This window comes from Streptomyces sp. NPDC031121 (genome assembly GCF_055570615.1).
On the sequence record NZ_JBVIGV010000001.1, the window covers coordinates 129,456 to 182,554 of the forward strand.

General features: G+C 73.2%; 54 protein-coding genes and 2 pseudogenes (1 of these 56 only partly in view). 34 read left to right on the forward strand and 22 right to left on the reverse strand.

Annotated features, from left to right (window positions below):
- The 3 genes from ACZ462_RS00580 to ACZ462_RS00590 all read left to right on the forward strand — a co-directional run.
- Nucleotides 1–536 carry the 3' portion of an adenosine deaminase gene (locus ACZ462_RS00580; RefSeq protein ID WP_467808011.1) on the forward strand. It extends 625 nt beyond the left edge of the window, so 536 of the gene's 1,161 nt are visible here — the last part of the coding sequence; the start codon falls outside the window, past its left edge; its stop codon occupies nt 534–536.
- A 126-nt stretch (nt 537–662) separates the two neighbouring features.
- Nucleotides 663–935, forward strand: a complete 273-nt coding sequence (locus ACZ462_RS00585) for a hypothetical protein (protein WP_467808010.1) — start codon at nt 663–665, stop codon at nt 933–935.
- Nucleotides 936–1,106: 171 nt separating this feature from the next.
- The gene (locus ACZ462_RS00590; RefSeq protein ID WP_467808009.1) at nt 1,107–1,871 is read left to right on the forward strand and encodes a hypothetical protein; all 765 of its coding nucleotides are present in this window, start codon (nt 1,107–1,109) and stop codon (nt 1,869–1,871) included.
- Between the two features lie 64 nt (nt 1,872–1,935).
- Here the strand turns inward: ACZ462_RS00590 and ACZ462_RS00595 are convergent, their stop codons facing one another.
- Together ACZ462_RS00595 and ACZ462_RS00600 are read right to left on the reverse strand one after the other, a co-directional pair.
- Nucleotides 1,936–2,136 (reverse strand): PspC domain-containing protein, encoded by a 201-nt coding sequence (locus ACZ462_RS00595; RefSeq protein ID WP_467808007.1) that lies wholly within the window; start codon nt 2,134–2,136, stop codon nt 1,936–1,938.
- A 42-nt stretch (nt 2,137–2,178) separates the two neighbouring features.
- Nucleotides 2,179–2,763, reverse strand: coding sequence for a VanZ family protein (locus ACZ462_RS00600; RefSeq protein ID WP_467808005.1), 585 nt, complete (start codon nt 2,761–2,763; stop codon nt 2,179–2,181).
- Between the two features lie 180 nt (nt 2,764–2,943).
- Between ACZ462_RS00600 and ACZ462_RS00605 the strand changes: the two genes are divergently transcribed.
- Nucleotides 2,944–4,116, forward strand: a complete 1,173-nt coding sequence (locus ACZ462_RS00605; protein ID WP_467808004.1) for a calcium-binding protein — start codon at nt 2,944–2,946, stop codon at nt 4,114–4,116.
- 137 nt (nt 4,117–4,253) lie between these two features.
- On the forward strand, nt 4,254–4,691 hold the full coding sequence (locus tag ACZ462_RS00610) for a DUF7144 family membrane protein (protein WP_467808003.1): 438 nt from the start codon (nt 4,254–4,256) through the stop codon (nt 4,689–4,691).
- A gap of 6 nt (nt 4,692–4,697) precedes the next feature.
- On the opposite strand, the gene ACZ462_RS00615 is transcribed toward ACZ462_RS00610, so the two are convergent.
- Nucleotides 4,698–5,360, reverse strand: coding sequence for a PH domain-containing protein (locus ACZ462_RS00615; RefSeq protein ID WP_467808002.1), 663 nt, complete (start codon nt 5,358–5,360; stop codon nt 4,698–4,700).
- Between the two features lie 75 nt (nt 5,361–5,435).
- Entirely contained in the window at nt 5,436–6,131 is a 696-nt protein-coding gene (locus ACZ462_RS00620) for a hypothetical protein (protein WP_467808000.1), read from the reverse strand.
- Nucleotides 6,132–6,443: 312 nt separating this feature from the next.
- Here ACZ462_RS00620 and deoC point away from each other — a divergent pair, with 312 nt between their 5' ends.
- From deoC to ACZ462_RS00635, 3 genes are read left to right on the forward strand one after another with little or no spacing between them, the layout of a single operon-like run.
- Nucleotides 6,444–7,406, forward strand: coding sequence for a deoxyribose-phosphate aldolase (gene deoC / locus ACZ462_RS00625; RefSeq protein WP_467808069.1), 963 nt, complete (start codon nt 6,444–6,446; stop codon nt 7,404–7,406).
- A gap of 5 nt (nt 7,407–7,411) precedes the next feature.
- A complete protein-coding gene (locus ACZ462_RS00630; RefSeq protein WP_467807999.1) occupies nt 7,412–8,848 on the forward strand; it encodes an aldehyde dehydrogenase family protein in 1,437 nt (478 codons plus the stop codon).
- Nucleotides 8,841–9,737, forward strand: coding sequence for an aldehyde dehydrogenase family protein (locus tag ACZ462_RS00635; RefSeq protein WP_467807998.1), 897 nt, complete (start codon nt 8,841–8,843; stop codon nt 9,735–9,737). Before ACZ462_RS00630 ends, ACZ462_RS00635 begins: the two co-directional genes overlap by 8 nt.
- An 85-nt stretch (nt 9,738–9,822) precedes the next feature.
- Here the strand turns inward: ACZ462_RS00635 and ACZ462_RS00640 are convergent, their stop codons facing one another.
- The gene (locus ACZ462_RS00640) at nt 9,823–10,179 is read right to left on the reverse strand and encodes a hypothetical protein (protein ID WP_467809623.1); all 357 of its coding nucleotides are present in this window, start codon (nt 10,177–10,179) and stop codon (nt 9,823–9,825) included.
- Between the two features lie 78 nt (nt 10,180–10,257).
- Here ACZ462_RS00640 and ACZ462_RS00645 point away from each other — a divergent pair, with 78 nt between their 5' ends.
- Complete coding sequence (locus ACZ462_RS00645) at nt 10,258–10,935, forward strand: uridine kinase family protein (protein WP_467809622.1); 678 nt, start codon at nt 10,258–10,260, stop codon at nt 10,933–10,935.
- 189 nt (nt 10,936–11,124) lie between these two features.
- Here ACZ462_RS00645 and ACZ462_RS00650 read toward each other — a convergent pair whose 3' ends face one another.
- Nucleotides 11,125–11,838, reverse strand: a complete 714-nt coding sequence (locus tag ACZ462_RS00650) for a SigE family RNA polymerase sigma factor (protein ID WP_467809621.1) — start codon at nt 11,836–11,838, stop codon at nt 11,125–11,127.
- Nucleotides 11,839–12,033: 195 nt separating this feature from the next.
- On the opposite strand from ACZ462_RS00650, the gene afsQ1 reads away from it, so the two are divergent.
- The 6 genes from afsQ1 (at nt 12,034) to ACZ462_RS00680 (ending at nt 17,877) form a co-directional block, all read left to right on the forward strand.
- Nucleotides 12,034–12,711 (forward strand): two-component system response regulator AfsQ1, encoded by a 678-nt coding sequence (gene afsQ1 / locus ACZ462_RS00655; protein ID WP_185117195.1) that lies wholly within the window; start codon nt 12,034–12,036, stop codon nt 12,709–12,711.
- Entirely contained in the window at nt 12,708–14,198 is a 1,491-nt protein-coding gene (locus tag ACZ462_RS00660; RefSeq protein ID WP_467809619.1) for an ATP-binding protein, read from the forward strand. The genes afsQ1 and ACZ462_RS00660 overlap by 4 nt, the downstream gene beginning before the upstream one ends.
- Nucleotides 14,179–14,829: a hypothetical protein gene (locus ACZ462_RS00665; protein ID WP_467809618.1), complete on the forward strand. Its 651-nt coding sequence runs from the start codon at nt 14,179–14,181 to the stop codon at nt 14,827–14,829. Before ACZ462_RS00660 ends, ACZ462_RS00665 begins: the two co-directional genes overlap by 20 nt.
- 125 nt (nt 14,830–14,954) lie before the next feature.
- Nucleotides 14,955–15,782, forward strand: a complete 828-nt coding sequence (locus ACZ462_RS00670; RefSeq protein WP_468250902.1) for a helix-turn-helix domain-containing protein — start codon at nt 14,955–14,957, stop codon at nt 15,780–15,782.
- Complete coding sequence (locus ACZ462_RS00675; RefSeq protein WP_467809616.1) at nt 15,779–16,078, forward strand: DUF397 domain-containing protein; 300 nt, start codon at nt 15,779–15,781, stop codon at nt 16,076–16,078. The genes ACZ462_RS00670 and ACZ462_RS00675 overlap by 4 nt, the downstream gene beginning before the upstream one ends.
- Before the next feature lie 131 nt (nt 16,079–16,209).
- Nucleotides 16,210–17,877 (forward strand): IS1182 family transposase, encoded by a 1,668-nt coding sequence (locus tag ACZ462_RS00680; protein ID WP_467809615.1) that lies wholly within the window; start codon nt 16,210–16,212, stop codon nt 17,875–17,877.
- A 68-nt stretch (nt 17,878–17,945) separates the two neighbouring features.
- On the opposite strand, the gene ACZ462_RS00685 is transcribed toward ACZ462_RS00680, so the two are convergent.
- The 3 genes from ACZ462_RS00685 to ACZ462_RS00695 form a co-directional block, all read right to left on the reverse strand.
- Nucleotides 17,946–19,601, reverse strand: a complete 1,656-nt coding sequence (locus ACZ462_RS00685; protein WP_467809614.1) for a phospho-sugar mutase — start codon at nt 19,599–19,601, stop codon at nt 17,946–17,948.
- A gap of 35 nt (nt 19,602–19,636) precedes the next feature.
- The gene (locus tag ACZ462_RS00690) at nt 19,637–20,443 is read right to left on the reverse strand and encodes a purine-nucleoside phosphorylase (RefSeq protein ID WP_114053873.1); all 807 of its coding nucleotides are present in this window, start codon (nt 20,441–20,443) and stop codon (nt 19,637–19,639) included.
- A 183-nt stretch (nt 20,444–20,626) separates the two neighbouring features.
- Complete coding sequence (locus ACZ462_RS00695) at nt 20,627–21,064, reverse strand: gamma-glutamylcyclotransferase family protein (protein WP_007266087.1); 438 nt, start codon at nt 21,062–21,064, stop codon at nt 20,627–20,629.
- Between the two features lie 209 nt (nt 21,065–21,273).
- Here ACZ462_RS00695 and ACZ462_RS00700 point away from each other — a divergent pair, with 209 nt between their 5' ends.
- Complete coding sequence (locus ACZ462_RS00700) at nt 21,274–22,713, forward strand: NAD(P)H-quinone dehydrogenase (RefSeq protein WP_467809613.1); 1,440 nt, start codon at nt 21,274–21,276, stop codon at nt 22,711–22,713.
- A 185-nt stretch (nt 22,714–22,898) separates the two neighbouring features.
- Nucleotides 22,899–23,843, forward strand: a complete 945-nt coding sequence (locus tag ACZ462_RS00705; protein ID WP_467809612.1) for a DeoR/GlpR family DNA-binding transcription regulator — start codon at nt 22,899–22,901, stop codon at nt 23,841–23,843.
- Between the two features lie 651 nt (nt 23,844–24,494).
- On the opposite strand, the gene ACZ462_RS00710 is transcribed toward ACZ462_RS00705, so the two are convergent.
- Both ACZ462_RS00710 and ACZ462_RS00715 read right to left on the reverse strand, forming a co-directional pair.
- A complete protein-coding gene (locus tag ACZ462_RS00710) occupies nt 24,495–25,220 on the reverse strand; it encodes a dienelactone hydrolase family protein (protein ID WP_467809611.1) in 726 nt (241 codons plus the stop codon).
- 17 nt (nt 25,221–25,237) lie between these two features.
- Nucleotides 25,238–25,420, reverse strand: a pseudogene (locus ACZ462_RS00715) (hypothetical protein); the annotation flags it as partial.
- Between the two features lie 109 nt (nt 25,421–25,529).
- On the opposite strand from ACZ462_RS00715, the gene ACZ462_RS00720 reads away from it, so the two are divergent.
- Both ACZ462_RS00720 and ACZ462_RS00725 read left to right on the forward strand, forming a co-directional pair.
- A complete protein-coding gene (locus ACZ462_RS00720; RefSeq protein ID WP_467809610.1) occupies nt 25,530–25,937 on the forward strand; it encodes a hypothetical protein in 408 nt (135 codons plus the stop codon).
- Nucleotides 25,938–25,992: 55 nt separating this feature from the next.
- Nucleotides 25,993–26,886 (forward strand): IS982 family transposase, encoded by an 894-nt coding sequence (locus tag ACZ462_RS00725; RefSeq protein WP_467809609.1) that lies wholly within the window; start codon nt 25,993–25,995, stop codon nt 26,884–26,886.
- 118 nt (nt 26,887–27,004) lie between these two features.
- Here ACZ462_RS00725 and ACZ462_RS00730 read toward each other — a convergent pair whose 3' ends face one another.
- Entirely contained in the window at nt 27,005–28,768 is a 1,764-nt protein-coding gene (locus ACZ462_RS00730) for an acetyl/propionyl/methylcrotonyl-CoA carboxylase subunit alpha (protein WP_467809608.1), read from the reverse strand.
- Between the two features lie 375 nt (nt 28,769–29,143).
- On the opposite strand from ACZ462_RS00730, the gene ACZ462_RS00735 reads away from it, so the two are divergent.
- Nucleotides 29,144–29,608, forward strand: a complete 465-nt coding sequence (locus ACZ462_RS00735) for a hypothetical protein (protein WP_467809607.1) — start codon at nt 29,144–29,146, stop codon at nt 29,606–29,608.
- On the opposite strand, the gene ACZ462_RS00740 is transcribed toward ACZ462_RS00735, so the two are convergent.
- Complete coding sequence (locus ACZ462_RS00740) at nt 29,589–30,200, reverse strand: Maf family protein (RefSeq protein ID WP_467809606.1); 612 nt, start codon at nt 30,198–30,200, stop codon at nt 29,589–29,591. The two genes, ACZ462_RS00735 and ACZ462_RS00740, sit on opposite strands and share 20 nt — an antisense overlap.
- A 106-nt stretch (nt 30,201–30,306) precedes the next feature.
- On the opposite strand from ACZ462_RS00740, the gene ACZ462_RS00745 reads away from it, so the two are divergent.
- The 3 genes from ACZ462_RS00745 to ACZ462_RS00755 all read left to right on the forward strand — a co-directional run bounded on the left by ACZ462_RS00745 (nt 30,307) and on the right by ACZ462_RS00755 (nt 32,884).
- The gene (locus tag ACZ462_RS00745) at nt 30,307–31,035 is read left to right on the forward strand and encodes an ABC transporter ATP-binding protein (protein WP_467809605.1); all 729 of its coding nucleotides are present in this window, start codon (nt 30,307–30,309) and stop codon (nt 31,033–31,035) included.
- Nucleotides 31,032–31,985 carry a hypothetical protein gene (locus tag ACZ462_RS00750; RefSeq protein WP_467809604.1) on the forward strand — a complete coding sequence of 318 codons (954 nt, stop codon included), beginning with the start codon at nt 31,032–31,034 and terminating at the stop codon, nt 31,983–31,985. Before ACZ462_RS00745 ends, ACZ462_RS00750 begins: the two co-directional genes overlap by 4 nt.
- An 80-nt stretch (nt 31,986–32,065) precedes the next feature.
- A complete protein-coding gene (locus ACZ462_RS00755; RefSeq protein ID WP_467809603.1) occupies nt 32,066–32,884 on the forward strand; it encodes a hypothetical protein in 819 nt (272 codons plus the stop codon).
- 44 nt (nt 32,885–32,928) lie between these two features.
- Here ACZ462_RS00755 and mmpB read toward each other — a convergent pair whose 3' ends face one another.
- From mmpB to ACZ462_RS00770, 3 genes are all read right to left on the reverse strand, one after another.
- On the reverse strand, nt 32,929–33,060 hold the full coding sequence (gene mmpB, locus ACZ462_RS00760; protein WP_260615810.1) for a morphogenic membrane protein MmpB: 132 nt from the start codon (nt 33,058–33,060) through the stop codon (nt 32,929–32,931).
- A gap of 78 nt (nt 33,061–33,138) precedes the next feature.
- Nucleotides 33,139–33,354 (reverse strand): acyl-CoA carboxylase epsilon subunit, encoded by a 216-nt coding sequence (locus ACZ462_RS00765; protein WP_467809911.1) that lies wholly within the window; start codon nt 33,352–33,354, stop codon nt 33,139–33,141.
- 28 nt (nt 33,355–33,382) lie between these two features.
- Nucleotides 33,383–34,981 (reverse strand): acyl-CoA carboxylase subunit beta, encoded by a 1,599-nt coding sequence (locus ACZ462_RS00770; protein WP_467809910.1) that lies wholly within the window; start codon nt 34,979–34,981, stop codon nt 33,383–33,385.
- 131 nt (nt 34,982–35,112) lie between these two features.
- On the opposite strand from ACZ462_RS00770, the gene ACZ462_RS00775 reads away from it, so the two are divergent.
- The 5 genes from ACZ462_RS00775 to hutH all read left to right on the forward strand — a co-directional run bounded on the left by ACZ462_RS00775 (nt 35,113) and on the right by hutH (nt 40,969).
- Nucleotides 35,113–35,991 (forward strand): biotin--[acetyl-CoA-carboxylase] ligase, encoded by an 879-nt coding sequence (locus tag ACZ462_RS00775; protein ID WP_467809908.1) that lies wholly within the window; start codon nt 35,113–35,115, stop codon nt 35,989–35,991.
- Nucleotides 35,992–36,136: 145 nt separating this feature from the next.
- Nucleotides 36,137–37,297: an adenylate/guanylate cyclase domain-containing protein gene (locus ACZ462_RS00780; RefSeq protein ID WP_467809907.1), complete on the forward strand. Its 1,161-nt coding sequence runs from the start codon at nt 36,137–36,139 to the stop codon at nt 37,295–37,297.
- A gap of 24 nt (nt 37,298–37,321) precedes the next feature.
- Nucleotides 37,322–38,116, forward strand: a complete 795-nt coding sequence (locus ACZ462_RS00785; protein ID WP_114053885.1) for an enoyl-CoA hydratase/isomerase family protein — start codon at nt 37,322–37,324, stop codon at nt 38,114–38,116.
- 92 nt (nt 38,117–38,208) lie between these two features.
- The gene (locus ACZ462_RS00790; RefSeq protein ID WP_467809906.1) at nt 38,209–39,324 is read left to right on the forward strand and encodes a GGDEF domain-containing protein; all 1,116 of its coding nucleotides are present in this window, start codon (nt 38,209–38,211) and stop codon (nt 39,322–39,324) included.
- Nucleotides 39,325–39,427: 103 nt separating this feature from the next.
- Nucleotides 39,428–40,969 (forward strand): histidine ammonia-lyase, encoded by a 1,542-nt coding sequence (gene hutH / locus ACZ462_RS00795; RefSeq protein ID WP_467809913.1) that lies wholly within the window; start codon nt 39,428–39,430, stop codon nt 40,967–40,969.
- Between the two features lie 80 nt (nt 40,970–41,049).
- Here hutH and ACZ462_RS00800 read toward each other — a convergent pair whose 3' ends face one another.
- A complete protein-coding gene (locus ACZ462_RS00800; protein WP_467809904.1) occupies nt 41,050–41,391 on the reverse strand; it encodes a hypothetical protein in 342 nt (113 codons plus the stop codon).
- 107 nt (nt 41,392–41,498) lie between these two features.
- On the opposite strand from ACZ462_RS00800, the gene ACZ462_RS00805 reads away from it, so the two are divergent.
- The 3 genes from ACZ462_RS00805 (at nt 41,499) to ACZ462_RS00815 (ending at nt 44,343) form a co-directional block, all read left to right on the forward strand.
- Nucleotides 41,499–41,840: a hypothetical protein gene (locus tag ACZ462_RS00805; protein ID WP_467809902.1), complete on the forward strand. Its 342-nt coding sequence runs from the start codon at nt 41,499–41,501 to the stop codon at nt 41,838–41,840.
- 122 nt (nt 41,841–41,962) lie between these two features.
- Nucleotides 41,963–43,225 (forward strand): L,D-transpeptidase, encoded by a 1,263-nt coding sequence (locus ACZ462_RS00810; RefSeq protein WP_467809901.1) that lies wholly within the window; start codon nt 41,963–41,965, stop codon nt 43,223–43,225.
- A 152-nt stretch (nt 43,226–43,377) separates the two neighbouring features.
- Nucleotides 43,378–44,343: a GNAT family N-acetyltransferase gene (locus tag ACZ462_RS00815; protein ID WP_467809934.1), complete on the forward strand. Its 966-nt coding sequence runs from the start codon at nt 43,378–43,380 to the stop codon at nt 44,341–44,343.
- Here ACZ462_RS00815 and ACZ462_RS00820 read toward each other — a convergent pair.
- Entirely contained in the window at nt 44,333–45,253 is a 921-nt protein-coding gene (locus tag ACZ462_RS00820; protein WP_467809932.1) for a helix-turn-helix domain-containing protein, read from the reverse strand. The genes ACZ462_RS00815 and ACZ462_RS00820 overlap by 11 nt on opposite strands.
- Before the next feature lie 160 nt (nt 45,254–45,413).
- On the opposite strand from ACZ462_RS00820, the gene ACZ462_RS00825 reads away from it, so the two are divergent.
- Nucleotides 45,414–46,460 (forward strand): NAD(P)-dependent alcohol dehydrogenase, encoded by a 1,047-nt coding sequence (locus tag ACZ462_RS00825; RefSeq protein WP_467809931.1) that lies wholly within the window; start codon nt 45,414–45,416, stop codon nt 46,458–46,460.
- A 52-nt stretch (nt 46,461–46,512) separates the two neighbouring features.
- Here ACZ462_RS00825 and ACZ462_RS00830 read toward each other — a convergent pair.
- Nucleotides 46,513–46,611 (reverse strand): annotated as a pseudogene (locus ACZ462_RS00830) (peptide-methionine (S)-S-oxide reductase MsrA); the annotation flags it as partial.
- A gap of 41 nt (nt 46,612–46,652) precedes the next feature.
- Between ACZ462_RS00830 and ACZ462_RS00835 the strand changes: the two are divergent.
- Nucleotides 46,653–48,137, forward strand: coding sequence for a recombinase family protein (locus ACZ462_RS00835; protein ID WP_467809930.1), 1,485 nt, complete (start codon nt 46,653–46,655; stop codon nt 48,135–48,137).
- A 141-nt stretch (nt 48,138–48,278) separates the two neighbouring features.
- On the opposite strand, the gene msrA is transcribed toward ACZ462_RS00835, so the two are convergent.
- From msrA to ACZ462_RS00850, 3 genes are all read right to left on the reverse strand, one after another.
- Nucleotides 48,279–48,950 (reverse strand): peptide-methionine (S)-S-oxide reductase MsrA, encoded by a 672-nt coding sequence (gene msrA, locus ACZ462_RS00840; protein ID WP_467809929.1) that lies wholly within the window; start codon nt 48,948–48,950, stop codon nt 48,279–48,281.
- A gap of 57 nt (nt 48,951–49,007) precedes the next feature.
- The gene (locus ACZ462_RS00845) at nt 49,008–50,123 is read right to left on the reverse strand and encodes a hypothetical protein (RefSeq protein WP_467809928.1); all 1,116 of its coding nucleotides are present in this window, start codon (nt 50,121–50,123) and stop codon (nt 49,008–49,010) included.
- Nucleotides 50,124–50,557: 434 nt separating this feature from the next.
- A complete protein-coding gene (locus ACZ462_RS00850) occupies nt 50,558–51,661 on the reverse strand; it encodes a hypothetical protein (RefSeq protein WP_467809926.1) in 1,104 nt (367 codons plus the stop codon).
- A gap of 143 nt (nt 51,662–51,804) precedes the next feature.
- Here ACZ462_RS00850 and ACZ462_RS00855 point away from each other — a divergent pair, with 143 nt between their 5' ends.
- Entirely contained in the window at nt 51,805–52,962 is a 1,158-nt protein-coding gene (locus ACZ462_RS00855) for a cystathionine gamma-synthase (RefSeq protein WP_467809925.1), read from the forward strand.
- Nucleotides 52,963–53,099: the final 137 nt, after the last annotated feature.

Here is a 53,099-nt window from a genome sequence, read left to right on the forward strand (position 1 = left end):
TCACGATCCACGCGGGCGAGGCCTTCGGCCTGCCGTCGATCTGGCAGGCCCTCCAGTGGTGCGGCGCCGACCGCCTGGGCCACGGCGTCAAGATCATCGACGACATCGAGGTCGCCGAGGACGGCTCCGTCACCCTGGGCCGCCTCGCCTCGTACGTCCGCGACAAGCGCATCCCCCTGGAGATGTGCCCGACGTCGAACCTCCAGACCGGCGCGGCGACCTCGTACGCCGAACACCCGATCGGACTGCTGCGCAGGCTGCACTTCCGCCTGACGGTCAACACCGACAACCGGCTGATGAGCGGCACCAGCATGAGCCGCGAGTTCGAGCACCTGATCGGCGCCTTCGGCTACACCCTCGACGACATGCAGTGGTTCACCGTCAATGCGATGAAGTCCGCTTTCATTCCTTTCGATGAACGACTGGCAATGATCAACGATGTCATCAAGCCGGGTTACGCCGGGCTGAAGTCGGAATGGCTGTTCCGGCAGACCGCCTCCACCAGCGGTTCCGTGGGGATCCGGTCCGCGGACTGACCAAAGGGGAGCGCCCGGGAAGAGCAATTCCCGGGCGCTTCTTCATATTTACCGATGTTTGCGGGCGCCGGTTTGCAGTGGCTAGGTTGCGGAGCCGCCCAGTTCCCCGTCGCAAGGACATCCTTCATGAAGAAGTCAGCTGCCAAGATGCTCGGTGCCGCCGCCATGGGTGCCGCCTTCGCCGCCGCCGCTGCCGGAACCGCCTCGGCGACCCCCGCCGTCGGCCTCACCGACGCCCTCGGCACCGCCACCGGCGCCCTCCAGGGAGTCACCAGCCAGCAGCAGGTCAACGCCGACGGCCGGCAGTCCAGCGACCCGGCGGCCCCGGTCGGCGAGCTGACCAACGCGCTCGGCCCCACCCTCGGCGGCCTCCCGCTGAACGGCGCCCTCGGCGGCTGATCCACGCCGGATCCGTCCCCGGATCCCCTCGATTCGCAAGCGTGTCCGCGCGGCGCACGCCGGTTCGGTCGGGTGTGCGCCGCGCGGTGCCGTGTGCCAGGATCCCCGCCAACCGCCCGCCGAGGCCCGGCAGGGACGCGCCCGGCGCCGCCGGGGGAGAGGTCACCGGTCATGCGTACGAAGCCACGAACCACCACCGGAGCGGTCGCCGCCGCCCTGCTGCCCGCCCTCGTCCTGGGGTCCACCGCGTGCAGCAGCGGCCCCGGCGGCGGGAAGGCGCCGGACCAGAAGGGCTCCGCCCCGGTCACCGCCCCCGCCGGCACCCCTGCCGCGGGCACCCCCTCCGCACCGCCGTCCCCGTCGGGCGGCAGCAGGCTGGAGCGCTCCGCCCTGGCCCCGGGCGACCTGCCCGGCTACCAGGTGTCCGCCCAGGGCAAGAACCCGGGCGCGCCCGACGGACAGCCCCAGGCCGACCGCAGGACCTGCCAGCCCCTCGCCGACATCATGGGCGACAAGCCCGACCCGGCCGCCCGGGAGACCGTCAACCGCGGCGTCGGCTCGCAGAAGGAGGTCGGCCTCGCGGTCTCCGCCTCCGTCAGCTCGTACGCGGAGCGGGACGCCAAGGCGCTCGTCTCCCGGCTGAAGGACGCCGTCGCCGCCTGCGGCACCGGCTTCACCGCCACCGTCCAGAACCAGAGCGGCAGTTACCGCGACGTCCGCGCCGCCGGATACCGCACGGCCGGCGACGACACCGTCAGCTGGACCACCACCGCGGCCGCCCAGGGCGTCTCCGCCCACGTCCACGTGGTCGTCGTCCGCCAGGGCGACACGATCGTGCGGCTGATGGCCCTCAACGTGGCGGCCGCCGGGCAGAAGGCGCAGGTGCCGCAGGAGGTCGCCGACAAGCAGCTGGACAAGGTCCGCCGCGCGTCCTGACCCGCAGGGCCGCCCCCACGCCGGTGCGACCGGGCCGCCCCACCGGCGGCCGGCGGCCCGCCCGTCACCAGGCGGCGGAGGACGGCTTCTCGTTGGGCAGGAGCAGCCACAGCGCCAGGTAGATCAGGAACTGCGGCCCGGGCAGCAGGCACGAGACGGCGAATATCAGCCGCATGGTGTTCGCGGACATTCCGAACCGGCGCGCCAGTCCGGCGCAGACGCCGCCGATCCAGCGGCCGTCACGGGGGCGAACAAGGGCGCTCATGGGATCTCCTCCGTCAGTCTTCACGGGGTTTTCCGTGATGCCTCAATACTCCCGCGGCACCGCTGACAGAACGTCGGTCCAGGGGCCGAGCCCGACCCTGGCAATTCTCGGGGTGGGCCCCTGAGAGGTCTTGGCCCGTGCCGCCCGCGTACGCCGCATCCGCGCCCGCGCCGCCGGGACCACCGCGACGTGGGCCAGCACCACGCCCGCCGTGTTCAGCAGCACCGAGTCGACGTCCACGACCCGCCCCGGGACCGAGCTCTGCAGCATCTCGATGCCGATCGAGACGAGCACCCCCGCGGCCGCGGTCCGCACCAGTGACGACCAGGCCGCCAGCGGCGTCGGCGCCAGGCTCCCGCCGGCCAGCGGCAGCAGCACCCCGAGCGGGGCCAGCAGCGCCAGGGCCCCGCCGATCCGGCGGGCCGCCGCCACGGGGCCGTTCTCCAGGTCGGCGCGGATGCCCTGGAACGGCGTCAGGTTCGCGGCCGCCGCCCACGGCACGTCCAGCGGGCGCAGAGTGAGCCAGCCGACGACGAGCAGGTGGGCGACGAGCAGGGCCCCGCCGAGGAGCCGGAGCCGCAGGTGTAGGGCGGTGGCGGCGCAGTGGCCGGCCTCATGACGCTGCACACCTGCGTGGACGCGCTCCGCGGCGGCTTCGGTTCCGTATGCCCCGGACAGGGGAGTCGTACGAGAAGCCGATCGGATGAAAATACGGCGGCAGCGGACGCGCCCTCCCCGGCCACCGGCACGCCTCACGCACAGTGAGCGCCACGCGACGCATACCGGATGCCGCGGAAGGAGACCGCCATGCCCGGACCCCGAAGAGACCTCCGCGGCCCCGCCCGGGCCGCCCGGCCCGCCCGGCCCGCCCGCAGGATCGCCGCCCTCGTCGGGGCGCAGGTCCTGGCTGCCGCCCTCGCCGGGCTCGGCACGCTCCCGGCCCGAGCCGCCGACACGGCGGGCGCGGCCGCGACCTGCTTCGGCGCCGCCGCCACCGGCACGCGCGGCACACCCGGGGACGACGTCCTCATCGGCACGGCCGGGCGCGACATCCTCGACGGCGGCGGCGGCAACGACCTCATCTGCGGCCTCGGCGGCGACGACGTCCTGCTCGGCGGCCCGGGCGAGGACAGGATCGCGGGCGGGGCGGGCGACGACCAGCTCGACGGCGGCCCCGGCGCCGACCTCCTCGTCGGCGACGACGCCGCCTGGAGCGGCGGAGCCTCCGGGCCGACGGGCCGGGACCACCTCGTCGGCGGCGGCGAGGCCGACACCCTGGTCGGCGACCACTTCGCCGTGCAGGGCACGGCCGACGGAGGCTCCGCCGACCTGCTGTTCGGCGGCGACGGCGAGGACTCCCTGATCGGCGACAGCGCGGGCGACCGCGCGTCCGGCGGGGCGGACGACCGCCTCGACGGCGGCCGGGACAGCGACAGTCTGACCGGCGACTCCAGCGGCTTCCGCGGCGCGACCGGGGCCGGCGACGACGTCCTGCTGGAGGGCGAGGGCGAGATCGGCCAGGCGGTCGGCGACAGCGCTTCCGTCCTCGGCGACACCGCAGGCAGCGGCGGCGACGACCTCATCGACCTGGGCGCGGACGGCGGGTACGGCGCCTGGGGCGACCACCGGTCCTACTCCGGCAAGGCCGTCGGCTCCGGGAACGACCGCATCCTCGGCGGCAGCGCGGACGAGACCGTCCTCGCCGGCGACAGCGGCCTCGGCGACCCCGCCGGCGCGACCGCGGGCAACGACGTCATCGACGGCCGCGGCGGCAACGACCTCCTCATCGGCGACAACACCGACTCCCGGACCGCCCGGGACTCCGTCGGCACCGCGGGCGGCATCGACTTCCTCACCGGCGGATCCGGCGACGACCTGCTGCGCGGCGGCCCGGCCAACGACACCCTGAACGGCCTCGCGGGCACGGACGACTGCGACGGGGAGACCGGCACGAACGTCCGCATCGACTGCGAACTCTGACCGCTCCGGACGGCCGGGCGGCCGGGCGGGGGACGGGGCGCCCGTCACCCGTTCGGCCCAGGGCCGCTCGCCCCGGCGGCCGAACCCCCGCACGCTCGAATGGCCCCACCCGTACGAGCGAGAGGCCAGGTGGCGCGATGGCGACCACACCCACTCAGACACCCGCCGGCCGGCCCGGCGACACCGGCGACTGGGCGACCGGCGGCACCGTCTTCGCCGGTGTCCTGCTCGCCGTCATCGGCGTGCTCGCGATCATCGAGGGCATCGCCGCGATCGCCGAGGACGAGGTCTACCAGCGCATCGGCGACTACGTCTTCAAGCTTGACCTGACCGGCTGGGGCTGGATCCACCTGATCCTCGGCATCCTGGCCCTGGTGACCGGTCTGGCCCTGCTCAAAAACGACGCCCTGTGGGCGCGCGTCACCGGCATCGTGCTGGCCTGCCTGTCGCTGATCGCGCACTTCCTGTGGCTGCCGTACCAGCCCTGGTGGTCGGTGATCGCCATCGCCATCGCGATCTTCGTCATCTGGGCCCTGTGCCACGACCCGCACGACTCGCGGGCCGCGCGCGTCTGAGACCCCTCAGCGGAGCGCGAACAGCACCACGAGAGAGACGGCGCCCAGGGCGGCCGGTGCGATGACCTCGTAGGACCAGCGCACCCGTACGCCGCCCTGGGCGCCGGCGCGCGTGGCCCCGCGCTCGGCGAGCTCCCGCAGCTCGTCCACGACCCGGTCCGCGTACGCCCGCTGCGGCTCGGCGGCGGCCCCGTCCGCGGCCCCGCCCCCGGCCTCCGGGCCGGACGGCTTCGCGGCCAGGCCGCGGCCGGTCAGGCCGCCGCGGCGGCTGAGCCGCCCGCGCTGCGCCCTCTTCCGCTCGCGCAGCGAGACGGGGACGGACCACAGCTGGTAGGTGGACCCCTCGGCGAGCACCTCGGCGGAGTACCCGGCGCGGACCGCGTCCACGGCCGCCCAGGGCAGCTCGATCACGCGGAACGGGTTGCGGACCCGCAGCCGGTCCTCGTTGGCGAAGACGGCGGGGCGCATCGTGAACGCTACGGTCAGCGGCACCGCGAAGAGCGCGGCGGCGGCCCCGAACCAGCGGGCCGAGCCCTCCCCGCGGACGATCGCGTCGCCGCAGAGCCATCCGATCAGCGCCAGCAGCAGGACCCCGGTCACGACGGCCATGGGGGAGCGGTAGACCCGGTCGTCGTAGACCGGTTCATCAGGGGGCTGCTGGCTGCTCATGCGCCCGATTCTGCCTCACCCGCCTTCGGAGGACGACCCCCCTGCGGGCTCCCGCCCGGCCGCCGAAGTGGCCGGTCAGGCGCCGCCGCCGCGGCGGGCGCGGAGCAGCCGGGCCGCGGCCGTCGCGCCGGCGATCGCGACCAGCCCGCCGCCCGCCGCGACCGTGACGGTGGCGTCGCCGTCCTCCGCCGCGGGCCCGTACGCCGCCGCGGGCGCGGCGCCGGCCGCCGTCGTGACGAGCGCCGCGGGCGCGGCCGCCGCCCCCGCCCGCACCGCCGGGGTCGCGGCCTCCTCCGCGGGCGCCTCCGCGGGCCGGACGGCGGCGGGCTCCACGGCCGCCCCCTTCGCCGGCAGCGGGTAGGACTCCGTTGCCCCGTCCTGGGTGACGACGAGCACCGGCGCGTCGGTGTCCGCCTTGGCCAGGCGGAGCCTGAGCCCGTTCACGGTGTCCCCGGGGTGGCTGCGGTCCAGCAGCGCGAGCACCCGCACCATGTAGGTGTCGCCCGGCTTCCACTGCGTGCCGACGGCGCGGATCCACGCCTCGGGGCCCTCCGGCCCGTTCCGCAGCACCGCGACGAGCCCCTCGCCGATGTACACCGGCTCGCCCGCGTACCGGTCGGCGCCGTCCGGGGTCGCGCCGCCGCCGGACAGCGCGGACGCGGCCGGCGGGGCCTGCGCGGCGACGGCCGTGTACACCCCGCTCGCGGCGGGCCAGAGCAGCGCGCCCGCGAGGGCGGCGGTGACGAGCGAGGTGCGGAAGGCGGTACGCATCACGACTCCTGGAGCTGTGTCGAGGATAGGCGGGAGAGTCGCATGCCGCGTGTTCTCGGGCGGGCGGGCGGGCGGTCGGTCGGGCCGTGGTCCGTGTTCCGTGGTCCGTGTTCCGGGAGGTCTGGCGGGCTGCTGGGAAAAATCTATGCGCCGGTTTCGGCCGGACCGTCGGATTCCCGTCATGGCCGTGTAACGGCCATGACCAGCGCCTTTGCCGGGGCCCCGCAGCACGGATGCGGCCGGCCCCGCACAGATGTGCACCCATGGGGGGTGACAGGCCGCTACGCGCGTAGATATGCTCGTGTGGTGACCATGCCCACCACCCTCACCGCATTCGCCGACGTGACGACGTCCGACAGTGCGCTGCGCCGCTTCCTGCACGGGCTGCCCGGCGTGGACGCCGTCGGCCTGGAGGCCCGCGCGGCCGCGCTCGGGACCCGTTCGATCAAGACGACGGCCAAGGCGTACGCCATCGACCTCGCCATCTCGATGATCGACCTGACCACGCTTGAGGGTGCCGACACCCCGGGCAAGGTCCGTGCGCTCGCCGCGAAGGCCGTCCACCCCGACCCGACCGACCGTACGACGCCGATGACCGCAGCGGTCTGCGTCTACCCGGACATGGTGGCCACCGCGAAGGCCGCCCTGAACGGCGCCGACGTCAAGGTGGCGTCCGTCGCGACCGCCTTCCCGGCCGGCCGCGCCGCGCTGCCCGTCAAGCTCGCCGACACCCGTGACGCCGTCGCCGCCGGCGCCGACGAGATCGACATGGTCATCGACCGTGGCGCCTTCCTCGCCGGCCGCTACCTGGAGACGTACGAGCTGATCAGGGCCGTGAAGGAGGCGTGCGTCCGGGAGGACGGCACCGCCGCCCGCCTGAAGGTCATCTTCGAGACCGGCGAGCTGTCGACGTACGACAACATCCGCCGCGCCTCCTGGATCGGCATGCTGGCCGGCGCCGACTTCATCAAGACCTCGACCGGCAAGGTGGGCGTGAACGCCACCCCGGCCAACACCCTCCTGATGCTGGAGGCCGTCCGCGACTTCAAGGCGCAGACCGGCATCCAGATCGGCGTGAAGCCGGCCGGCGGCATCCGCACGACCAAGGACGCGATCAAGTTCCTGGTCCTGGTCAACGAGACCGCCGGCGAGGACTGGCTGACCAGCGAGTGGTTCCGCTTCGGCGCGTCCAGCCTGCTCAACGACCTGCTGATGCAGCGCCAGAAGCTGAACACCGGCCGTTACTCCGGTCCCGACTACGTGACGGTGGACTGATCACCATGGCATCTGCATTCGAGTACGCACCGGCTCCCGAGTCCCGCTCGGTCGTCGACATCGCCCCCTCCTACGGCCTCTTCATCGACGGCGAGTTCACCGACGCGGCCGACGGCAAGGTCTTCAAGACCGTCTCGCCGTCCACCGAGGAAGTCCTCTCCGAGGTCGCCCAGGCGGGCGCCGCGGATGTCGACCGCGCCGTGAAGGCCGCCCGCAAGGCCTTCGAGAAGTGGTCCGCGCTGCCCGGCGCCGAGCGCGCCAAGTACCTCTTCCGCATCGCCCGGATCATCCAGGAGCGCAGCCGCGAGCTGGCCGTCCTGGAGACCCTCGACAACGGCAAGCCGATCAAGGAGACCCGCGACGCGGACCTCCCGCTGGTCGCCGCGCACTTCTTCTACTACGCGGGCTGGGCCGACAAGCTCGGCCACGCCGGCTACGGCGCGGACCCGCGCCCGCTCGGCGTCGCCGGCCAGGTCATCCCGTGGAACTTCCCGCTGCTGATGCTGGCGTGGAAGATCGCCCCGGCGCTCGCCGCGGGCAACACCGTGGTCCTCAAGCCCGCCGAGACGACCCCGCTGTCGGCCCTGTTCTTCGCGGACATCTGCCGCCAGGCCGGGCTGCCCAAGGGCGTCGTCAACATCATCCCGGGCTACGGGGACGCGGGCGCCGAGCTCGTCGCGCACCCGGACGTCAACAAGGTGGCCTTCACCGGCTCCACCGCGGTCGGCAAGGCCATCGCCCGCCAGGTCGCCGGCACCGGCAAGAAGGTCACCCTGGAGCTGGGCGGCAAGGGCGCCAACATCGTCTTCGACGACGCGCCGATCGACCAGGCCGTCGAGGGCATCGTCGGCGGCATCTTCTTCAACCAGGGCCAGGTCTGCTGCGCCGGGTCCCGCCTGCTGGTCCAGGAGTCGATCCACGACGAGCTGCTGGACTCCCTCAAGCGCCGCCTGTCCACCCTGCGCCTCGGCGACCCGCTGGACAAGAACACCGACATCGGCGCGATCAACTCCGCGGAGCAGCTCGCCCGGATCACCGCGCTCGCCGAGACCGGCGAGGCGGAGGGCGCCGAGCGCTGGTCCCCGGCGTGCGAACTGCCGTCCGCCGGCTACTGGTTCGCCCCGACGCTGTTCACGAACGTCACCCAGGCGCACACCATCGCCCGTGACGAGATCTTCGGCCCGGTGCTGTCGGTGCTGACCTTCCGCACGCCCGACGAGGCCGTGGCGAAGGCCAACAACAGCCAGTACGGCCTGTCCGCGGGCATCTGGACGGAGAAGGGCTCGCGCATCCTGGCCGTCGCGAACAAGCTCCGCGCGGGCGTCGTCTGGGCCAACACGTTCAACAAGTTCGACCCGACCTCGCCCTTCGGCGGCTACAAGGAGTCGGGCTTCGGCCGCGAGGGCGGTCGCCACGGTCTGGAGGCCTACCTCGATGTCTGAGTCGACCACGCGACTGAACGTCTTCAAGACCTACAAGCTGTACGTCGGCGGGAAGTTCCCGCGTTCCGAGAGCGGCCGGGTGTACGAGGTGACGGACTCGAAGGGCAAGTGGCTGGCCAACGCCCCCCTCTCCTCCCGCAAGGACGCCCGCGACGCGGTCGTCGCCGCCCGCAAGGCGTTCGGCGGCTGGTCGGGCGCGACCGCGTACAACCGCGGCCAGGTCCTCTACCGCATCGCCGAGATGCTGGAGGGCCGCCGCGAGCAGTTCGTCCGCGAGGTCGGTGACGCCGAGGGGCTGTCGAAGTCGAAGGCGGCCGCCGTCGTGGACGCCGCGATCGACCGCTGGGTCTGGTACGCGGGCTGGACCGACAAGATCGGCCAGGTCGTCGGCGGGGCCAACCCGGTCGCCGGCCCGTACTTCAACCTGTCGACCCCCGAGCCGACCGGCGTCGTCGCGGTCGTCGCCCCGCAGGAATCGTCCTTCCTCGGCCTGGTCTCCGTGATCGCACCGGTGATCGCGACGGGCAACACCGCCGTCGTCATCGCCTCCGAGAAGGCCCCGCTGCCGGCGCTGTCCCTCGGCGAGGTGCTCGCGACCTCCGACCTGCCCGGCGGCGTCGTGAACATCCTGTCGGGCAAGGCCTCCGAGATGGGCCCGCACCTGGCGGCCCACCAGGACGTCAACGCGATCGACCTGGCGGGCGCAGGCGAGGCGCTGGCCAAGGAGCTGGAGATCGCCGCGGCCGACAACCTCAAGCGCGTCCTGCGTCCACAGCCTGTGGACGACTGGAGCGCCGACCCCGGCACGTCGCGCATGACGGCGTTCCTGGAGACCAAGACGGTCTGGCACCCCACCGGCTCCCTCGGCGCCTCCGGCTCCAGCTACTAGCCGGACCGCACCCCGCGCGGAACGCGGAAAGGGCCGTCGGCGGCACACCTGTGCCGCCGACGGCCCTTCTGCTGCCCGGGGCCGCCTACTTCGGGAGGACGGGCCCGAGAAGCGACGACACGGCCGCCGTCGGCAGCTCCTTGACCGACGGGCCCTGGGTGAGCGCGCCGGTGACCATGCCGGTGCCGACCGCCGGGAAGTCCGCGACCTTCGTGGCGATGCCGTTGTCCAGCGGGTCGACCCCGGTCCTGGCGAGCGGGTTCACCTTCAGGTTCGCGAGCGGGTCGACGACGCCGGACACGGCCGCCGGGACCGACAGTTCGCCCGCCTCGGCGCCGCCCGCCGCCATCGCGAGGGCCGCGCCGGCCATGGAGAGCGTGAGGCCCGCCGAGCGCGCGGAGCGCAGGGCGCTGGACGTGCCGGGGGCTGCGTGACGTGCCATGGGGTTCCCGCCTGTGGTCGTGTTCGCGTGCGCACGCAGCGTAGTGGAGGTGTGATCCTGGATACCAACCGCCCGCAGATGGCATCCCCTGCGCGGGGGAATGCGTCACACTGGTGTCCCGTGAGCTCCTCCTCTCCTTCGCCTGCGCGTGTCGTCCTGTTGACCGGGCCCTCGGGTTCCGGAAAGTCCTCGCTGGCCGCCCGGTCCGGGCTTCCCGTGCTCCGCCTGGACGACTTCTACAAGGAGGCCGGCGACCCGTCCCTCCCCCTGGTCGAGGGAAGCTCCGACATCGACTGGGACTCACCGCTCTCCTGGGACGCCGACACCGCCGTCGCCGCGGTCGCGGAACTGTGCCGCACCGGCCGCACCGAGGTGCCCGTCTACGACATCTCGACGTCCTCCCGCACCGGCACGGAGACCCTCGACATAGCGCGCACGCCGCTGTTCATCGCGGAGGGCATCTTCGCCGCCGACATCGCGGCCCGCTGCCAGGAGCTGGGGCTCCTCGCCGACGCCATCTGCCTGCGCGGCCGGCCCTCCACCACCTTCCGCCGCCGCCTGGTCCGCGACCTGCGCGAGGGCCGCAAGTCCGTGCTGTTCCTGCTGCGGCGCGGCCTGCGCCTGATGCGGGCCGAGCGGGGCATCGTCGCCCGCCACACCGCCCTCGGCGCGCACCCCTGCGGCCGCGACGAGGCCCTGGGCCGCCTGGCGGCCGCCGCGGCCGGCCGCCACCGCGCCCCCGCCGCCGCGGCCTGACCCGGCCTCACCCCCCCCGGACGCGAACGCGGCCGGCGTCCCAGGCGCGCAATGCGCCACGGGCCGCCGGCCGCGGACGTGCGAAGGCGGGACCCTGCGGACCCCCGACCGCATGATCCCGCCTCCATCCCCCCCAATGGCCCCCGTCCCACCCCCGTAGGACGGGCCCCCCGGCCAGTGGTCTTCCGGCTACGCGACGAGCTCCTCGAAGGACTCGGACTCATCGCGGCCGAAGCTCAGGACCTCGTCGTCGCGCAGGCGGCGCAGGGAGCGCCAGATGCTCGACTTCACCGTGCCGACGCTGATGCCCAGGATCTCCGCGATCTCCGGGTCGGTGCGGCCCTCGTAGTAGCGCAGCACCAGCATCGTGCGCTGCGGCTCCGGGATGCGGGCCAGCGCCTGCCACAGCACGGCGCGCAGCTCCGTCCCGCGCATCGCGTCGGCGTCCGCGGCGGCCTCCGGCAGCTCCTCCGTCGGGTACTCGTTCAGCTTCCGCCGGCGCCAGGCGCTGATGTGCAGGTTCGTCATGGTGCGGCGCAGGTAGCCCCCGACGGCCGCCTTGTCGCTGATCCGGTCCCAGGCCCGGTACGTCGAGAACAGCGCGCTCTGGAGCAGGTCCTCCGCCTCGTGCCGGTCGCCCGTCAGGTGGAAGGCCGTCGCGTACAGCGCGGCCCGCCGCTCCCGGACGTACGCGGTGAACTCCGCCTCCGAGTCGGAGGACAGGCGCGGGGCCTGCTCGGCCGGGGCGGCGGGAGCCGCGGCCCGGTAGGTGTTCGCGTCGATGGCCACCGTGTGCGCCTGCCGGGGACGGGCGACCGCCACCGACCGGGCACCCGCCCGGCGGTTCACATCGTGCAGCCGCGTGACAACCGCGCTGGTGGTGGTGCTGTGCAGCGTGTTCATCTCGCGCCCCCCGTCGTAGGTCTGCTTCGGTTACCGGGCTCCTGCTCGGTGCGTTGGTAGAAGCCTGCCCCCCGGACATAACCGGGCTGTCCGCCGACTGTCACAGGCGTGTCACAGCGCCGCGCGGCACCGCCCGCGGCGCCGCTCCGCGCACGACGGTCGAACTCCCGACTGCCCATGGGACAGAATGTGGCCGTGCCTTTCCTGTTGCTGATCGAGGACGACGACGCCATCCGCACGGCCCTCGAACTCTCCCTGACCCGCCAGGGCCACCGCGTGGCCACCGCGGCGACGGGCGAGGACGGTCTGAAGCTGCTGCGCGAGCAGCGCCCGGACCTGATCGTGCTGGACGTCATGCTGCCCGGGATCGACGGCTTCGAGGTGTGCCGGCGGATCCGCCGCACCGACCAGCTGCCGATCATCCTGCTGACCGCGCGCAGCGACGACATCGACGTGGTCGTCGGCCTGGAGTCAGGCGCCGACGACTACGTCGTCAAGCCCGTCCAGGGCCGGGTGCTCGACGCCCGGATCCGGGCGGTCCTGCGCCGCGGCGAGCGGGAGGCCAGCGACTCGGCCGTCTTCGGGTCCCTGGTCATCGACCGGGCCGCGATGACGGTCACGAAGAACGGCGAGGACCTCCAGCTGACCCCGACCGAGCTGCGGCTGCTGCTGGAGCTCAGCCGCCGGCCCGGCCAGGCCCTCTCCCGCCAGCAGCTGCTGCGGCTGGTGTGGGAGCACGACTACCTGGGCGACTCCCGCCTCGTGGACGCCTGCGTCCAGCGGCTGCGCGCCAAGGTCGAGGAAGTGCCGTCGTCCCCGACCCTCATCCGGACCGTCCGCGGGGTCGGCTACCGCCTGGACTCGCCGCAGTGATCCACGCTCTGTTCGCGGGCCTTCGCTGGACCAGCCTGCGGCTGCGGCTCCTCCTGGTCTTCTCCCTCGTCGCGCTGGTCGCCGCCGTGTCCGCCTCGGGCATCGCGTACTGGCTCAACCGCGAGGCCGTCCTCACCCGCACCCAGGAGGCCGCCCTCGGCGACTTCCGGCAGGAGATGCAGGACCGGGCCGCGGCCCTGCCCGCCGACCCCACCCCGGAGGAACTCCAGCGCACCGCCGACCTGATGGCCGGCAGCGCCCCCGGGTACAGCGTGCTGCTGGTCGACGAGCGGCCCGACGGGCGCACCGCGTTCGGCGCGGCCGGCCCGGACGCCTTCCGGCTGGAGGACGTCCCCGAGTCCCTGCGGCGGGCCGTGAACGACCGCCAGAAGGCCACCGCCGCGCACGACGCCGAGTACCACATGTACTGGCAGCGCACGAAGCCGCACGGCAACCCGTACCTCGTCGGCGGCACCCGCATCGTCGGCGGCGGCCCGACCGGCTACATGTACAAGTCGCTCGCGCAGGAGCGCGACGACCTGAACACCCTCGGCTGGTCCCTCGCCATCGCCACCGTGCTGGCGCTGCTCGGCTCGGCCCTGCTGGCGCAGGTGGCCGCCCGCACCGTCCTCAAGCCCGTCCAGCGGCTCGGCGACGCCGCCCGCCGCCTCGGCGAGGGCGAGCTCGACCACCGCCTCGACGTCTCCGGCAACGACGAACTCGCCGACCTGTCGCACACCTTCAACAAGACGGCGGAGGCGCTGGAGAAGAAGGTCGCCGACATGAGCGCCCGCGAGGAGGCCAGCCGGCGCTTCGTCGCCGACATGTCGCACGAGCTGCGCACCCCCCTCACCGCGCTGACGGCCGTCGCCGAGGTGCTGGAGGAGGAGGTCGACGACCTCGACCCGATGATCGCGCCCGCGGTCGGGCTGGTCGTCAGCGAGACCCGCCGGCTGTACGACCTCGTCGAGAACCTGATGGAGGTCACCCGCTTCGACGCCGGGACGGCCCGCCTCGTCATCGACGACGTCGACGTCGCCGACCAGGTCACCGCCTGCATCGACGCCCGCGCCTGGCTCGACGCCGTCGAACTCGACGCCGAGCGCGGCATCGTCGCCCGCCTCGACCCGCGCCGCCTCGACGTCATCCTCGCCAACCTCATCGGCAACGCCCTCAAGCACGGCGGCTCGCCGGTGCGGGTCTCCGTACGCGTCGAGGGGGAGTGGCTGGTGATCGCGGTCCGCGACAACGGCCCCGGCATCCCCGAAGAGGTGCTGCCGCACGTCTTCGACCGCTTCTACAAGGCCAGCGCGTCCCGCCCGAAGTCCGACGGCAGCGGCCTGGGCCTGTCCATCGCCGTGGAGAACGCGCACATCCACGGCGGCGAGATCACCGCGGCCAACGCGGAGGGAGGCGGCGCGCTGTTCACGCTGCGCCTGCCGGTGGACGTGGGGAAGGTGATCGCCGGTGGCGACGCGCAGGAGTAGGGCGGCCGCGGCCGCCGCGGTCGCGGGGGTGCTGGCGTCCCTGTCGGCCGGGTGCGGGATCCGGGCGACGACCGTCCCCGTCGACGTCGGCCCGGCCCCCTCCCGGGTGTCCTGCGACATCCCGGCCCCGCCGGGCGGGGCGCAGGGCTTCCGGGCGACCGTGGAGCTCGTGTGCGGCTCGCAGCTGGTCGGTGTCGAGCGGGTCGTGCCGATGCCGGAGAAGAAGCCCGCCCGGACCGCGGCGCTGGCGGCCGCCGAGGCGCTGCTGGCGGCCCTGGAGCGGGAGACCGGCCACGACGAGCGGGAGGCCGGCTTCACGACCGCCGTCCCCGACGGGCTGACGGTCGCCCCGCTGCGGGCGGCCGACCCCGCCGGAACGGTACGCCTCAGCCGCAAGCCGGAGGACCTGCCGCCGGTGGCGCTCGCCCAGGTGGTGTGCACCTTCGCCGGCAACAAGACCGTCTCGGCCGGACCGGGCCCGGTCGTCCTCGGCGGCCCGGACAGCGACCCGCCGCGCGCCTGGGAGTGCACGGACGCCGTCCGCGCCCGCCCGGAGTCGGTCCCGACGCTGGGCGAGCTGGTCCGCCCGGTGCCGTCGGCCGCGACGCCTGCGCCGACACCGACCGGCTGACCAACCCGCGCTGCCCGTAAGTCCGTTCGGGTCATCGCCCAAGGGATGCGGTACCGACCCGTACTCGTCGAGGAGTACGGGTCGGTACGGGATTGAGGCGCAGACGCGGGTGGCAGTCCACGCGTATGCCACCACGGAAGAGGCCGCCCCGGCCCAACGCCACCGCGATGAAGATGATCGGCGAGCAGGTCGCCACCGGCCGGGTCGCCAAGAAGCTCACCCAGAGCCAACTCGCCGACCTGGTCAACATGGACTGCGAGACCGTCGCCTCCATCGAGCAGGGGCGGCGCGTCCTGATGCCCGACGTGGCCGAGCGGATGGACCGCGCCCTGGGACTCCCCGGAGTGCTCGCCGTCGCCGCCCTGCGGATGCCGGAGGTCGACATGATCCCGGCCTGGGCCGAGGAGTACTTCGAGCGGGAACGCGAGGCCCTCGCGCTGTCCTGGTTCGACACGATGATCGTGCCCGGCCTGCTCCAGACCGAGGCCTACGCCCGCGCCGTCCTGTCCTGCCGCGTCCCGTACGTGGGGGAGGCCAAGGTCGAACTCCAGACGGCGCGGCGGATGAAGCGCCAGGAAATACTGCGCCGGGCCGTACCGCCGACGCTCTCGTTCGTGATCTGGGAGCCCGCCCTGCGGGACCGGATCGGGGGGCCGGATGTGTACCGGGAGCAGATCCGGCACCTGCGGGAGTGCGCGAAGATGCCGTCGGTCTCGGTGCAGGTGCTGCCGCTGGGGATCACCAGCCACGCCGGCCTGGACGGTCCCTTCACTCTCCTTGAGACACCTGAGTTTCAGCACCTCGCCTACTCCGAGACGCAGCGCGGCAGCCTCCTCGTACGCGACCCGAACGAGGTCAGCATCCTCACGCAGAAGTATGCGATGCTGCGGTCCCAGGCCCTCAACGTGACAGCGACCAAGGGGCTGTTGGACCGGCTGCTAGGAGAGTCATGAGCACCGAACTCGTGTGGTTCAAGTCGAGCTACAGCGGCAGCGAGGGCGGCCAGTGCGTCGAAGTCGCTTATGAGTGGCGGAAGTCCAGTTACAGCAGTAGCGAGGGCGGCGCCTGCGTAGAGGTCTCCGCGAGGTGGCACATCTCCAGCCACAGCAACGACGAAGGCGGGGCCTGCGTAGAGGTGGCCGCCTGTCCCCACGTCGTGCACGTCCGGGACTCCAAGGTCGACGGCGGTCCCGTCCTGGACGTGGCCCCGGCCGGCTGGACGGCGTTCACCGGCTGGGTGGCGGCGTAGTCCCGCCAGAACGCCGACGGGCCCCGGACCGCGAGGGACGCTGTTGGTTAATTCGGGCCCGTGCGTGACGTCGGCTCTCAAGACCTGGTTGTGGTCTTGGGAGCCGACGTTGTCGTATGGGGTGGGTGTCGATGTCTATGCAGCCGAAGGAGCCGGGGGAGATTCCGGTGGAGACGGTGAGGGTGGCTCGGGCGGCTTTCCGGAAGGGGAGTCTGGCGATCCGGATCCGGGATGAGCTGGGTGTGCTGTTCACGGATGAGCAGTTCGCTGGCCTGTTCCCGGCTCGGGGGAAGCCTGCCTGGTCGCCGGGCCGGCTGGCGTTGGTGCTGGTGTTGCAGTTCGTGGAGGGGCTCACCGACCGGCAGGCCGCCGAGGCGGTGCGGGCGAGGATCGACTTCAAGTACGCGCTCGGGCTGGAACTCGGTGATCCGGGCTTCGATTTCTCGGTGCTGTCGGAGTTCAGGGACCGCCTGGCCGGGGCGGATGCCGGACGGCGGGTGCTGGACGGCATCCTGGTCGCGGCCCGGGAGAAGAACCTGCTGGTCACGGGCGGGAAGGCCCGGACCGATTCCACGCATGTGCTGTCGGCGGCCCGCGAGCTGAACTGGCTGGAGCTGGTCGCCGAGACGCTGCGGGCGGCACTGAACGCGCTCGCCGTCGCTGCCCCCGACTGGCTGGCCGGGGTGGCCGGCCCGGACTGGTTCCGCCACTACGCCACCAGGGCCGAGGACTCCCGTTTCCCCAAGGCCCGCACCAAGCGGGACGAGATCGGCCTGCGGATCGGGGCGGACGGGACGCGGCTGCTTGAGGCCGTCGCCTCGCCCGACGCACCTGCCGGGCTGCGGGAGCTGGAACAGGTGGAGATCCTGCGGCAGGTCTGGGTGCAGCACTTCCACCTGGTCGGGGGCGAGGTGGTGCGCCGGGACCCAAAAGACCGGCCGCCGGGCGCGACGCGCCTGGTCACTCCCTATGACGTCGAAGCGCGCGGCAGCGTCAAGCGGGACACGATGTGGGACGGATACAAAGTCCACCTCACCGAGACCTGTGGCACCGAAGGCCCGAACCTGATCACGAACGTGGCCACCACCGTGGCCACCGTCCCGGACAGTGTGATGAGCGAGACGATCCACAACGGCCTCGCGGAACGGGACTGCCTGCCCGGCGAGCACTGGGTCGATGCCGGGTATCCCACCGCCTCCCAGATCGTGGCCGCCCGCACCGGCCACGGCGTCGACCTGCAAGGGCCGATGGCCGCCAACACCGCCGCCTCGGCCGGCGGGCCCTTCGGGCAGGACGCCTTCACCATCGACTGGGACCACGAGCGGGTGACCTGCCCGAACGGCGTCACCAGCACGCACTGGCACCACCGGCACTCGCAGCAGGGCCTGCCCGTCATCCGGGTCCGTTTCAACCCGGCCGACTGCCGCCCCTGCCCCCACCTGCGCGAATGCGTGAACTCGCCCAAGGCCGAACGACGCGAGCTCAACCTGCGGCACCGCGACGAACACGAAGCCGTCCGGGCGGCTCGCACCGAACAGCGGACCGACGCCTGGAAGGACCGCTACAAGATCCGCGCGGGTGTCGAGGGCACCATCTCCCAAGGCGTCGGGCGCTGCGGCCTGCGCAGATCCCGCTACCAGGGCCTGGCGAAGACCAGCCTCCAGCACCAGCTCACCGGCGCCGCGATCAACCTCGCCCGCATCAACGCCTGGCTCACCGACACACCCCGGGCCCGCACCCGCACCAGCCACTTCGCAGCACTTCGCCCCGCCGAGCCGAAGCTCGACGAGGCGAAGTAAAAGGACACCGAATTAACCAACAGCGTCCGCGAGGGTCCGGGGCCCGTACGGGCGTTTCGGCGGCGGGCTCAGAGGCCCATGGCCGCCGAGAGGTCCTTCTTGACCGCGTCCAGGACCTCCTGGCCGCGGACGCGGGCCGCCGCCAGGTCGGAGGCCTCGGCCACCGGGACGACGACCTCCAGGTAGCACTTCAGCTTGGGCTCCGTGCCGGACGGGCGGCAGATCACCCGGGCCTTGTAGTCGCCCTCCAGGTAGTAGCGCAGGCCGTCGGTGGGCGGGAGCGTGTCCGTGCCCTGGTTCAGGTCCTCCGCCGAGACCACCCGCAGGCCCGCCAGGGAGGCCGGCGGCTGCGCCCGCAGCTGCGCCATCGCGTTCGCGATGACCGACAGGTCCGACACGCGGACCGACAGCTGGTCGGTGTGGTGCAGGCCGTGGGCCATGGCCAGGTCGTCCAGCAGGTCGGTCAGGGTGCGGCCCTGCTCCTTGAGCTCCGAGGCCAGCTCCGCCACCAGCAGGGCGGCGGTGATGCCGTCCTTGTCGCGGACGCCCTCGGGGTCCACGCAGTAGCCGAGCGCCTCCTCGTAGCCGTAGCGCAGGCCGTCGACGCGGGCGATCCACTTGAAGCCCGTCAGGGTCTCCTCGTAGCCGACGCCGGCCGCCTCCGCGATCCGGCCGAGCAGGCTGGAGGAGACGATCGACTCGGCGAAGACGCCCTGCGCGCCCTTGTGGACCAGGTGGGCGGCGAGCAGCGCGCCGACCTCGTCGCCGCGCAGCATCCGCCAGCCGCCGGGTGCCGCCGCGTCCGGGACGGCCACCGCGCAGCGGTCGGCGTCCGGGTCGTTCGCGATGACGATGTCCGGGCGGGCCTCGGCGGCCTTCGCGAAGGCCAGGTCCATGGCGCCCGGCTCCTCCGGGTTCGGGAACGCCACCGTCGGGAAGTCCGGGTCCGGCTCGGCCTGCTCGGCGACCAGGACCGGCTCCGGGAAGCCGTGCCGGGCGAACGCCGCCAGGACGACGTCCTTGCCGACGCCGTGCATGGCCGTGTAGACGGTCCGCACGCCGCGCGGGGAGCCCGGCGTCAGTACCGCGTCCGTACGGGCCAGGTACGCCTCCAGCACCTCCTCGCCGAGCTCCTCCCAGCCGGACTCCGGGCGCGGCACGGACGCCAGGGTCTCCACCCGGGCGATCTCGGCCGCGATCCCGGCGTCCGCGGGGGAGACGATCTGCGAGCCGTCGCCGAGGTAGACCTTGTAGCCGTTGTCCCGGGGCGGGTTGTGGCTCGCGGTCACCTCGACGCCGGCGACGGCCCCGAGGTGCCGTATGGCGTACGCGAGGACGGGCGTCGGCAGGGGGCGGGGCAGGACGGCTGCGCGCAGGCCGGCGCCGGTCATGACGGCGGCGGTGTCGCGGGCGAAGTCCGCGGACTTGTGGCGCGCGTCGTAGCCGATCACGACCAGCCCGCCGGCGTGGCCCTGGGCCTTCAGGTACGCGGCGAGGCCCGCCGCGGCCCGGATGACCACCGAGCGGTTCATCCGCATCGGGCCGGCGCCGATCTCGCCGCGCAGCCCGGCGGTGCCGAACTGGAGGGTGCCGGAGAACCGGGCCGCCAGCTCGGCGGTGTCGCCCGCCTCGATGAGGCCGGCCAGCTCCTGCGCCGTCTCCGGGTCGGGGTCCTCGGCCAGCCAGGCGCGCGCCCGGGTGATCAGGTCGTCCTGTTCCTGCACTACTTCCGCCTTGTCTCTCGTACGGTGCCGGTGCCTCAGATGCGGGCGAGGACCTGCGTCAGCAGCTTGCCCATGCGGGCGGCCGAGTCGCGGCCGGCCTGGAGGACCTCTTCGTGGTTCAGCGGCTCGCCGGACAGGCCCGCCGCCAGGTTGGTGACCAGGGAGATGCCGAGCACCTCGGCGCCGGCCTCGCGGGCGGCGATGGCCTCCAGGACCGTGGACATGCCGACGAGGTCGGCGCCGAGGACGCGGACCATGTTGATCTCGGCCGGGGTCTCGTAGTGCGGCCCGGGGAACTGGGCGTAGACGCCCTCCTCCAGGGTCGGGTCGATCTCCTTGCACATCGCGCGCAGGGCGGGCGAGTACAGGTCGGTCAGGTCCACGAAGTTCGCGCCGACGATCGGGGAGGCCGCCGTCAGGTTCAGGTGGTCGCTGATCAGGACCGGCTGGCCGGGCGCCATGCCCTCGCGCAGGCCGCCGCAGCCGTTCGTCAGCACGACGGTCTTGCAGCCCGCGGCGACGGCGGTGCGGACGCCGTGGGCGACGGCGGCGACGCCGAGGCCCTCGTAGAAGTGGGTGCGGCCCAGGAAGACCAGGGCACGCTTGTCGCCGATCTTGTACGAGCGGATCTTGCCGCCGTGGCCCTCGACCGCGGGGGGCGGGAAGCCGGGCAGCTCGGTGACGGGGAATTCGGACTCGGGGGTGCCGAGCGCCTCCGCGGCGGGGGCCCAGCCGGAGCCCATGACCAGGGCGACGTCGTGGGTCTCGGCGCCGGTGAGCTCGCGCAGGCGCGCGGCGGCGGCGTCTGCGGCGGCGTGGGGGTCGGTAACAGATGCGTTCACGCAGACGAGCGTAGCCGCTTATCGCCTACGCGCGTAGATGGCGCTGCTCACGGTGTTCGGATCGTTGCCTTGTCGTTTCCGCCGAATCGTCCCGCTCCGCCGGGCGCGCCCGGTCCGGCCCCACGCCCGCCACCTGCGGAAACGCAGACGGCCGCCGGGTGCCGGCGGGCGCGCGGGGCGGGCTCAGCAGGGGCGCTTGCGCAGTTCCATCACGTAGTCGTGCGGGGCGCCCGCGGACTCCGCGGCGTCGGCGATCTCGCCCAGGTAGCGCGCGGACGGCAGGCCGCCCTCGTACCCGTTCAGCACGTAGCACCAGGCGGCCTCCTCGCCGTCCAGCGTGTGCACCCGGATCCGCATCCGGCGGTAGATGTCCAGGCCGACGCCCTCCCACCGGTCCATGGAGTCCTCGTCCAGGGGCGCGATGTCGTAGAGGGCGACGAAGACCTGCTGGCGGGGCGCCTCGACGATGGTGGCGAGGGCGCCCTCCCAGCCCATCTGCTCGCCGCCGAAGGTCAGCCGCCAGTCGTTGATCCAGCCCGTTCCGCGCAGCGGCGAATGCGGGGCGCGGCGCGTCATCAGCCGCGGGTCGAGGTTGCCGGCGTACGCGGCGTAGAGCGACATGGAGTCGAGGGTACGGGAGGGGCGGGCCGGGGCGCCTGCCCGGTGGCATAGCCCGTACGGAGTCGCGGGCGGGGGCCGGCCGGGGGACCGGGGGAGAAGCACCTTGAAGCGTGCGGGACAATGGAGGGCGGAATGCATCCACCGGGGAGACCCCCCGGAAGCCCCGGCCGGGGCGGCGCTCGGCCGGGTAGACGTGAGGCGGAGTTTTCGTGACCCGGATCGTGATCATCGGCGGCGGACCCGGCGGGTATGAGGCGGCCCTGGTGGGGGCCCAGCTCGGCGCGGAGGTGACCGTCGTCGACTGCGACGGCCTCGGCGGCGCATCGGTCCTCACCGACTGCGTGCCCTCCAAGACCCTCATCGCGACCGCCGAGGTCATGACCAACTTCGACTCCTCGTACGAGGAGCTCGGCATCGTCGTCGCGGACGACACCCCGCCGATCGAGCAGTCCGCCCGCATCATCGGCGTGGACCTCGGCAAGGTGAACCGGCGCGTCAAGCGGCTCGCGCTCGCCCAGTCGCACGACATCACCGCCTCGGTCACCCGGGCGGGCGCCCGCGTCATCCGCGGCCGCGGCCGCCTCGGCGGCCCGCAGGGCATCGACGGCACGCGCGACGTGATCGTCACCGCCGCCGACGGCACCGAGCAGATCCTCACGGCCGACGCCGTGCTGATCGCGACCGGCGGCACCCCCCGCGAGATCCCCGACGCCATGCCCGACGGCGAGCGCATCCTGAACTGGACGCAGGTCTACGACCTGGAGGAGCTCCCCGAGGAGCTCATCGTGGTCGGCTCCGGCGTCACCGGCGCCGAGTTCGCCGGCGCCTACCAGGCCCTCGGCTCGCGCGTCACGCTGATCTCCTCCCGCGACCGGGTGCTGCCCGGCGAGGACCCCGACGCCGCGGCCGTCCTGGAGGACGTCTTCCGCCGGCGCGGCATGAACGTCGTCGGGCGGGCCCGCGCCGAGTCCGCCAAGCGGGTCGGCGACCGCGTCGAGGTCACCCTCTCCGACGGGCGCGTCATCACCGGCACCCACTGCCTGATGGCCGTCGGCGCCATCCCCAACACCAAGGGCATGAACCTGGAGGAGTCCGGCGTCCGGCTCAAGGACTCCGGCCACATCTGGACCGACAGGGTCTCCCGCACCACCGCCCCCGGCGTGTACGCGGCCGGCGACGTCACCGGCGTGTTCGCGCTCGCGTCCGTGGCCGCCATGCAGGGCCGCATCGCCATGTACCACTTCCTCGGCGACGCGGTCACCCCGCTGAACCTCAAGACGGTCTCCTCGAACGTCTTCACCGACCCCGAGATCGCGACGGTCGGCTACACCCAGGCCGACGTCGACGCCGGCCGCATCGACGCCCGCGTCGTCAAGCTGCCGCTGCTGCGCAACGCGCGCGCCAAGATGCAGGGCATCCGGGACGGCTTCGTGAAGCTGTTCTGCCGCCCCGGCACCGGGATCGTCGTCGGCGGCGTCGTCGTCTCGCCGCGCGCGAGCGAACTGATCCACCCGATCTCGATCGCCGTCGACAACAACCTGACCGTCGAGCAGATCGCAAACGCGTTCACCGTGTACCCCTCGCTGTCGGGATCGATCGCGGAAGTGGCGCGCCAGCTGCAGACCCGAAAGGCCGAAGGCGAAGGCTGACGGGTCGCAAACCCGCCCAACCTCCGCATAGGCGGCGGAGGTTGGGGCGGAAAGGGCCCTAGCGGCCGCACGCGGGGCCCTCTGACCGGCCGCGTATACCACTAACTCCCCCGCCTTATGGACAACTTCGGTATTCCGGCGCAAGGAGCTGAAAGCAGACGGTCGCCCGGGTTACTGTCAGTTTCGTGTTCGCTGCAGAACGTCGCCAGTTGATTCTCGAAATGGTGCGCGCGAACGGAGCGGTATCGCTCCGGGAGCTCGCCCGCGTCGTCCAGACCTCCGAAGTGACCGTACGGCGGGACGTGCGGGCGCTGGAGGCCGAAGGACTCCTCGACCGCCGGCACGGCGGTGCGGTCCTCCCCGGCGGGTTCACCCGCGAGTCCGGGTTCCCGCAGAAGTCGCACCTCGCCACGGCGGAGAAGACCGCCATCGCCGACGTCGCGGCCGGCCTCGTCGAAGAGGGCGAAGCCGTCGTCGTCGGCGCGGGCACCACCACCCAGGAACTCGCCCGCCGGCTCGCGCGTGTGCCGGGGCTGACCGTCGTCACCAACTCCCTCCTCGTCGCCCAGGCGCTGGCGCACGCCAACCGGGTCGAGGTCGTCATGACCGGCGGGACCCTGCGCGGGTCCAACTACGCGCTGGTCGGCAGCGGCGCCGAGCAGTCCCTGCAGGGCCTGCGGGTCTCCCGCGCGTTCCTGTCCGGCAGCGGCCTGACCGCCGAGCGCGGCCTGTCGACGTCCAACATGCTGTCGGCGAGCGTCGACCGGGCGCTGGTCCAGGCGGCCGCGGAGGTCGTGGTCCTTGCGGACCACACCAAGCTCGGCACCGACACCATGTTCCAGACGGTGCCGACGGACGTCATGACCCGCCTCGTCACGGACGAGCCGCCGTCGCACGACGACCGGGCCGCCACCGAGCTGCAGGCCCTCGCCGACCAGGGAGTCCAGATCACCGTGGCCGGCACGGCCGCCTCCGGCAGCGGCATGGACGGCATGCAGGGCCGCCGCCCCCGCCGCGAGGGCCCCCTCCCGGTCCAACGCCGCGGCGCCACCCCGCTGCGCAGCGCCCCCGCGTCCCTCCTGGACCCCCAGCCCGCGGACCGCCGAGTCGCAGACCTCCGCCGCCGCTGACCGGGCCCGGCCCGACGCCTCAAGCGCCGGCGGGGCTGGTTGCAGCGGCGGGCGCGCCCACTGCCGACGGCGGCTCCGCCCCAGCTTGCGGGGCTCTGCCCCCCGGCCCGACGCCTCAAGCGCCGGCGGGGCTGGATTTTGCGGGCCGGTGGCCGCCTGTGCGGGTGGTGCCCCCATGGTGCGGTGGGTGCGCAGTTGGCTTCGCCCCAGCTTGCGGGGCTCTGCCCCCCGGCCCGCGCCTCAAGCGCCGGCGGGGCTGACTTTGCCCAGCCCGAAGCGCGAAGCCCCACCGCATCCCGCACTCAGCCGCAACCGCAACGCAGCCCTGTGTGACCCCGCTTATTCGGCCGTGCTATCCACCGCGGGCGCAATTCCAGCCCCGCCGGCGTTTGAGGCGCCGGGGGTGGGGCGGAGCCCCACTGGCTGGGGCGAAGCCTGCGCCGACAGTGTGCTCCCGCTCCACCCGCGCAGGGCGGCCACGGGCCGGCAATTCCAGCCCCGCCGGCGATTGAGGCGCGGGGCGTGGGGCGGAGCCCCACTGGCTTCGGCGGAGCCACCGCCCGGCCGGGCGACCACGGGCCCACCCATCCAGCCTCGCCGGCGATTGAGGCGCAGGGGGGTGGGGCGGAGCCCCGCATCCCGGCGGCCGGGTCACTCCGGGAGGGGCAGGCACTCCGCGAGCAGGTCGACGACGTCCCGCCAGGCGCGCTGCGCATGCCGCGCATGGTGGCCGACGCCGGGGCGCACGGTGTGGTCGACCGGCGGGTGGTGGAAGGCGTGCAGGGCGCCGCCGTAGACCGCGAGGCGCCAGTCGACGCCCGCAGCCTGCATCTCGGCGGCGAAGGCCTCCCGTTGCGCAGACGCCATGATCGGGTCTTCCGATCCGACCCCCGCCCATACCGGGCAACCGATGCGTGCCGTTTCGTTCGGGCGGCCCGTGGTCAGTCCGTTGACCGTCGCGATCGCGCGGAGGCCGACGCCGTCGCGCCCGAGTTCCAGCGCGATCGCGCCCCCGGTGCCGTAGCCGATGGCGGCGATCCGGTCCGGGTCGGTCCGCGGCTCGGCGCGGAGCACGTCGAGCGCCGCGTGTCCGATGCCCCGCATCCGGCCGGGGTCGGCGAGCAGCGGCATGCAGCGGGCCAGCATCTCCTCGGGGTCGTCCAGGTAGCGTCCGCCGTGGAGGTCGAAGGCCAGGGCCACGTATCCCAGCTCGGCGAGCGCTTCGGCCCGGCCGCGTTCGATGTCGCTGAGCCCCACCCCTTCGGGCCCGACCAGGACTCCGGGCCGGCGCTCGGCACCGGCCGGGAGCGCGAGGTGTCCGGTCATCGTCAGTCCGTCGGCCGCGTAGGCGATCGTGCGCGTCGTCACCGTCGTCATGAGCCCGACCGTAGTGATCAACGAGCCCGGTCGGGCGGTGTTCTGCCGCCGGCGGAAACGGACGCGCGAACGCCGCCGGCTCGCGGGAGCGCGCCGCCGCAGATCGTGGCGCCGACCTCGGCCGTCAGGCCGACGATGGTGCCGGAGCGGTGCGCGTTCAGCGGCTGCTTCATCCTCATCGCCGCCGGGACGACCACTACGACATCATGGGGCGCGATGACACGGAGAGTGCGACGCCTGACGCCGGCCGTCGTCGACCTCGCACGGACAACAGGTCCGGCAGACGGAAGATGTGAGGGTGGATCCGCGGTGAGTGAGAAGGAGACGTACTACCTGTTCGCGGGACTGGCTCCCGCCGGGGAGGTGGCAGCGGAATCATTCCGCGAGACTGATGTCGAAGGCCTGTGGCGCCGTCTCACGGCTGATCTGACGGCGCTCTACGGTGAGCCGCATGAAGTGACCCAGAGCTCCTTCCAGCTCTTCAGCCACTTCCGGTCGGACGAGTTCTTCGCCCAGCTCATCGTCGACTGGTCGACGGACGACTGGCCGCACAGCATGGTTCCCGCGTCCATCCGGCTCGCGCACGCGCGCGACGTGGAGGCGCTCGCGCACTCCCTGTACGACCACCTCGACCGGCTGGGCGGCTACTGCCTGGCGCTGGAAGGGGACGATGCGGAGTACATCCGGTGCAACTTCACCAGCCCGGCCGCGTTCTAGACGAGTAAGTCCGAAGTCTTGTGGCGCATGAAGCGAGGGTCTCGTTGATCCGTTTGTGACGACAGACCTCGAAACCCTCGCGACAGCACTGTACGTGAAGATCGATGACTCTCTGGCAGGAACGCGGCGGGCAGGACGGCCGCCGAGGCTGACGGACGCAGAGCTGTTGACGTTGGCAGTCATGCAGGCTGTCCTCGGGTTCGCCTCCGAAGCCCGCTGGCTGCGGTTCGCCCGACGCCACCTGGCCGCCGAGTTCCCCTACCTGCCCGGCCAGTCCGGCTACAACAAGCGCCTGCGGGCAGCGAACCCACTGATCAGCCGGTTCATCCGCACCCTGGCCCGGGACACCGACCTGTGGCACGACGACATGTGGATCGTGGACTCCACCCCCGTCGAATGCGCCCGCTCACGCCCCACCGCCAAACGCTCCGACCTCGCCGGCTGGGCCGGTTACGGCTACTGCCCCTCCCACTCCCGCTTCTTCTGGGGCCTGCGCCTGCACCTGCTCTGCACACCCGGCGGGCTGCCCGTCGCCTGGGCCCTGGCCAACCCCAAAATCGACGAACGCGAAGTCCTGGCCGACATGCTCACCGGCGACGTCGACCTGCTGGCCGGCCGCCCCGGGCAGACGATCGTCGGCGACAAGGGCTACGTCTCCAAGCACCTGGACGCCCTCATGGCCAAGTACGGCCTGACCCTGCTGCGGCCCAGCTACCGCAACCGCAAGCCCCGGCCGGGCGAGCATCTCCTCAAACCGATCCGGCAGCTGATCGAGTCGGTCAACGACACCCTCAAAGGCCAACTCGACCTCGAACGCCACGGAGCCAGGACCCCTGCCGGGGTCCTGGCCCGCGTCGGACAACGCATCCTCACCCTGACCGCAGCCATCTGGCACAACCGGGCCAACGGAACACCACTCACCCGATCCCTGATCGCCTACGACCACTGAACCGAGCACTTCGGACTTACTCGTCTAGTCCGCCAGGGCCGGCCCTGGACAAGAAGACGGCCCGCACACCCCGGAAGGGGCGTGCGGGCCGTCTTGCGTATCGCGGCTGCCGCGGACGTCAGTCCTTGATCTCGCAGATCGTGGCGCCGGAGGTCAGCGACGCGCCGACCTCGGCCGTCAGGCCGACGATGGTGCCGGAGCGGTGCGCGTTCAGCGGCTGCTCCATCTTCATCGCCTCCAGGACGACCACGAGGTCGCCCTCGTTGACCTGCTGGCCCTCCTCGACCGCGACCTTCACGATCGTGCCCTGCATCGGGGAGGCGAGGGTGTCGCCGGAGGCGGCGGGGCCGGACTTCTTCGCCGCGCGGCGCTTCGGCTTGGCGCCGCCCGCCGCGGCCGTGCGGGCCAGGGTCATGCCCAGGGACGACGGGAGGGAGACCTCCAGCCGCTTGCCGCCGACCTCGACGACGACCGTCTCGCGGCCGGGCTCGTCCTCGGCCTCGTCGGCGGCGGGGGCCGCGAACGCGGGGATCTCGTTGACGAACTCGGTCTCGATCCAGCGGGTGTGGACCTTGAACGGGGTGCCGTCCGTCGGGGCGAACGCCGGGTCGGCGACGACCGCGCGGTGGAACGGGATGGCCGTCGCCATGCCCTCGACCTCGAACTCGGCCAGGGCGCGCGCGGCCCGCTGGAGGGCCTGCTCGCGGGTCGCGCCCGTCACGATCAGCTTGGCGAGGAGGGAGTCCCAGGCGGGGCCGATGACCGAGCCGGACTCGACGCCCGCGTCCAGGCGGACGCCGGGGCCGGTCGGCGCGTTGAACTTGGTGACGGTGCCGGGCGCGGGCAGGAAGTTGCGGCCCGGGTCCTCGCCGTTGATGCGGAACTCGAAGGAGTGGCCGCGCAGCACCGGGTCGCCGTACCCGAGCTCCTCGCCGTCGGCGATGCGGAACATCTCGCGGACGAGGTCGATGCCGGCGACCTCCTCGGTGACCGGGTGCTCCACCTGGAGGCGGGTGTTGACCTCCAGGAAGGAGATCGTCCCGTCGACGCCGACGAGGAACTCGACCGTGCCGGCGCCGACGTAGCCGGCCTCCTTCAGGATCGCCTTGGAGGCGCGGTACAGCTCGGCGTTCTGCTCCTCGGAGAGGAACGGCGCCGGGGCCTCCTCGACCAGCTTCTGGTGGCGGCGCTGGAGCGAGCAGTCGCGGGTGGAGACGACGACGACGTTGCCGTGGCTGTCGGCGAGGCACTGGGTCTCGACGTGGCGCGGCTTGTCGAGGTAGCGCTCGACGAAGCACTCGCCGCGGCCGAAGGCGGCGACGGCCTCGCGGACGGCGGAGTCGTAGAGCTCGGGGACCTCGTCGAGCGTGCGGGCGACCTTCAGGCCGCGGCCGCCGCCGCCGAAGGCGGCCTTGATCGCGATGGGCAGGCCGTGCTCCTTGGCGAAGGCGACGACCTCCTCGGCGCCCGACACCGGGTCGGGGGTGCCGGCGACCAGCGGGGCGCCGGCGCGCTGCGCGATGTGGCGGGCGGCGACCTTGTCGCCGAGGTCGCGGATGGCCTGCGGCGGCGGGCCGATCCAGGTCAGGCCCGCGTCGAGGACGGCCTGCGCGAATTCGGCGTTCTCGGAGAGGAAGCCGTATCCGGGGTGGATGGCGTCGGCGCCGGAGTCGGCGGCCGCCTGGAGGACCTTGGAGATGTCCAGGTAGCTCGCGGCCGGGGTGTCACCGCCCAACGCGAAAGCTTCGTCGGCCGCGCGGACGTGCAGGGCGTCCCGGTCCGGATCGGCGTAGACGGCTACGCTCGCGATCCCGGCATCCCGGCAGGCCCGAGCAACGCGGACAGCGATTTCGCCACGGTTGGCGATGAGCACCTTGCGCACGATGGCTCCCTCCTTGAAACAAGCTGAGTTTAGGGACTGCCCACACGGCCTTACGACCCTCTCCTAGAGGTGACCTTGCCCACACGGAGTGTGATTCGAGTCCGCCTCGATCGAGGAAAGTCCAAGTGGCGCCCCAGGTCAGGGGGATCCCCGACTGCACAGTAACCCCGCCAGGTAGCCACGGTCTCTGTCCGCCGGGTCAGTGGGGCCCGGCGATTCTTTGTGGATTCCCAACGAACGGCCCACAGATTCTTTGCGCGGCCGCCGTTCGCGGGGCATTCCGCGCGCGGGCCGTGCACACCCCTTGTCCGTACGTTTACCCGTTAGTAGCCTCCAGGCGTCGAACGGGCCCGCGGCCCGTTCTCGCAGGAAGGGGTGGAGGTCGTGGACGTGGTGCTGCGCAGACTCGCGGCGGGCTTCGGCGCCGTCGTGCTCGCGGCGGAGGCGCTGGTGCTGGCGCTCGTCCACTTCGTGCTGGGGCGGACGACGCAGAGCCAGTCGATGTCCATCGCCGGCATGGATCCGGATGTCATGGTCATGGCAACTTACGCGATGGGGGCCGGAACGGCCGCCTTTCTCCTGCTGTGCGCCGTCCTGCTCGCCGCAGCCGCCGTCCGCGACCGCGCCCCCGGGCGGTTTGCCCGCGTCGTCCTCGTCTGCGCCGCCGTCACCCACGGCGTGCTCGGCGCGCTCGCCGTCGGCCTGGTCGGCTGGGGCGCCTTCGCCGTCCTGATGCTGACCCTGTGCCTGCTCGTCCACGTCCTCACGCAGTACCCGGCCCGCGGGCGCGGTGAGGCCGACCTCCGGCCCGGCGGGGAGGTCACGCCCACAGGTCGGTGATCGACACGCCCAGTTCGCCCAGCAGGGAGCGCAGCAGCGGCATCGACAGCCCGATCACGTTCCCGTGGTCGCCGTCGATGCCCTCGATGAACGGCGCCGACAGCCCGTCCAGGGTGAAGGCCCCCGCGACGTGCAGCGGCTCCCCGCTCGCCACGTACGCGGCCACCTCGGCGTCCGTCGGCTCGCCGAAGCGGACCGTCGTCGACGCGGTGGCGGAGACCGCCCGCCCCGTCACCGTGTCGACCACGCAGTGGCCCGTGCGCAGGACGCCGGCCCGGCCGCGCATCGCCTTCCAGCGGGCGGTGGCCTCCTCGGCGTCCTCCGGCTTGCCCAGCGCCTCGCCGTCCAGCTCCAGCACCGAGTCGCAGCCGATCACCAGGGCGCCCGCGGCCTCGTCCAGGCCCGCCACGACGCCCGCCTTGGCCTCGGCCAGGGCGAGCGCCAGCTCCGCCGGGGAGTCCGCGCGCAGGCTGTCCTCGTCGAAGTTGCTGACGATGACGTGCGGGGCGAGCCCGGCCTGCCGCAGCAGGTTCAGCCGGGCGGGCGAGGCGGAGGCGAGGACGAGGGTCCGGGCAGCAGTCATGCCCGCCATCGTAGGCGCGGCCCGCCGCGCCCGAACGACACGCCCGGTGCTGCGACGGTTCGTCCGGCGTCAGGCGAGTGGCGGCTCCCTCGGTGACGGGCAGTAATCTCAGAAGATGATCATCCTTTCCTGTCACGAAGTGACCAAGAGCTTCCGGAAGCACTCCGTGCTGGAAGGGGTCCATCTCAGCCTGGAGGCCGGCGAGATCGTCGGCCTCCTCGGGCTCAACGGTGCGGGCAAGACCACCCTGATGCGGGTGATCACCGGCCTGTCCACCCCCGATTCCGGTGAGGTGCGGCTGTTCGGGGAGGCGCTGCCGATGCGGCCGCGGCAGCTCGACCGGGTCGGCGCCGCGCTCGACGCGCCCGCGTTCCACCGGTGGTCCACGGGACGCGCCATGCTGCGCACCCTTCTCGACACCGCCGGGCTGCCCGACGGCGGGCGCATTGCCCGCACGCTCGACCGCGTCGGGCTCAGCGGCGCCGCCGACCGGCGGCTCGGGACGTACTCGCAGGGCATGCGGCAGCGGCTGGCCATCGCCGCGGCGCTGCTCAAGCAGCCCGATCTGCTGATTCTCGACGAGCCCACCAACGGGCTCGACCCCGAGGGACTGCGCATGGTGCGGCGCATCGTGGCCGAGGAGGCCGCGCGCGGGGCCGCTGTCCTCGTCTCCAGCCACCAGCTCGACGAGATCCAGCGGATCTGCCATCGCGTGATCATGGTCGCGCAGGGCCGTGTCGTCGCCGCCGGCACTCTCGACGCGCTCGGCTACGACCCGGAAAGCGGTCCGGCCGCCTTCGAGGACTGGTTCTTCGGGCTCGTCGGGGAAGGCGGCCGCCGGTGAACCGCCTCGTCCGGGCGGAGACCAGGCGGCTGCTGCGGCATCCGCTCGCCCTCACCCTCGCTGCTCTGTTCGTCTTCGGCTCCCTCTACTGCGCCTGGGTAAGCCAGAACATGGCCTCGTACAACATCAGGCAGGTGCAGGCCAACCTCGACTACCTCCCCCGATCGTGTGATTCCGCGCAGAACACCGCGGAGCAGAAGGCCAAATGCCTCGCCGAAGTACCCCTGCAGGCCGTCGGGCTGGAGCGGATCCAGGACAGGTTCACCGCTGAAGGAGTCCGTGCCGCGCACGCCCAGCACCCGGTGGGCTCGCTGCTGTGGACCGTACGGCTGCTGACGTCCGTTCCCGGGCTCGCGCTCCTCGTCATGCTGGCGGCCTTCTCCGTCGCCGGTGAGTGGAGCCGGGGCAGCATCGTGCCGCTTCTCCTCTACGAGTCCCGCCTCAGCAGGCTGCTCGCCGCCAAGACCGTGGCCGTCTGGGCGTGGAGTCTCGTGCTGCTGTGCGTGTCGGCGGCCGTTACAGCCGCGTTCGGCCTGCTCTACGGCCGCAACGCCTACCCGCTGCCTTCGCCCGGCGCCCTTGGCTCCATCCTGGCCGACACCGCGCTCGGCGTACTGGCCGGGGCAGCAGTGCTGGCCGGGGCCGCAGCCGTCGCGGTGGCCCTCGGCGCACTGCTGCGGCAGCCGATGCACACCTTCCTCGCCGGGATGCTGATGCTCGTCCTGGTGGTCCGCACCTCCGCCGCCCCGGGGCTCGGCGCCTGGCTTCCCGGGGGCGTGCTGGCCGACCTCGTCGGCTTCGGTGCGGTGGACGGCGTCTGGGACCACTTCTGGATCTCCACCGCCCCTTCCACCGCCCCCGTCCTGCTCCGCGTCCTTCCGACCCTGGCCCTCATCGGTCTCCTCTGGATCGGCATGGACCGGCTCAACAGGACCCGGGACCGCGCCTGATGGCCGGCAGTCGGCGTCGGCCGACACGCCGGGAGGGCGCCGCGTGGGCCGGCGAGCTGCGAGCCCTGTGGACTGCTCCCGTGTGGGGAGCCGTCGCAGTGGCGGCGGCGGTGGTGCTGGGGCTCGTGGTCCGGCTCTGGGCGGCGGGGGCCTCGTACGGGGTACTCGACCCCTCGGTGTCGGCGCTCACCTCGCTCCCGTCCGCGCTGCGGGCGGCGGCCTGGCAGTTCGGAACCCTGCTGGGGCTCCTCCTCGCGGGAGTGGTCGTCGCGACCGGACTCGGCCAGACCCTGGAGGGCGGCACCTGGAGCGCCCTGCGCCTGTACGAGAACCGGGTCGGCGTGCTGTGGGTGCGCAAGGCCGGGGCGGCGCTCGCCCTGGCGTTCGCCGCTCAGGTCCTCACCGGCGTGGTGCTGTGGCTGGCCGCCTCCGCGCTCGCCCAGATGTGGCCGGTGCGGCCCCGCGCGGTGCCCCCGGGGTTCGGCGGCGGGGTGGCGCCCGCCGTGCCGCCCCCGCCCGCCGAGTCCGCGACGTGGGGCCAGGCTGCGGGTGCGATCGCCGGCGCCCTCCTGATCCAGTTGCTCTTCATCTGCCTGGCCGGGTGCGCGGCGGCCCTGCTGCGCAGCGTCATCGGGACCATTGCGCTCGGGATCGGCCCGCTGCTGGTGACCGCGCCGCTCGTGATGCTTCCGGCGGCGCCGTTCCTTCCGCACCGCTGGATCGCCGACCTGCTGGACCTGCCCTCCGAAGCCCAGTACCAGTTGTACTTCTGGAACCAGGCCCCGCCCGATCCGTCCCCCCTGGCCGGCGGCCTCGCCCTCGCCGGGCTGGCAGCTCTGGCCGCGGTGGCCGCCTGGGCGGCGCTGCGCTCCGAGCGCGCGCTGCGGCCCGTCGACTGACGCCGCGGCCCTGGGCGGAGCAGCTTCCCAGGCAGGCCACGGCATCAGTGGCCCACGCCCAGCACGTACACGACGACCGCCATGGCCAGGACGACCACGACGGTCATCCGGCGGACCATCGCCTGTGCGTCGCGCATGTCCTCGGGCGGCTCGTTCTCCGGGTCAGACCACAGCATGTACCGATCGTGGCCCGGCGGACCGGTGCGGCGCCTGAGTACGGGTACTCAGGCGCCGCCTCCGCTTCGCGCCGTCCCTCAGCCCCGGCCGGGCCAGTACGTGCGGGCCCAGGCGCCCGGGCCGGGGTGCGGCAGGGTGCGCCGCGCCACCCGGTCGGGCGCCGACCAGGCGTCGGATGCCCGGGGCGCGTCCGACGGCGCCGACGCCAGCGCCGCCGCGCGCGCCTGGACCACCGCCAGTGCGGCGGCCAGCTCCTCCGGCGTCGGGTTCCCCTTGACGACCTTGATCACCACAGGCTTTACCTCCTGGAGGCTCGGGGGGCTAGAGGGGGATGTTGCCGTGCTTCTTCGGCGGCAGCGACTCCCGCTTGGTGCGGAGCTGGCGCAGCCCCTTCACGATGTGCGCCCGCGTCTCCGACGGCATGGCCACCGCGTCGATGTAGCCGCGCTCGGCGGCGGTGTACGGGTTGAGGAGGGTGTCCTCGTACTCGCCGATCAGCCGGGCCCGGACCGCGTCGACGTCCTCCCCGGCGGCCTCGGCCTCGGCGAGGGTGCGGCGGTGCAGGATGTTGACGGCGCCCTGCGCGCCCATGACCGCGATCTGGGCGGTGGGCCAGGCGATGTTCAGGTCCGCGCCGAGGTGCTTGGAGCCCATGACGTCGTAGGCGCCGCCGAAGGCCTTGCGGGTGATGACCGTGATCAGGGGGACGGTGGCCTCGGCGTACGCGTAGATCAGCTTCGCGCCGCGCCGGATGATGCCGTTGTACTCCTGGTCGGTGCCCGGAAGGAAGCCCGGCACGTCGACGAAGGTCAGCACCGGGATGTTGAAGGCGTCGCAGGTCCGCACGAAGCGGGCGGCCTTCTCGGAGGCGTCGATGTCGAGGCAGCCGGCGAACTGCATCGGCTGGTTGGCGACGATGCCGACCGGGTGCCCCTCGACGCGGCCGAAGCCGGTCAGGATGTTCGGCGCGAACAGCGACTGGGTCTCCAGGAACTCGCCCTCGTCGACGACGTGCTCGATGACGGTGTGCATGTCGTACGGCTGGTTCGCGCTGTCCGGGATCAGCACGTCCAGTTCGAGGTCCGTCTCCGAGACCGCGGTGTCTGCCTCCTCCGGGAAGGCCGGCGGCTCCGAGAGGTTGTTCGACGGCAGGTAGGACAGCAGCGACTTGACGTACTCGATGGCGTCCTTCTCGTCGCCCGCCATGTGGTGGGCCACACCCGAGGTGGAGTTGTGGGTGCGGGCGCCGCCCAGCTCCTCGAAGCCGACGTCCTCGCCGGTGACCGTCTTGATGACGTCCGGGCCGGTGATGAACATGTGCGAGGTCTGGTCGACCATCACGGTGAAGTCGGTGATGGCCGGCGAGTACACGGCGCCGCCGGCGCACGGCCCGACGACCAGGCTGATCTGCGGGATGACACCGGACGCGTGCACGTTGCGGCGGAAGATCTCGCCGTACATGCCGAGCGCGCTGACGCCCTCCTGGATGCGGGCGCCGCCGGAGTCGTTGATGCCGATCACGGGGCAGCCGGTCTTCAGCGCGAAGTCCATCACCTTGATGATCTTCTGGCCGTAGACCTCGCCGAGGGCGCCGCCGAAGACCGTGAAGTCCTGCGAGAACACGGCGACGGGGCGGCCGTCGACCGTGCCGTAGCCCGTGACGACGCCGTCGCCGTACGGGCGGGTCTTCTCCAGGCCGAAGTTGGTGGACCGGTGCCGGGCGAACTCGTCCAGCTCGACGAAGGAGCCCTCGTCCAGCAGCAGGGCGATCCGCTCGCGGGCCGTCAGTTTGCCCTTGGCGTGCTGCTTCTCCACGGCCCGGGCGGAGCCGGCGTGGGTGGCCTCGTCGATACGGCGCTGCAGGTCCGCGATCTTGCCCGCGGTGGTGTGGATGTCGATCGGCTCGGACGGTTGTGACATCGGGGTCGCGGCTCCCTGTGTGGTGTCAACTGCCTGGTCAATTGAATGACTACTGCTGGCTACTGGTGCGTAGCGTATCGGCGGGCATGGCGCTCGGCAGTGCGGCGTTTGACACACCTAATCTGGGTTGCATGACGCCATCCGATGCCCCAGGCGGGGCCTCCTCCGGGGCCCCCTCGGACCGCTGGTCGAGCCTCGACCGGCCGCCGCTGAACACCGCCGCACTCCGGCGCGCCCTGACCGCCGGGGGAGGCCTGTGGACCTCCGTGGAGGTCGTCCCCAGCACCGGCTCCACCAACACCGACCTCGCGGCCCGCGCCGGCGGCCTCCCCGAGGGCGCCGTCCTCGTCGCCGAGGAGCAGACCGCCGGCCGGGGCCGCCTGGACCGCAGCTGGGTGGCGCCCGCCCGCTCCGGGCTGTTCTTCTCCGTCCTGCTCAAGCCGGGTCCGGGCGTCCCGCAGGAGCGCTGGGGCTGGCTGACGCTGCTGGCCGGCGTGGCCGCCGCGGCCGCGCTGGAGCGGACCGCCGGCGTGGACACCTCCCTCAAATGGCCCAACGACCTGCTGGTCGCCGTCGACGGCCAGGAGCGCAAGGCCGCCGGGATCCTCGCCGAGCGGACCGCCGACGGCGTCGTCGTCGGCATCGGCCTCAACGTCTCCCTGACCCGCGAGGAGCTGCCCGTACCGGAGGCCGGCTCCCTGCTGCTGGCCAAGGCGGCCGTCACCGACCGCGAACCGCTCCTGAAGGCCGTCCTGCGCTCCCTGGAGCAGTCGTACGCCGACTGGCGCGCCGCCGCCGGGGACCCGGCCGCCTCCGGCCTCCTGGAGGCGTACACCGCCCGCTGCGCCACCCTCGGCCGAGAGGTCCGGGCCGACCTGCCCGGCGGGCGCTCGCTCACCGGAACGGCCGAAGCGGTGGACGCGGAAGGACGGCTCGTCCTGCGCACCGCGGACGGCTCACGCGAGGCCGTCGGGGCCGGGGACGTCGTGCACCTGAGGCCCGCGGGGTGAGCGCGCGGCCCCGCGGCCGCCGGAGGTGACGGGACCGGGGAGTGAGCTACGGCACACCTGCCGTATGGTTTAGGCGATCGGCGGGTCTCCCGGCGATCACCGGTTCGGCAGGGCAGTGCGCACGGAAATGGACAGGAGGCGGCCCTTGACCGTCGACGACTCTTCGTCCGGCGCGTCCTCCCCGGGCCACGGCGGCCCCGGCCCGGGCACCCCGATCGGACGCGACCAGCACCCTCCCCACCACGAGGTCGACCACACCGTCCAGCCCACGGCGGACCCGCTCGCCATCCGGCTGGAGCAGCTGATCCTCGGTGCGGAGCGCCGGTACACGCCGTTCCAGGCCGCCCGCAGCGCCGGCGTCTCGATGGAGCTCGCCTCCCGCTTCTGGCGGGCCATGGGCTTCGCCGACATCGGGCAGGCCCGCGCCCTGACCGAGGCGGACGTGCTGGCGCTGCGCCGGCTCGCCGGCCTCGTCGAGGCCGGGCTGCTCAGCGAGCCGATGGCCGTCCAGGTGGCCCGCTCCACCGGGCAGACCACCGCCCGGCTGGCCGAATGGCAGATCGACTCCTTCCTGGAGGGGCTCACCGAGCCCCCCGAGCCGGGCATGACCCGGACGGAGGTCACCTACCCCCTGGTCGAGCTGCTCCTGCCCGAGCTGGAGGAGTTCCTCGTCTACGTGTGGCGGCGGCAGCTCGCGGCCGCCACCGGCCGCGTCGTGCAGGCCGCCGACGACGAGGAGATGGTCGACCGGCGCCTGGCCGTCGGCTTCGCCGACCTGGTCGGCTTCACCCGGCTCACCCGCCGCCTGGAGGAGGAGCAGCTCGGCGAGCTCGTCGAGTCCTTCGAGACGACCTCCGCGGACCTGGTCGCCGCGCACGGCGGCCGGCTCATCAAGACCCTCGGCGACGAGGTGCTCTACGTCGCCGACGACGCGGCCACGGCCGCCGAGATCGCGCTGCGGCTGATCGAGACCATGGAGGCCGACCGGCAGATGCCCGAGCTGCGCGTCGGCATCGCCTTCGGCACGGTCACCACGCGCATGGGCGACGTCTTCGGGACGACGGTGAACCTCGCCAGCCGGCTCACCTCCATAGCGCCGAAGGACGCCGTCCTGGTCGACGGCGCGATGGCCGAGGAGCTGGGCCGCACGGGCGCCGCACCCGTCTCGGAGAAGGAGGCCGAGGCCGAGCAGGGCGGCGGCTCGTACCGCTTCGCGCTCCAGCCGATGTGGCAGCGGCCGGTGCGCGGCCTGGGCGTCGTGGAGCCCTGGTCGCTGACGCGGCGGAAGCCTAAGATCCCCGGGTAACGTTCGTTAACCGGGAGGGTCCCTGTGTCGGTGGAGTCGGAGTTCGTATCGGTACGTCGGCACGGCGGCGACGGGGTCGTGGAGCTGGTCCTGGACCGCCCGAAGGCGATGAACGCGGTCTCGACCGCCATGGCGCGCGCGATCGGCGCGGCCTGCGCCGAGCTGTCGGCCGACCCCTCCGCCCGCGTCGTCGTCCTCACCTCGGCCGCCGAGCGGGCGTTCTGCGTCGGCGCCGACCTCAAGGAGCGCAACTCCCTCTCCGACGCCGAACTGGTGCGGCAGCGGCCGACCACCCGCGGCGCGTACGGGGGCGTCCTGGAACTGCCGATGCCGACGATCGCGGCGGTGCACGGCTTCGCGCTCGGCGGCGGCTTCGAGCTGGCCCTGGCCTGCGACGTGATCGTGGCGGACGAGACCGCCGTGGTCGGCCTGCCCGAGGTGTCCGTCGGCGTGATCCCGGGCGGCGGCGGCACGCAGCTGCTGCCCCGGCGCGTCGGCGCGGCCCGCGCCGCGGAGCTGATCTTCACGGCGCGGCGCGTGGAGGCCGCCGAGGCGCTGTCGCTGGGCCTGGTGGACTCGCTCGTCCCGGCGGGCCGGGCGCGGGAGGAGGCCCTGGAGCTGGCGGGCCGGATGGCGGCGAACTCCCCGGTGGGGCTGCGGGCGGCGAAGCGGGCGCTGCGGCTGGGCCACGGGATGGACCTGGCGGCCGGCCTGGAGATCGAGGACGCGGCCTGGCGGACGGTGGCCTTCTCCGGCGACCGGGCCGAGGGCGTGGCGGCGTTCAACGAGAAGCGCCGCCCGAACTGGCCCGGCGTCTGACGCAGGCCCCTGCGCGGGGCGGGTCGCACGGCGCGGGCGGGGTTCCCGGCCCCGCCGTCACGAATGCGGACAAAAATCCCTAACCTGGGGTGATGGGACTCGACGGGCGGCTGCGAGCCGTCGTGGGCCTGGCACAGGCCATGGCCGCCGCGGCCGCGCCGCGGGACAGCGTCCGCGCCGCCGCGCGCGCGGCGCGCCTCGCGCTGGACGGCTCGTTCGCCGCGATCTGCGCCTGGGAGCGGGAGCGCGGGCGGCTGCGGGTGCTCGTCAACGAGGGGGAGCGCCGGCCCGGCGAGGCCGAGTTCCCCGAGGACGAGTCGTACCCGGTGCACGACTTCCCCGAGATCGCCGAGTTCCTGCACGAACTGTGGGCCGGCGGCGGGGGCCCGCACGCCTGGGTCGAGAACGCCGCCGGCGGCCGCCCCGGGCGCCGCGGCGAGGCCCTGCGCCGGCGCGGGCGCGGCACCTGCGTGGTCGCGCCGATCGTGCTCAGCGGGCGGGCCTGGGGCGAGCTGTACGTGGCCCGGGACGCCGGGCTGCCGGACTTCGACGGGGACGACGCCGAGTTCGCGGGCGTCCTCGCCGCCGTCATCGCCGCCGGGCTCGCGCAGAACGACCGGCTGGAAGAGGCCCGGCGGCTCGCCTTCACCGACCCGCTCACCGGGCTCGCCAACCGGCGGGCCGTCGACATGCGGCTCGATACGGCCCTGGAGGAGCACCGGCGCGACGGGGCCGTCGTCAGCCTCGTCGTCTGCGACCTCAACGGGCTCAAACGGGTCAACGACACCCTCGGGCACGCCACCGGCGACCGCCTGCTGGAACGGTTCGGCTCCGTGCTCAGCCTGTGCGGGGCCATGCTGCCCGGCGCGCTGGCCGCCCGGCTCGGCGGCGACGAGTTCTGCCTGGTCAGCGTGGGCCCGCCGGCCGACGACGTGGTGCGCGTCAGCGAGGAGCTGTGCCGGCGCGCCGGCACGCTGGAGCTGGGCGAGGGCGTCGCCTGCGGGGTCGCCTCCACCGGCGACCCGATCGGGCCGGTGCAGTCCTCCCGCCGCCTCTTCCGGCTCGCCGACGCCGCCCAGTACAAGGCCAAGGCCGCCCGCTCCGGCGGCCCCGTCGTCGCCGGCCGCGACAGCGCCGTGGTGCGTCTCGCCGACGCCGCGGCCCGGGAGGAGCCGGGCGAGCGGCGGCGGTTCCGGGGGCGGGCCTGATGCCGGGGCGGGCCGCGCCGCGCGGCCGGGGCGGCGTAAGAGGCCCTCGTGAAAGTGGCTAGTGACATGAAGCGATTCAATCCGTAGGGTGCTGAATATGGATATGCACACTGTCGTGGTGGGGACGTCCGGGACCACCCCCGAGGACGTCATCGCCGTCGCCCGCGGCAACGCGCGGGTCCAGCTCTCCGAAGAGGCCCTCGACGCGCTCGCCCGCGCCCGCGGGATCGTCGACGCCCTCGCCGCCAAGCCCGAGCCCGTCTACGGCGTCTCCACCGGCTTCGGCGCCCTGGCCTCCCGGCACATCAGCCCCGAGCTGCGCGCCCAGCTCCAGCGCAACATCGTCCGCTCGCACGCCGCCGGCCTCGGCCCGCGCGTCGAGCGCGAGGTCGTCCGCGCCCTGATGTTCCTGCGGCTGAAGACCGTCGCCTCGGGCCACACCGGCGTCCGCCCGTCCGTCGCGCAGACCATGGCCGACGTGCTCAACGCCGGCATCACACCCGTCGTCCACGAGTACGGCTCCCTGGGCTGCTCCGGCGACCTCGCCCCGCTCTCGCACTGCGCGCTCACCCTGATGGGCGAGGGAGACGCCGAGGGCCTCGACGGCACCGTCCGCCCCGCCGGCGAACTCCTCGCCGAGGCCGGCATCGAGCCGGTCGTGCTCCGCGAGAAGGAGGGCCTCGCCCTCCTCAACGGCACCGACGGCATGCTGGGCATGCTCCTGATGGCCCTCGCCGACCTGCGCCGGCTGTACACCTCCGCCGACATCACCGCCGCCCTGACGCTGGAGGCCCTCCTCGGCACCGAGAAGGTCCTCGCGCCCGAGCTGCACGCCATCCGCCCCCACCCCGGCCAGGGCGCCTCCGCCGCCAACATGGCCGCCGTCCTCAAGGGCTCCGGGCTCACCGGCCACTACCAGGAGGAGTCCGCCCCCCGCGTCCAGGACGCCTACTCGGTGCGCTGCGCCCCGCAGGTCGCCGGCGCCGGCCGCGACACCCTCGCACACGCCGCGCTGGTCGCCTCCCGCGAGCTGGCCTCCGCCGTCGACAACCCGGTCGTCCTGCCCGACGGCCGCGTCGAGTCCAACGGCAACTTCCACGGCGCGCCCGTCGCCTACGTCCTGGACTTCCTCGCCATCGCCGCCGCCGACCTCGGCTCCATCGCCGAGCGCCGCACCGACCGGCTCCTCGACAAGAACCGCTCCCACGGCCTGCCGCCCTTCCTCGCGGAGGACGCCGGCGTCGACTCCGGCCTGATGATCGCCCAGTACACGCAGGCCGCCCTGGTCAGCGAGATGAAGCGGCTCGCCGTCCCCGCCTCCGCCGACTCCATCCCGTCCTCCGCCATGCAGGAGGACCACGTCTCCATGGGCTGGTCGGCCGCGCGCAAGCTGCGCACCGCCGTCGACAACCTGTCCCGCATCATCGCCATCGAGCTGTATGCGGCCGCCCGCGCCATCGAGCTGCGCCACGGGCTCACCGCGGCCCCCGCCAGCCTCGCCGCCATCGAGGCCGCCCGCGCGGCCGGCGTCGGCGGGCCGGGCCCGGACCGCTTCCTCGCGCCCGACCTGGCCGCCGCCGACGCGTTCGTCCGCTCCGGCGCCCTGGTCGCCGCGGTGGAGACCGTGACCGGCCCGCTCGCCTGACGGCACGCGCGCACCGCGCACACGACGGGGGCCGAGCCCCGGGATGTCCTCCCGGGGCTCGGCCCCCGCCGTGCGTGCGGCTACGCGCCGCGCGAGCGGCGCACCGAGAAGGTGACCGACCCCGCGCCCACGATCAGGCAGGCCGTGCCCGCCAGCAGGTAGGGGGTGGTGTCGACGCCGCCGGTGTCAGCGAGCGTCAGCCCGGCCTGCGCGGCCGGGCGGCCCGCGGCCGTACCGGAGGCCGCGGAGGCCGTCGTCACGGTGCCCGGACCGCCCGCGTCCGCCGCCGGGGGCGCCGTGGGCGGTGCGGGGGCCGGCGCGGACCCGCCGGGCGCGACGGCGCCCGCGGAGGGCACGAAGCACAGGGCGGCGAGCAGGGTGGTCGCCCCGAGGGCGGTGAGCAGCGGACGGCGTGCGGACACGGGGCGATCCCCCTTGCGGAAGCAGCGAATTGGCCGTGTGCGGTGATGCTACGGAAAGGGGCGGGTCGCGGGAAAGCCGGGGCTTCCCCGGGCTTACGCTCCGTCGTATGAACCCTTCTGACACATCACGATACGTACGGCTTCGGGTCGATTTGGTGCTGGAGGTGCCGGACGCCGGCGCCCTCACCGGGGCCGCACTCGACCACATCGAGGCCGACGAGTTCATGCCGGACGAGGAGCGCGGCCACGCCGAGTCGGCGGTACGGGAGGACGAGTCCGAGGCCCTGGCCTACCTCGTCGACCCCACGGACCTCGTCGCGGAGATCCCCGGCGTGGAGCTCGTACAGGCCTCCTGGAGCAGCGAGCCCGTCGAATACGACCCCGAGTCCCTGGAGTGGGACCTGGGCGAGGAAGATGGGGACTTCGACAGAGAGCCCGGCAGCGCCTGACCGTGGGGTTGCCCACATTCAAACGGAATGTGGAACCGATCCCGGCCGTCAACGCGTTGACTGGTTCGTGGCAGGGGGCGTGTCCCCCTGCCCGGGGACGGCCCCGGGGGGTCCAGGCAACGATGGAGTGGCGTGTGAGGACGGACAGCAAGCTGCGGAGAAGGTCGATGGGGGCCATATCCGCCCTGCTCGGCGGCGTACTGATGCTCACGGCGTGCACCGGCGGCGACGAGAAGGCGGGCGGCGGGGACACCGGCAAGTCCCAGTCCGACGTCGATGCGGCGGCGGCCAAGGACGCGTCGAAGGCGAAGATCACGATCACGCCGAAGGACGGAACGGACAACGCGGGCCTGGACTCGACCGCGGTCTCCGTCGCCGACGGCACGCTGACGGCGGTCGAGCTGAAGACCTCCGAGGGCGCCGCCGTCGCCGGCAAGATCGCCGCCGACGGCAAGAGCTGGAAGCCGGAGGCGCCGCTGAAGCGCTCCACCAAGTACGCCCTCTCGGCGACCGCCAAGGACGAGAGCGGCAAGGAGGCGCACGAGAACGCCACCTTCAGCACCGTCTCGCCGGAGAACAGCTTCATCGGCAGCTTCGTGCCGGAGGACGGCCAGACCGTCGGCGTCGGCATGCCGGTCTCGATCACCTTCAACAAGCCGATCAAGGACAAGAAGGCGGTCCAGTCCGCGATCAACGTCACCTCCAGCTCGGGCCAGGAGGTCGTCGGCCACTGGTTCAGCGCCCAGCGCCTGGACTTCCGCCCGGAGAAGTACTGGCAGGCGAACTCCACCGTCACCATGAAGATGGCGCTGGACGGCGTGCAGGGCGCCCCCGGCATCCAGGGCGTGCAGAACCGCACGGTCACCTTCAAGGTCGGCCGGAGCCAGGTCTCCACCGTCGACGCGAAGACGAAGAAGATGACGGTGACCCGGGACGGCGCGGTCATCAAGACCATCCCGATCTCCGCGGGATCCCCGGAGACGCCGACGTACAACGGCCAGATGGTGATCTCCGAGAAGTTCAAGGAGACCCGGATGAACGGCGCCACCGTCGGCTTCACCGACTCCGACGGCAAGGGCGAGTACGACATCAAGGACGTCCCGCACGCCATGCGGCTGTCCACCTCCGGCACGTTCCTCCACGGGAACTACTGGGGCGCCGACTCGATCTTCGGCAGCGTCAACACCAGCCACGGCTGCGTCGGCCTGAACGACGTCAAGGGCGCGGGCGACCCGAACCAGCCGGCCGCCTGGTTCTACGACAACTCGCTCATCGGCGACGTCGTCACGGTGGTCAACTCCCCGGACAAGACCATCAAGCCCGACAACGGCCTCAACGGCTGGAACCTCAGCTGGGCCGACTGGAAGGCCGGCTCGGCCGTCTGACGGCCCGTGCGGTGCGGCCCCGGCACCGGGCCGCACCGCCCCGCAGCACCCGCCGACGGCGGGGAGCCCCGACGGCTCCCCGCCGTCCGGCGTTCCCGGGCCCCGCGCAATCCGCGCGCGCCCGCCGATCCGGCCCGGCTAAGGTCCCGCACATGACGACCCCTCATGCCATACGCGTCCTCGACCCGCCCGTTTCCGGCACCGACACCGACGCGTGGCTGGAGGTCCTGGCCGCCGCCCGGGCCGCCGACCTGCCGGAGCTGCCGCCGCCGTCCCGGACGGAGGTCGCCGGCCGGCTGCGGGTGCCGCCGGCGCGCGGCCGGACCGCCCTGTGGGCCGCCGAGGACGGCGTCGCCCAGCTCCTGCTGTTCACCGGCGAGGAGAACCGCCACACCGCGTTCCTCGGGACACTCGCCGTCCACCCGCGCTCCCGGCGCCGCGGCCTCGGCACGGCCCTGTGGCAGCACGTCCGCGCCGAACTCCTCGCGGACGGCCGCACCTCCGTCTCCGTCCAGATCGAGGACGGCGGCCCCGGCCGCGCCTTCGCCGAGTCGCTCGGCTTCGAGAACGTCCTGCCGCTGGCCTGGTACGTCCAGGAGGTGCCCGCCGCCCCGGCCGCCCGCGGCGCGGACCCGGCCGGCTACACCCTCCTGCACTGGCCCGGGCTCGTCCCCGACGCCTGGGCCGAGGCCGCCGCGGCCGCGCACGGCGCGATGGAGGACGCCCCGACCGGGGACCTGGACGAGCAGACCGCCTCCTGGACCCCGCAGCGCCTGCACGCCGCCCAGCAGCTCATCCTGGACCGCGGGGGCGCCCTGGGCACGGTCGCCGCCGTCACCCCGGAGGGCGACGTGGCCGCGTACACCGAACTCGTCCTGCCCGACCCCGACGGGCCGCGCGCCCTCCAGTACGACACGGTCGTCGTCCCCCGCCACCGCGGGAAGGGCCTCGGCCGGGCCGTGAAGCTCCGCATGCTCGCCGAGGCGGCGGCCCGCCACCCGAACCTGCGGACCATCGCCACGACCGTCGCCGACGACAACGCGCCCATGCGCGCCGTCAACGCCTCCCTGGGCTACCGGCGCGAACGCGGCGCGGCGGTCTGGCAGCTCAAGCTGTAGCGGCCGGCCCCGCCTGCGAGGCGGACTCCGCGGCCCCGGCCGGACCCGCAAGGCCGCCGGCGGCCGACGGGGCGGACCAGGACGCCAGCAGCCGCAGCGCGTCCTGCGACGGCGACCCGGGCGCCGCGTGGAAGACGACCAGCCGCTGGTCGCAGTCGTCGGGCAGGGCCAGCGTCTCGAACGACAGCTCCATCGCCCCGACCAGCGGATGCCGCAGCCGCTTCACGCCGTGCGTCTTGTCCGCCACGGTGTGCGCCGCCCACAGCCGGCGGAACTCCTCGTTCTTCACCGACAGCTCGCCGACCAGCGCGGTCAGCTGCTCGTCGTCGGGGTTCCGGCCCGCGTACATGCGCAGGTTGCTGACGACCTCGCAGGCCCGGCACTCCCAGTCGGCGTACAGCTCGGCCGTGGCGGAGTCCAGGAACACGAGCCGCACGAGGTTCCGCTCCTGCGGCGGCAGCGCCCCGAAGTCCCCGAACACGGCCGCCGCGAGCGGGTTCCAGCCGATGACGTCCTGCCGGTGCCCGACCAGGTACGCCGGGACGCCGTCCATGGCGTCCAGCAGCGTCCGCAGCTCCGGGCGGACCCGCTGCGGCCGGTGCGCCTGCCGGCGGCGGCGGGGCCGCGGCCGGGCGAGCTGGCGCAGGTGGGCGGTCTCCGTGCCGTCCAGGCGCAGTGCCCGCGCGATCGCGTCGAGCACCTCGGCGGACACGTTCTGCCCGTGGCCCTGCTCCAGGCGCGTGTAGTACGCGACCGACACCCCGGCGAGGTGGGCCAGTTCCTCGCGGCGCAGGCCGGGCACCCGGCGGTAGCGGGTGTGGTCCGGCAGGCCGACGTCCGCCGGGCGCAGCCGGGCGCGCCGGCTCCGGAGGAACTCGCCGAGTTCGGAACGCGGGTCAAGCTGGTCCATCGGCCCAGTATCGCCGGACGGCCGCCCCCGGAGGGGGCGCGTCCCTGACCCCGCCAGGGATAGGAACAGCAGACGTAGGAACGGCAGGGGTCTGGGTCGCGGGCCGCGGATCGGGCACGGTGTGATCACCGCATGATCTGCCTGTCCGAGGAGCACACCCATGTCCGTCACCCAGGTCGCCGCCTACGCCGCCCCCTCCGCGAAGGCGCCGCTGGAGCGCACCACCGTCCCGCGCCGCCCCGTCGGCGAGCAGGACGTCCTCATCGAGATCAAGTACGCGGGCATCTGCCACTCCGACATCCACCAGGCCCGCGACGGCTGGGGCGAGGGGATCTTCCCGATGGTCCCCGGCCACGAGATCGCCGGCGTCGTCGCCGAGGTCGGGCCGGGCGTCACCCGGTACGCGGTCGGCGACCGGGTCGGCGTCGGCTGCTTCGTCGACTCCTGCCGGACCTGCGAGTACTGCCTGCGTGGGCAGGAGCAGTACTGCGTCGAGGGCATGACCGGCACCTACAACGCCCTCGACCGCAGCGGGGAGCCCACGTACGGCGGCTACTCCACCCACCTCGTCGTGGACGAGAACTACGCGGTCCGCATCCCCGACGCCCTGCCCCTGGACCAGGCGGCGCCGCTGCTGTGCGCGGGCATCACCCTGTACTCGCCGCTGCGGCACTGGGGCGCCGGCCCGGGCAAGAAGGTCGCCGTCGTCGGCCTCGGCGGCCTCGGCCACATGGGCGTGAAGATCGCGAACGCGCTCGGCGCGGAGGTCACCGTCCTGTCGCAGAGCCTGCGCAAGCAGGAGGACGGCCTGCGCCTCGGCGCCTCCCACTACCGCGCGACGAGCGACCCCGCGACCTTCACGGACCTCGCGGGCACCTTCGACCTCATCGTGTCGACGCTGGCCGTCCCGATGGACCTCGACCGCTACCTGGGGCTGTTGAAGGTCGACGGCGCCCTCGTCAACGTAGGCGCCCCGGAGGAGCCGGTCAGCCTGAACCTCTTCTCGGTGATCACGGGCCGCCGCACCCTCGCCGGGTCGATGATCGGCGGCATAGCCGAGACGCAGGAGATGCTGGACTTCTGCGCCGAGCACGGCCTGGGCGCGGAGATCGAGGTGATCGCCGCGGACCGCGTCAACGAGGCCTTCGAACGCGTCCTCGCGAGCGACGTCCGCTACCGCTTCGTCATCGACACGTCCACGATCTGACCGGCGGGGCTCCCGCCCGGCCCACCGGACCGGGCGGGAGCCCGCGGGTGCCTCACCCGCCGGCGGCCGGCGCCACCCCGACCGGGCAGGACACCCCGGTCCCGCAGTATCCGGCTGGATACTTGTCCAAATACTGCTCGGTTAACACTTCCCTTTGCGTAGGCTTGATGACTCTTCGTAAAGGGGTGGGAAGTGAGCGAAGCGACACGAGTGATTCCGGTTGTCTCGTACGCGCGTATCTCCGCCGATACGGCCAGGGACGGCCATGGCGTCGAGGACCAGCACAAGATCAACGGGGAGACGGCGGCCCGTCTCGGCTGGACGATCGTGCACCGCTACACCGACAACGATCTGTCGGCGGCGAAGGCGGGCGTGGTGCGGCCGGACTTCGAGGCCATGGTGAAGGCGCTCAAGGCGGGTCACCTGCCGGACGGGCAGGCCGTACGCGGCGTCATCGTCGTCGCGGATGACCGGCTCACGCGCAGGGCCGGAGACTACGAGCGGTTCGTGGACGCGCTCACGTACGAGGAAGGACGGCTGTACGCCGACGCCAGCGGGTCGAAGAACCTCTACAGCGAGGACGTGGAGTCCATGGGCCTCTTCGGCGTCGTCATCTCCAAGATGGAGGTGCGCAAGATGCAGCGGCGTGCGCGCCGCTCGCATCGTGCCCGTGCCGAGCTGGGCATCCCGGTGGGCGGCAAGCGTCCGTTCGGCTGGAAGGACGACAAGCTCACGCTGGAGCCTGAGGAAGCGGCGTGGCTGGCGAAGGGCGCCCGTGAGGTGATCGCGGGCAGGTCCATGCACTCGATCCTCCGAGAGTGGCGGGAGGCCGGCGTCCGCACGATCAACGACAAGGAGTGGGCGAGCCGCTCCCTCAAGCTCGCGCTGTGGAACCCGCGGCTGTGCGGGTGGCGGAAGCACAACGGCGAACTGGTCCGTGATGCCAACGGTGTGCCGGTCGTGGGCCGCTGGGAGCCGATCATCACCCCGAAGGAGTGGATGGCCGTCGACGCCGTCTTCTCGGCCCGCGTCGGTCCGAACGTCAAGTCTGACGGAACGGTCACGGACTACCGAACCCCCTCGTACCTGCTGACCGGCATCCTCCGATGCGGAAAGCCGGGTGCGGACGGCCAGATCTGCAACTCGCCCCTCCGCGCGGCCATGCGACCGGATCTCTCCGGCGGCTACTTGTACCAGTGTCCCAGCAAGGAAATGGGGGGTTGCGGTGGCACGGGCCGCAATGGCGCCAAGACTGACGACTTCATCACGGAAGCAGTGCTGGCGAAGCTGGAGGAACGGGCAGCCAGGACGGCGCATGTGGACGGGGGGTGGGCAGGGGAAGAGGAGCTGGAGCGCTTGACGCGGAAGCAGCGCAAGCTGCTCCAGGCCTGGCAGGGGGACCAGATCTCGGATGAGCTGTTCTTTCCTGAGAATCAGAGGATGGAATCCCGGGTCAAGGAACTACGTGCGGACCGGACACGCCATCTCCTCAACCAGCAGCGTGCAGCCGAGGTCACCGGCGACGTACGCGAGCGCTGGAACTCCGGCAGGCTGGACCTGGCGCAGAAGCGCGCCCTGATCAGGGAGGTACTGCATTCGGTGATCGTCCTGCCGGTAGGCGGCGGAGGCCGACGTCCCTTCAACCCTGACCTTCTGGTGCCGAAGTGGCGCGACTGACAGCGAGCTGAAACGGAAAGGGGCACAGCCATCCGGCTGGTGCCCCTTCGTTCGTCTTGCGGGAACATCCCCCGGTCGCTTCTGTAGGTGCGGAAGGAGATCGGGGAACTCCCACTGGACGGCACGGTCGCTGGCCGGGGTTCACTCATTCCCCGGCGCCTCGGCGACGCCGATCGGGCAGGCCACGCCCGTCCCGCCGATGCCGCAGTAGCCGTTGGTGTTGCGGTCCAAATACTGCTGGTGATATGCCTCTGCAGGCCAGAAGGGACGCTCGTCCGCCGGGAGGACCGCCGTCGTGATCGGGCCGTACCCGGAGGAGGCCAGCACCTGCTGGTAGGCGTCCCGCGAGGCCTCGGCCGCGGCCTGCTGGGCGGGGGAGTGCGTGTAGACCGCCGAGCGGTACTGGGTGCCCACGTCGTTGCCCTGGCGGAAGCCCTGCGTGGGGTCGTGGGCCTCCCAGAACACCTTCAGCAGCGTCCCGTACGAGACGGCCGACGGGTCGAACACCACCCGCACGACCTCCGCGTGGCCGGTCAGGCCCGAGCACACCTCCTCGTACGTCGGGTTCTGCGTGTGGCCGCCCTGGTAGCCGACGAGGGTGGTCCACACGCCGGGGACCTGCCAGAACTTCCGCTCCGCGCCCCAGAAGCAGCCCAGCCCGAAGTCCGCCGTCTCCAGGTGGGCGGGGTAGGGGCCCGCGAGGGGGTTGCCGAGGACCGTGTGCACGGGCGGCAGGGCGAAGAGGGGCTCGGGGCGGCCGGCGAGGGCCTCCTCGGCGGTGGGCAGCTCGGGGGTGCGCCGGTACGAGAACATGGATCGCCTCCTTGGATGCCTGTTCAACGGGCGGGGGCGGCCCAGGATTCCCGCCCGCTACCCGCGCGGGGCGGCGACGCGGACCGCCCAGTCGCGGGCGTACGCGTACCGCCGCTCGGGCCGGGCGTGGCGCGTCCACGGCAGCGCCCCGACGTACCCGTCGACGGCGCGGAACTGCTCGACCGCCTCCGCGTCCCGGTCCTGCCAGAACAGCGTCCACGCGAGCATGTGCCGCAGGGCCGCCGTACGCCGGTCGCCGGGCGCGGCCGCGGCCAGGTCCGTGAGGGCGGCGTCGGCGGCCGCGACGACTTCGGGCCGCTTGTAGTAGTCCTCCGCCTGGAGGCCCTGCTCCCGGGACTCGTTCTCGAAGTGCGCGATCAGCGGCAGCAGGGCGAACAGCTCCCCGGGCCGCCCGCCGTCGGCCGCGCGGCGGGCGAACCCGAGCGCCAGCTCGTGCGAGCCGCGCCAACGGGCCGTCCAGTACTCGACGGCGGCGGTGTGCGCGCACAGCAGCCGGGGCGCCCGCGCGGTGATCCGCCCCCACAGCTCCTCGTACCGCTCGTGCGGATATCCCAGACCGGTACCGACGCCCTGTTCGACGACGTACGGGACGGGGTCGGCGGGGTCGGCGGCCTCCTGCGCGGCGTGCGCGGCGCGCTGCGCCGCCAGCAGCAGCTCCCGGAACAGCCGGAACTGCTCCTGCGCGGTCCGGGGCCCGCTGCTGCGGGCGCCGCGCACGTTCCACGCGGCCCGCACGGCGGCGTCCGCGGCGACGAGGGCCGCCGTGGCGTCGCCGGGACGGTCCGCCTGCCACGCGGCGAGCCACATGCCGCCGTCCGCGGCCGGCCCGGCGAGGACGCCGACGCGCCGCCGCCGCTCCTCCCAGTCCCGCCCGGCGGCCGCGACCCAGTCGGCGGCCGCCTCCCACTCCCCGGAGCCGACGGCGTCCAGGCACGCGGCCTCGTCGGCGGTGACGGGCTGGTCGTGCAGGGTGTCGAGGTCCCCCTCGGGGACGAATCCGAGCCCGGTGACCGCGGCCGCCCGCGCGGCACGAGCCTGCTCCTCCGCATCGGCGGCCCCGGCCCCGGAGAGCACGGCCGGCTTCCGGGCCGAGCGCACACGGAGCACGCCGAGCACGACCGGCAGCAGCCCCCGGGCGGTACGCCCGCTCACGGCCGCACCCCCGGCCCCCGCCGCCGTACGCCCCGGGCGCTGCGGCCCGACACCCCGGACGGCCCGCCGGGGCCGGTGCGCAGCAGGCGGAGGCCTGCGCCCGAAAGGAAGGCGCGCGGAGCACGCGGCGACACAGGCATGGAGAACAGATCCCCCCGGGGACGTGCGGTACAGACGCCCCGCCGGCCGCGCACGGTGGTCGGCCGCGCGGTCTGCCGGTGGGGGACGTGGTGGTCGGACTCAGGCCGCGCCCTGGTCGGTGGCGGGCCGGCCGCAAGCCGGCCGGTCGGCCTTGCAGGGGATCATGCGGCCTGCCCCGCGCCCACGGCAACCTCCCGCCCCCGCCCCGCACGCTTTCACCCGGAACGTCCCCTCACACGACGCGCCCCGTACAGCCGCCGAACCGCCCCCGCCCCGCCCTCACCGCGCCGACCTCAGTGCGGCAGAGTCGCCGGCGACCCCCCGTTGGCCTCGTACCCGGCGACCGCCAGCGCGCGGTAGACCGCGTACTGCGCGGCCGGGTCCTGCGAGGCCGACCAGGGGAGGGCGCCGACGCAGCCGTCGATGTGCCGCACCTGCTCCATGGCTTCGGCCCACCGCTCCATCGGGACGAGGAAGGACAGCAGCATGTGCCGGACGAGCGGCAGCACCGGGTCGTCCGGGCGGGCGTGGTGGACGGCGTACAGGGCGCCCTCCACCGCCCGCGTGACGACGGCGCTCTCCCAGTAGTTGGTCAGGACCACCTCGGGCGTGTGCTCGTACACGGCGAACAGCGGCAGTGCGGCGAGCAGGGAGCCCTTGGGGGCGCGGGCGGCCGCCGCGTGGGCGAAGGCGTCGGCCTTCTCGCGCGAGCCGTGCCACTTCTCGCACCAGTACTGCAGGGCTGCCAGGTGCGCGCCCATGTGGTGCGGGGCGCGGTCGATGACCTGCGCCCACAGCCGGTCGAACTCGCTCTCCGGGTAGCCCAGCCCCCGGGCGACCGCCAGCTCGGTCAGGTACGGCACGGGGTCGCCGGGGGAGAGCAGGGCGGCCTTGCGGCAGGCCTCGCGGGCCTCTTCCAGGATGATCCGGTGGTCCTCCGAGCCGACGCCGCCGGAGTGCCGCCAGGCCTGCTGCACGAGCAGCTCGGCGTGGACCTGGGCGCCGCCCGCGTCCTTCTCGGCCTGGAGCCGCCACGACTTGAGCCACTGGGCGCCCGTGCCGGGCTGTGCGGCCAGCTCCAGGGCGGCGGCCCCGCCGAAGGCCTGGACGCGCTGCCAGCGCAGCTCGCCCTCCTTGGGGGTGCCGGCCAGCAGCTGCGAGGCGGCCTGCCACTGCCCGGTGCCCTGCACCGCGGTGAGGGCGTCCATCAGGTCCTCGTCCGGGCCGGGGACCCGCACGTCGAGGTCTTCCTGCCGGGCGAAGCCGTAGGCGGCCGGGTCCGCCGCGTCGGGGCTGCCGGGTTCGACGAGGCGCAGCCCGGCCCTCCTGCGCCGTATGTACGGGCTGAGGACGGCCACGAGCAGGCCCATCGCGATCAGGAACCACAGAATCTCCATGTCCTCAAGCGAACCAGACCCACCCGTGCCGAGGCCAATGCGCGACTCACACGGTGCGACCCGCGCCGACGGCGCGTTGCGGATTCGACGGCGGGCACCGCACACGCAGTGGCGTACCGCCGCAGGGGCCTTAGGCTCTGCCCATGAGCCACGACAGCCACGAGCACCAGAGCTTCGAGACCCGCGCCATCCACGCGGGGAACACCGCCGACCCGCTGACCGGCGCGGTCGTGCCCCCGATCTACCAGGTCTCCACGTACAAGCAGGACGGCGTGGGCGGCCTGCGCGGCGGCTACGAGTACAGCCGCAGCGCGAACCCGACCCGTACCGCGCTGGAGGAGAACCTCGCGGCGCTGGAGGGCGGCGTGCGCGGCCTGGCCTTCGCGTCCGGGCTCGCGGCGGAGGACTGCCTGCTGCGCGCGCTGCTCGCGCCGGGCGACCACGTGGTCATCCCGAACGACGCCTACGGCGGTACGTTCCGCCTGTTCGCGAAGGTCGTCTCCCGCTGGGGCGTCGAGTGGTCGGTGGCGGACACCTCGGACCCGGAGTCGGTGCGGGCCGCGATCACCCCGAAGACGAAGGCGGTCTGGGTGGAGACGCCCTCCAACCCGCTGCTCGGCATCACCGACATCGCCGTCGTCGCGGACATCGCGCGGACGGCCGGCGCGAAGCTCGTCGTCGACAACACCTTCGCCTCTCCGTACCTCCAGCAGCCGCTGGCGCTGGGCGCGGACGTCGTCGTGCACTCGCTGACGAAGTACATGGGCGGCCACTCCGACGTGGTCGGCGGCGCGCTGGTCACGGCGGACGCGGCCCTCGGCGAGGAACTCGCCTACCACCAGAACGCGATGGGCGCGGTGGCCGGACCGTTCGACTCGTGGATCGTGCTGCGCGGCATCAAGACGCTGGCCGTGCGCATGGACCGGCACGCCGAGAACGCCGCGAAGGTCGCCGAACTGCTCACCCGCCACCCGAAGGTGCACCGGGTCCTCTACCCGGGTCTGGCGGACCACCCGGGCCACGAGGTCGCGGCCAAGCAGATGCGCAACTTCGGCGGCATGGTCTCCTTCCGGGTGACCGGCGGCGAGGAGGCGGCGGTCGAGGTCTGCAACCGGGCGAAGCTGTTCACGCTCGGCGAGTCCCTCGGCGGCGTCGAGTCCCTGATCGAGCACCCGGGCCGCATGACGCACGCCTCGGTGGCCGGCTCGCTGCTGGAGGTGCCCGGCGACCTGGTGCGCCTGTCCGTCGGCATCGAGAACGCCGACGACCTGCTCGCGGACCTGACGCAGGCCCTGGGCTGACACCGGGCCCGGAGCGTACGGGCCCCCGCCTGGCCCCGGTCCGTACGAACCCCCGCGCCCGGCCCCGGGGCGGGGGGGGGGGACCCACCCCCTGGGGTTTCCGGGCGGGGGAGCCGGTGCCTCCCAGCCCCTGGGTG

Excerpts from the sequence above, each read along its gene's own strand:
- ACZ462_RS00810 (WP_467809901.1), top strand. The coding sequence starts at position 41,963 with ATGGAGTGGCGTGTGAGGACGGACAGCAAGCTGCGGAGAAGGTCGATG.
- ACZ462_RS00820 (WP_467809932.1), bottom strand. The coding sequence starts at position 45,253 with ATGGACCAGCTTGACCCGCGTTCCGAACTCGGCGAGTTCCTCCGGAGC.
- ACZ462_RS00850 (WP_467809926.1), bottom strand. The coding sequence starts at position 51,661 with ATGGAGATTCTGTGGTTCCTGATCGCGATGGGCCTGCTCGTGGCCGTC.
- ACZ462_RS00680 (WP_467809615.1), top strand. The coding sequence starts at position 16,210 with ATGTCTATGCAGCCGAAGGAGCCGGGGGAGATTCCGGTGGAGACGGTG.
- ACZ462_RS00775 (WP_467809908.1), top strand. The coding sequence starts at position 35,113 with ATGACGCCATCCGATGCCCCAGGCGGGGCCTCCTCCGGGGCCCCCTCG.
- ACZ462_RS00740 (WP_467809606.1), bottom strand. The coding sequence starts at position 30,200 with ATGGCGGGCATGACTGCTGCCCGGACCCTCGTCCTCGCCTCCGCCTCG.
- msrA (WP_467809929.1), bottom strand. The coding sequence starts at position 48,950 with ATGTTCTCGTACCGGCGCACCCCCGAGCTGCCCACCGCCGAGGAGGCC.
- ACZ462_RS00710 (WP_467809611.1), bottom strand. The coding sequence starts at position 25,220 with ATGACGACGGTGACGACGCGCACGATCGCCTACGCGGCCGACGGACTG.
- ACZ462_RS00595 (WP_467808007.1), bottom strand. The coding sequence starts at position 2,136 with ATGAGCGCCCTTGTTCGCCCCCGTGACGGCCGCTGGATCGGCGGCGTC.
- ACZ462_RS00650 (WP_467809621.1), bottom strand. The coding sequence starts at position 11,838 with ATGAACACGCTGCACAGCACCACCACCAGCGCGGTTGTCACGCGGCTG.
- ACZ462_RS00635 (WP_467807998.1), top strand. The coding sequence starts at position 8,841 with ATGTCTGAGTCGACCACGCGACTGAACGTCTTCAAGACCTACAAGCTG.
- ACZ462_RS00855 (WP_467809925.1), top strand. The coding sequence starts at position 51,805 with ATGAGCCACGACAGCCACGAGCACCAGAGCTTCGAGACCCGCGCCATC.
- ACZ462_RS00815 (WP_467809934.1), top strand. The coding sequence starts at position 43,378 with ATGACGACCCCTCATGCCATACGCGTCCTCGACCCGCCCGTTTCCGGC.
- ACZ462_RS00790 (WP_467809906.1), top strand. The coding sequence starts at position 38,209 with ATGGGACTCGACGGGCGGCTGCGAGCCGTCGTGGGCCTGGCACAGGCC.
- hutH (WP_467809913.1), top strand. The coding sequence starts at position 39,428 with ATGCACACTGTCGTGGTGGGGACGTCCGGGACCACCCCCGAGGACGTC.
- ACZ462_RS00620 (WP_467808000.1), bottom strand. The coding sequence starts at position 6,131 with ATGCGTACCGCCTTCCGCACCTCGCTCGTCACCGCCGCCCTCGCGGGC.
- ACZ462_RS00675 (WP_467809616.1), top strand. The coding sequence starts at position 15,779 with ATGAGCACCGAACTCGTGTGGTTCAAGTCGAGCTACAGCGGCAGCGAG.
- ACZ462_RS00590 (WP_467808009.1), top strand. The coding sequence starts at position 1,107 with ATGCGTACGAAGCCACGAACCACCACCGGAGCGGTCGCCGCCGCCCTG.
- ACZ462_RS00770 (WP_467809910.1), bottom strand. The coding sequence starts at position 34,981 with ATGTCACAACCGTCCGAGCCGATCGACATCCACACCACCGCGGGCAAG.
- ACZ462_RS00640 (WP_467809623.1), bottom strand. The coding sequence starts at position 10,179 with ATGGCACGTCACGCAGCCCCCGGCACGTCCAGCGCCCTGCGCTCCGCG.
- ACZ462_RS00825 (WP_467809931.1), top strand. The coding sequence starts at position 45,414 with ATGTCCGTCACCCAGGTCGCCGCCTACGCCGCCCCCTCCGCGAAGGCG.
- ACZ462_RS00615 (WP_467808002.1), bottom strand. The coding sequence starts at position 5,360 with ATGAGCAGCCAGCAGCCCCCTGATGAACCGGTCTACGACGACCGGGTC.
- mmpB (WP_260615810.1), bottom strand. The coding sequence starts at position 33,060 with ATGCTGTGGTCTGACCCGGAGAACGAGCCGCCCGAGGACATGCGCGAC.
- ACZ462_RS00745 (WP_467809605.1), top strand. The coding sequence starts at position 30,307 with ATGATCATCCTTTCCTGTCACGAAGTGACCAAGAGCTTCCGGAAGCAC.
- ACZ462_RS00670 (WP_468250902.1), top strand. The coding sequence starts at position 14,955 with ATGCCACCACGGAAGAGGCCGCCCCGGCCCAACGCCACCGCGATGAAG.
- ACZ462_RS00645 (WP_467809622.1), top strand. The coding sequence starts at position 10,258 with ATGGCATCCCCTGCGCGGGGGAATGCGTCACACTGGTGTCCCGTGAGC.
- ACZ462_RS00605 (WP_467808004.1), top strand. The coding sequence starts at position 2,944 with ATGCCCGGACCCCGAAGAGACCTCCGCGGCCCCGCCCGGGCCGCCCGG.
- ACZ462_RS00805 (WP_467809902.1), top strand. The coding sequence starts at position 41,499 with ATGAACCCTTCTGACACATCACGATACGTACGGCTTCGGGTCGATTTG.
- ACZ462_RS00630 (WP_467807999.1), top strand. The coding sequence starts at position 7,412 with ATGGCATCTGCATTCGAGTACGCACCGGCTCCCGAGTCCCGCTCGGTC.
- ACZ462_RS00610 (WP_467808003.1), top strand. The coding sequence starts at position 4,254 with ATGGCGACCACACCCACTCAGACACCCGCCGGCCGGCCCGGCGACACC.
- ACZ462_RS00585 (WP_467808010.1), top strand. The coding sequence starts at position 663 with ATGAAGAAGTCAGCTGCCAAGATGCTCGGTGCCGCCGCCATGGGTGCC.
- ACZ462_RS00695 (WP_007266087.1), bottom strand. The coding sequence starts at position 21,064 with ATGTCGCTCTACGCCGCGTACGCCGGCAACCTCGACCCGCGGCTGATG.
- deoC (WP_467808069.1), top strand. The coding sequence starts at position 6,444 with ATGCCCACCACCCTCACCGCATTCGCCGACGTGACGACGTCCGACAGT.